Source organism: Halocalculus aciditolerans, from assembly GCF_014647475.1.
GTDB lineage: Archaea > Halobacteriota > Halobacteria > Halobacteriales > Halobacteriaceae > Halocalculus > Halocalculus aciditolerans.
Genome location: NZ_BMPG01000001.1, coordinates 1,149,094 through 1,204,927, shown reverse-complemented (window position 1 = coordinate 1,204,927; position 55,834 = coordinate 1,149,094). Strand labels below are relative to the sequence as shown.

Genomic DNA, 55,834 nt, shown 5'->3' with positions numbered 1-55,834 from the left:
AGCACGGCCCGGCGCGAACGGGTGACATCCGCGAGAGCCTCGCAGACGTCTCGAAGGCCCGCGAGCGCCTCGGTTACGAACCGACGGTCGCGCTCCGCGACGGGCTCGACGACTTCGTGACGTCGCGACGAGGGGGCGACGAATGACCGCGGATTCCACCGCGGCGGAGACGGATCGAACGCGCGTCCTCGAACCCGCGGCGTCCGACGATGCGCCGTGGGCGCACGCGCAGGCCACCGAGTGGCCGGTCCGCCGGCAGGTCCTCCTGACGCTCGACCTCGAACGCGACTTCGGCACCGCCGTCACCACGCCCTCGTTCGACGCGCTCGACGCCGTCGACGACCTCGCCGCGCTCCTCGAACGCTACGATGTCCCGCTCACCTGCTTCGTGCAGACCGCGGTACTCGACCGGCGGCCCGGAGCCGTCGAAACCCTTAGAGACGCGGGCGTCGACGTCCGCTTCCACCCGCACTCGCACACGCACCGCCGCCGCGACCGCACCCAGTTCGAAGGCGAGATACGGCAGAGCACGCGGCGCTACCGCGACTTCTTCGACCGCGACCCCGTCGGCTACCGCGTCCCCGACGGCAACGTCCGCCCCGAGGACTACGACGTCCTCGTCGACGAAGGGTACGCCTTCGACGCCAGCCTCTTCCCCTCCTGGCGACCCGGCCGCTTCAGCCGCAACGGCGCGCCGACCACTCCCCACTACCTCGACGCCCACGACCTCTTCGAGATTCCCTTTACCGTGTACTCGGAGCGCGTCCGCGTGCCCACGGCGCTCTCCTACTGCCGCCTGCTCGGCCGGCCGTACACGACGCTCCTCTGCCGCCGCCCGCCGCCCGTCGTGATGTTCAACATCCACATGCACGACCTCGTGACGCCGCCGGCCTACGACGACCTCCCCGCCTTCTACAAGGCCGTCTACGCCCGGAACCCGGACGGGTTCGGCGTGCTCGAACGCGCCATCCGCGCGTTCGACGACCGCGGATACTCCTTCGCGACCGTCGACCACGTCCACGACGCCCTCCGCACGCAGCACTCGTAGCGCCCGAAAGCGGGCACCGAAGACGTTTTAGCCGGGTTTCGGGGTTCGATACGTGGGTGGTGGTCGGAGCGCCGTTCGTTCGCCGTATCCCAATATTGAAGCGGTGTTCTGCCGACAGTCCAGGCATGAAACTGAGCGTTCTCGGGAGCGGGTACGTCGGGACGACGGTCGCCGCGTGCTTCGCGGACCTCGGCCACGACGTGACCGCGGTCGATATCGACGAGGACACGGTCGCGGCGCTGAACGACGGGCACGCCGCCATCCACGAACCCGGACTCGACGACCGCATCGCGGCGAACGTCGGCGACCGCCTGCGCGCCACGACGGACTACGACGCCATCGCGGAGACGGACGCGACGTTCGTCGCGCTCCCGACGCCCTCCATGGAAGACGGCACCATCGACACGTCCATCCTCGAAGCGGGCGCGGAAGCGCTCGGCGAGGCGATTGCGGGGAAGGACGAGCATCTCGTCGTGGTGAAGAGCACGGTCGTGCCGAAGACCACGGAGACGGTCGTCGCGCCCGCGGTCGCCGACGCCTCGGGGCTGACCGTCGGCGAGGGCCTGCAGGTCGGCGTGAACCCCGAGTTCCTCCGGGAGGGGAGCGCCGTCGACGACTTCATGCGGCCCGATAAGGTCGTGCTCGGGAGCGAGACGGCGCGCGCCGCCGCGTTGCTCCGCGAAATCTACGCGCCGCTGACGAGCCAGGTCGACACGCACGTCGTCGAGACGGGGCTCAGAGAGGCGGAAATCATCAAGTACGCGAACAACGCGTTCCTCGCGACGAAGATCAGCCTGATGAACGAGATCGGGAACATCTGCAAGGAGTACGACGTGGACGCCTACGAGGTCGCGGAGGCCATCGGGCTCGACCACCGCATCGGCTCGTCGTTCCTCGCGAGCGGCGTGGGGTGGGGCGGGAGCTGCTTCCCGAAGGACGTCGCGGCGCTCATCGCGGCGGCGCGCGAGGTCGGCTACGAGCCGTCGCTCCTCGAAGCCGCGGTCGAAGTGAACGAGAAGCAGCCTCGGCGGATGCTGGGCCTCCTGGAGCGTCACGTCGACGTCGAGGGCGCGCGCGTCGCGGTGCTCGGCCTCGCGTTCAAGCCGGGGACGGACGACGTCCGCGAGTCCCGCGCGATTCCCGTCATTCGCGGGCTCTTAGAGCGCGGGGCGACGGTCGTCGGCTACGACCCGATTGCGACGGAGCGAATGAAACGCCACTTCCCCGACATCGAATACGCGGCGTCGGCGGCCGACGCGCTCGACGGCGCGGACGCCGCGCTCGTGACGACGGACTGGGAGGAGTTCGCCGACCTCGACGCCGAGTTCGACGCGATGGCCACCCCGGTGGTCGTCGACGGCCGCCACATCGTCGAGCGCCGCGACGGCCTCGTCTACGAAGGCCTCACCTGGTAACACTCAACACGCTTTTCGCGGGTTCACCGTGGATTCCTCTCCCGGGAGCGAGGGGTCTAGCGCGCACCTCGACGTAGTCAGATACTCTATATATTCTAGTGATACGGTAGTTTGAATGCGCGTACGTAGGTGTTGAACGCTTAACTAGTTATCAGTCACAATATGTTTTTACCGCTGGGGGCACTGAGAATACGGTGATGGCGACTACTCCCCCCACGGTTCGACGGCGCGGCGCGCGGTCCGCCCGGCAGCGAGCGACGGGACGGGAGTCGGCCGTCACCGCTCGACCGTTCAGCACGGGACGACCATGAAACGACACTCCCCCCCGACCGGCGATTCGGACGACTCGGACGACCAGCCACCCGGCCGCGACTTACGGCTCGAACGCCGCTCGTACCTCACGCTCGCCGGCGTCGCCGCGGCGTCAATCGGCGGTCTCGCCGGCTGCAGCGGCGTCATCGACGGTGACACGGCCGCAGGCACCGTCGCGGCATACGGGTACGGCGGCGCGCCGATGCAGGTTTCCGCCGCGACGCTGGCCGCGACGGCCATCGCCGAGTCGGAGCCGAACGACCGGCTCGGGACCGCCACGGCGATTCGCACCGACGCGGACGTCAGCGCGACCCTCGACGCGGCCGAGGTCGACTGGTACCGCTTCAGCGTCGACGGCGACTTCGACGTCGTCTTCGACCGCGACGCGGCCACCGGCATCACCGGCGTCGTCGTCTACGACGACGCCGGCGAGATGCTCGACCTCCGCTACGTCGGCGCGGACGCCCCGGCGGCCGTCACCGAAACCGACGCCTCCGGGACGTACTACGTCGAAATCGTCAACATCCAGGAGAGCGCTGGCAGCTACACCCTCCGCATCGACACCGCCGCGACACCGACAACGACGACGACGACGACGGAGCCCACCACGACGACGACCACAACGACGACGGAACCCACAACGACGACCACGACGACGACGGAGCCCACCACCACGTCGACGACCACAACGACGACGGAACCCACCACGACGACGACCACGACGACGACGAGTGCGCCGGAGGACGATTACGCCGAGCAGGGCTACGGCCAGCTCGGCTACGGGGGGTCGACGTGACCGACGTCGCCGCCCGGCGAGACGTGACGCCCGACGACCACACCGACTCCGAGAGACATGACTGAGAACCACAACTACAACACGCCCGCGAAGGGCACGCTCGACTGGGACGTACCGCTGAACACGAACTTCGAATCGCTCGACACCGACGTCGAAATCCGAGACACGGAGGCGAACCGCGACGACTACGCGCCGAAGGAGGGCGCGAAGTACCTCTCTACGGACACGGGGTCGGTCTACCTCGGCGACGGCGACGCGTGGAACGAACTCGGGACGCTCCGCCGGGTGTTCGTCTCCGAGAGCGAGCCCGCCGACCCGGTCGCGGGCGACCTCTGGATCGACACGAGCTAATGGCCGACTACTACCTCGCCCCGGACGGGAGCGACAGTAACGCGGGCTCGTCGAGCGCGCCGTTCGCGTCGCTCCAGACCCTGCTGAGCGCGCTCGAAGCCGGCGACACCGGCTACGTCCGCGGCGGCACGTACGACGAGTCGGGGTTCGCGGACGGCTCCGACCAGCACGGCACGGCGAGCGCGCCGATTCGCCTCGAAGCCGTCGACGGCGCGGACGTCGTCTTCGACTTCGGGAGCGGCGACACCGGCGGCCTCCGCCTCTGGAAGTGCTCGCACTGGGAGGTCCGCGGGTTCACCGTGCGGAACGCGCCGAGCTACGGCGTCTACGTCTTCGGCGACTCCACGGACGTGACCGTCGAGAACGTCACCGTCGAATACTCGGGCGGCGACCCCGGGACGAGCGGCGCGGGCTTCCACGTCCGCGTCTCCGCGAACACCGTCCTCCGCGACTGCGTCTCCCGCTACAACTACGACCCGTCGAGCGGCGGCGGGAACGCCGACGGCTTCGCCGTCTCGCAGGCGACCGACACGGTCGTCGAGGACTGCGTCGCGTACGGGAACTCCGACGACGGCTTCGACCTCTGGGAGAGCACCGGCCAGCGCCTCAGCGGCTGTGTCGCCCACAGCAACGGCTGGGACCTCGACGGGAACCCCGCGGGCGACGGGAACGGCTTCAAGCTCGGCGGCGGCGACGTGCCGAGCGGCGGCCACCTCGTCACGCGCTGCGTCGCCTACCAGAACCGCCGGCGCGGCATCCACTACAACACCGCCGAAGTGGCGATGGAGGTCTACAACTGCACCGCGTGGGACAACCCCACGAACTTCTACTTCACCGCCGGTGAGCACGTCCTCCGGAACAACATCTCCTCGCAGGGCACGGTGAACATCCAGGACCCCGTGGACGACGCGTGGAACTCGTGGACGCTCGACGTCGGCGACCCCGACTTCGCCAGCACCGACCCCTCCAGTTCGAAGTTCCTCCACCTGACGACCGGGAGCGCCGCCGTCGACGCCGGCACCGACGTCGGCCTCGACTTCGACGGCGACGCCCCCGACCTCGGCGCGTTCGAGACCGACGGCGGGCAGGACGTCACGAGCAACGTCAACCCCGTGCTCAAGGCCGCGACGCCGACCGGCGACGGCGACCTCGCCTTCACTGCCGGAACGCTCCACTACTACGACGGCTCGCGGTGGGTCGCGCCGCCCGTCAGCTACTACGACGGCAGCCAGTACCTCACCGTCTCCGAAGGCGTCCAGACCGACGCCGGCCTCGTCGACGGCTTCGAACGCGGCGACCTCACGCCCTACGCGGGCGACCTCGGCTCCTTCAACGTCAGCACCGACCGCGCCGCCGAAGGGTCGAACGCCCTCAAGACCGCGGGCGGCCGCTCCGCCTGGGCGGACATCCGCTCCACGGAGAAGGCCATCCCGCACGGCTCCACCTTCCAGGCGCGCGTCTACTTCACCGACGCCGCCGACTCCGCCATCCTCCGCTTCGGCGTGGCCGACCAGGACAACTGGCTCGGCGCTGGCTACAACAGCAACGAGAGCGGCATCCAGCTCTCCGAATCCGTCGACGGCAGCTGGACCGAACTCGGCACCGCTCAGATGACGCCCGTCACCGGCGAGTGGATGACCTTCCGCGTCGAGTGGGGCGTCGACGACCCCGACCAGATTCGGATTCGGTGCTTCGACGCCGACGGCGTCGAACTCGGCACCGGCACTACCACCACGTCCGCGAACCAAGGCAACACCGGCTACGGCTTCGAGTACACCTTCCAGTACGGCGGCACCGGCCCCGTCTACTTCGACGACCTCAGAATCGTCTGAGCGGACTCAGCCGCTCTCACAGCCGGTCTCTCTCGCAGTCGCCTTCTCTCGAAACCGTGTCTCTCGCCCGCGTCGGCCTCCGTCTCACGTCGTCCCGTTCGCCGCGGTCGTGTTCGCGCGGCCCTCGGCGATGTACCACGTCTCGAACGCGCCGTTGTCGTAGACGCGGGCGACCGTCGGGTCGTTCCGCATCGTCTCTAAGTCGTCCTCGCCGTAGATGAAGAGGTCGTCCTGCTGGGCGGGCGTGAAGTAGGGGTCGGTGTAGAACCGACGGTCGTACTCCAAGGTGGCGACGTACGTCCGCGGGAAGGTCTGGTTCGCGTAGGTGTGGTTCGTGTAGCCGAGGCGGTCTGGGAGGCCGGTTCTGACGCGCGGCGGCCAGATGGAGCCGGAGACGTCGCCGTAGGTGTACCACTCGATCTTGTGGGAGACGGCGGCGGTGCGGACGGGCGCGTCCGGGGCTTTGTGGGTGAGGGAGAAGGCGACGCCCTCGTACTCGGTCTGCGTCAACTGCTTGTTGGAGGTGTAGGCGGCGTTCGCGCCGAGCGCGGTCGCGGAGACGAGGGAGAGCGCGAGGACGACCTGCGCGACGGTGCGGCGGCGCGGCCGCCACTCGGTCGTGCGGACGAGCAGGAGGCCGACGAGGAGGACGGCCATCACGACGAGGTAGCGGGAGACGCGCGTCGGCTCGAACTCGATGAGGTAGACGGTGAAGAAGCCGACGGCGACGGCGAACCCGACGCCGAACTGACCGGTGGCGAACACCTCGGCGTAGCGCCCGCGGCGGTGGCGGAGCAACTCCCACGCGACGTAGAGGCCGAAGAGCCCGGCGAGCCCGAGGAAGACGAAGATGACGCCGTAGAGCTGGACGAAGCGCACGACGAGTTCGAACGGGGTGAGCGCCGCGCCGGCCGCCTGTCCGGCCGCGCCCTCGACGGGCGTCGTGCCGCCGGTCGCCCACGCGAGCGCGATCTGGCGGATGGACGTCTCGGTCTGACGGAAGTTGATGTACCAGGCGTAGACGACGGGGACGACGAGGAGGGCGAGGCGCGCGGGGATCCGCTCGACGGCCGCGCCGGTGCGCCACGAGTAGACTACGCCGATGACGGTGCTCGCGACGACGAGCACGGCGAGCAGTCCGCCGGTGACCGGGTGGGTGAGCGCGATGCCGACGGCGAAGACGGTGAGGACGAGGAGGTAGGTGGGGGAGTCGCTCCGGCGGACGCGTTCGAGGACGAGAAGCACCGTGGGGAAGAGCATCACGGAGAGGAAGGAGGGGATGATGGTCGTCTGGAAAATCGTGTAGACGAGCGGCGTGCCGGCCGCGAGGCCGTAGGCGATGGCGCGCCGGCCGTCGGTCATCGTGCGGAGGAGCGCGCCGAAGGAGGCGACGAAGACGGCGGTGAACGCGAATTCGACGACGTACTCCGCGCCGCGGAGCGGGAAGCCGAGGAGGACGAGTTCGGAGATGAAGACGTGCTGGACGGGGTACCAGGAGCCGGACCAGATGGAGCCGGTGGCGAGGATGTTCTTCACGTCGCCGATGTGGACGAGGATGTCGGAGGTGCCGCGGCCGTAGAGGAGGTAGCCGCGGACGAGCGGGAGGAAGAAGTAGACGGCGTAGTCGGCGAGGACGAGGGCGAGCGCGTGCTTCCAGTAGGCGGAGCCGTCGGCGGCGGAGAGGAAGTAGACGGCGACGCAGGCGGCGAGGACGCCGTAGAAGGCGACCCAGTAGGCGAGCGGGAACGCCGGCGGGAGGGAGGTCTCGAACCCGGCGGCGGGCGGCGTGGAAACTGCGAGGAGGGTGGCGGCGGCGACGCCGACCGCGGCGAGGAGGACGAGCCAGAACTGGGCGTCGCGCCCCCACCAGTCGTCGGCGTCGACGACGGGCGTCGGGGACGCGTCGCCTTCCGGCGGCTCCGCGGGCTCCTCGGGGTCGGTGTCGGGGAACCGCAGCCAGTCGGGCGTCGGCGGCGTCACGGTGCACGCTCCGCGGCCGCGTGCAGCCATCGAGTCATCGCTCGCAGCTACTCCCGGTCGGGTGTTAAGCGTACCGCGTGCGTCGCTCGCCGGCCGCGTAGATATATCACGGCGGCGAGTGTACGGGCGGGTATGACCGGAATCGAGGACGCGAACGACGCGTCGACGGCGGGCGCGACGCCGAGGGACCGCTCGTCGACGCGGTGGGCGCGCGACGGAACCGTGAGAGCCCGCGGGCGGGCGTTCCGCGACGGCAGCCTCCTCTCGGCGAGCGACCTCGCCGCGCACGTCGCGGGCGTCGACTCCCTCGACGCCTTCGCCGCCCGACTCGACGAACTGAACGGCTTCTTCGCCGTCGTCGTCGAGAGCGACGAGAAACAGTTCGCGGGCGTCGACCACGTCCGCTCCATCCCGCTCTGGTACGCGCCCGAAGCCGGCGTCGTCACCGACGACCCCCAGGCCGTCCGCGAGCGCGCCGGGAACCCCGGCCACGACCAGTACGCCGAGAACGAGCTCCTCGTCACCGGCTCCGTCTTCGACGGCCGCACGCTCTACGACGGGATTTACACGGTGCAGCCGGGGGAGGCCGTCGAACTCGACGGCGGCGACGTGACCCGGCGGCGGTACTTCGAGTACCATCCGCGGACGGACGAGTCGGTCGGCGACGCCGACGCGTCCGCGCGCTTCGACGACGCCGTCGACCGCATGGGCGACCGCCTCTCCGAGGTAGTGGGCGACCGACAGGCGGTCGTCGCGCTCTCCGGCGGGAACGACTCCCGACTCGTCGCGACGCTCCTCGCCGAACGCGGCCACGACGTCCTCGCCTACTCCTTCGGCCCGCCGGACCACCGGGACGTGGTCACCGCGAAGCGCGTCGCGGACTCCCTCGACATCCCCTGGGAGTACGTCGAGTACACCACCCAGCTGTGGCGGGACTGGTACTGCTCGGACGAGCGCGCGCGGTTCGTCGCCGAGCACGGCGCGCTGGACAGCATCACGAACTACGGGCTCCTCCCGGCGCTCTCTGCGCTCCGCGAGCGCGGCCTCGTCGACGGCGACGCCGTCTGCTTCTCCGGGCAGACCGTCGCCGGCACCAGCGAGCGCGTCCCGCCGCACGTAGACAAGCCGAACCCCGGCGTCGAGGACATCGTGGACGCCATCGTCGCCTACGAGCGCCGCTGGCAACACGACGACCCGTCGTTCGCCGAGCGGTTCCGCGACGGCGTCCGCGCGCGACTCCCCGACCCCGAGATTTCGACCGTTCCCGAGGCGTTCGCGGCGTTCGAGCACGCGAAGTGGAACGGCCGCTACGTCCGCTACTTCGTGGCGGACGTCCGCCAGTACGACCGCTTCGACCTCGACTGGTGGCTGCCGCTCTGGGACCGCGAGTTCGTCGACGCCTGGAGCGACGTCCCGTTCGCCGCGCGCCGCGAACGCCACGAGTACACGCAGGCCGGCGCGCGCAAGTACGCCGACGCGGCCGGCATCTCCGTGCAGGAGGCGGTCGACATGGCGGCGAAGCCGACCTCGAAGAGCCGCGTCGGCTCCGTCGTCGAGTGGGGCGCGGGACACGTCGAGGGAACGCCGCTCGCGCCCCTGCTCGCGCCGCTCTACTGGCGGTTCCAGCGCTCCGGCGACGACTACGAGAACCACCCGCTCGGCTCCTGGGGCGTCCTCCCGCGCGAGGTCTTCGAGGCGCTCTACACCGGCCGAGAGGACATCCACGCCTTCCAGACGCTCGCCGCCGCCGGCCGCGCCGACTACGTCGAGGGCTGGGTGCGCGACCCACCGGAGAACGGCGTCCTCCACCTCGAACCCGCGGAGGACGCGACGGAGTGAGCCGACCACACGGACGCCCCGCGAACGCGCCGACGCGATGACGCCGAACGCGACCACGATGAACCGCTCGACCCGGGAATGGACACGCGAGCACGGTGTCGCCGTCCGCGGGCGGGCGTTCCGCGACGGCGACCACCTCACCGGCAGTGACCTCGCCGCGCACGTCGCGGGCGTCGACTCCCTCGACGCCTTCGCCGACCGACTCGACGAACTGAACGGCTTCTTCGCGGTGGTGGCGGAGAGCGGTGAAAAGACGTTCGCGGGCGTCGACCACGTCCGCTCCATCCCGCTCTGGTACGCGCCCGAGGCCGGCGTCGTCACCGACGACCCCCGAGCCGTCCGAGAGGAACTCGAGGAGCTGACGACGGACGCACACGGCCTGCGCGAACTCCTCGTGACCGGCACCGTCTTCGGCGGCCGGACGCGCTATGAGGAGGTATATACCGTGCGGCCGGGGGAGGCCGTCGAACTCGCCGCGGGGGAGGTGTCGCGGACGCGGTACGCGCGATACTGGCCGCGGACGGACGCGAGAGCGGGCGATGACGGGGTTCTCGACCGGATCGACGCCGCGTTCGGCCGCGCGGGCGACCGGCTCTCCGAGGTGGTGGGCGACCGACAGGCGGTCGTCGCGCTCTCCGGCGGGCACGACTCCCGACTCGTCGCGACGCTCCTCGCCGAACGCGGCCACGACGTCCTCGCCTACTCTTACGGGCGGCCCGAGCACCGAGACGTCGTCGCCGCGAAACGCGTCGCGGACTCCCTCGACATCCCCTGGGAGTACGTCGAGTACACCACCCAGCTGTGGCGGGACTGGTACTGCTCGGACGAGCGCGCGCGGTTCGTCGCCGAGCACGGAACGCTGGACAGCATCCCGAACTACGGGTCGCTCCCGGCGCTCTCGGCGCTCCGCGAGCGCGGCCTCGTCGACGACGACGCCGTCTGCCTCTCCGGGCAGACCGTCGCCGGCACCAGCGAATCTGTTCCGGTCCAGCTCGACGCGCAAACCCCGGACGGCGACGACGTCGTGGACGCGGTCGTCGCGGCGGCCGCCCACTGGCGATACGACCACGACGCGTTCGACCGGCGGTTCCGCGACGGCATCCGCGCGCGACTCCCCGACGCCGAGATTTCGACCGTCCCCGAGGCGTTCGCGGCGCTCGAACACGCCAAGTGGGACAGCTACCACACGCGGTACTTCGTGGCGGACGTCCGCCAGTACGACCGCTTCGACCTCGACTGGTGGCTGCCGCTCTGGGACCGCGAGTTCGTCGACGCCTGGAGCGACGTCCCGTTCGCGGAACGACGCGGGAAGCGCGCGTACGCGACCGCCGCGACCCGGCGATACGCCGCAGCCGCCGACGTCCCGCTCTCCGACGCGCGAGCGCTCGCGGCCGCTCCGGAGACGCCGTCGTCCGTCGAATCCATCGTGGAACGCCTCGCGGACCGCGCCACCGGCACGCCGCTCGCCGCTCTGCTCGCGCCGCTCTACTGGCGGTTCAGACGCTCGCGAGGCGACTACGATGACCACCCGCTCGGCTGGTGGGGTATCGTCCCCCGGGCGCTCTTCGACGCGCTCTACACGGGGCGAGAGGACGTCCACTCGTTCCAGACGCTCGCCGCCGCCGGCCGCGCCGACTACGTCGAGGGCCGCGTTCGCGACCCACCGAAACGCGGTGTCGTCCCCCTCGACGCCGACGCCCTCCGTGGTGACGCGTTCCGCGCCGACACCCTCGACACCGGCTGACACGGGCCGGGGCAGAAGCACAGTTTCAAGGCGGTAACGGGTGTCCTCTCGGGCGACCGCGATTCGACGCAGCGAGAACATGGAGGTGACGACCTACACGGCGGACGACGGGACGACCTACCGCATTCGGGTAGCGACGCCGAGCGACGCCGCGGAGATAACGGCGCTCCACAGCGCGGTGTGGGGCGGCGACGGAACCGACGCCTGGTTCCGCTGGAAGTACGTCGAGAACCCCTACGTCGACCACGTGCCGGCGCTCGTCGCCGAACACGACGACGCCATCGTCGCCGCGTTCGGCCTGCTCCTCTACCGGATGCGTCAGGATGAGACGACCGGGCTCGGCGCGCTCGGCGGCGACCTCGTCGTCCACCCCGACCACCGACGCAGAGGCCTGTTCACGCAGCTCTCGATGGCCGTCTGGTCGTTCTACGCCGAGGAGCGCGTCGACGAGTCGGAGCGTCCGGACTTCGTCTTCGGCTATCAGACGGAGGCGGCGCGCCTCGGCGCGCTCGCGATGGGGTGGCGACAGCTCGCGGAGCGAACGACCTACCGGCGGACCAACGACCCGACGCCGTTCCTCGCCGACGCGGTCGGCCCCGCCGCGGCGCGCGCCCTCGGACCCGCGTCCCGCCTCCTCGCCCGCGGCTACGCCGCCCTCCGCCGTCGCCTCGCCGGAACGCCGCGCGGCGTCAGAGTGGAGCGCCGCGACGACGTTCCGCCCGGCGTGCTCGCGGGCGTCGCCGACCGCGCGCGACCCGCACACCTCCACCCCATCTACGACGAAGCCTTCTACGACTGGCAGTTCACGGGGCCGACGTGGCGGCCGAACGCGACCTACCTCGCCTACGCCGGCGGCGACCCGGACCCCGTCGCCGCGGTGCTCACGCGCGTCGAGGAGCGCGGCGGCGCGCGGACGGTCTCGCTGATTCACGCCGCGCCGCTCACCGGCGGCGACCGCTGGACGCGCGGCCTCGCCGCCATCCTCGACCGCGTCGTCGCCGACTCCCGGGACGCCGCGTTCCTCCGCGCGTGGAACCCCGTCTACCCCGCGCGCCTCCTCGAAGCGCGCGGCTTCCTCCCCGACGACCGCCCGCCGCTCTCCCTCGTCACCGGCTCCGACCTCACGCTCACCGCGTACGCCTTCCACTGGGGGCGATTCGACGGCGACGACCTCCCCGCGGCCGCCGACGCGCTCTGGACGCTCGATAAGTAGCGGACGAACGTTTTAGGTAGCGTCCCGCGACGAGTCGAGTATGGAACGACGCGAGTACTTCGGGACGAGCGGCATCCGCGGACGGGTCGGCGAGACAGTGACGGCGGACCTCGCGCTCGCCGTCGGCCGCGCGCTCGCCGCGGACGCGGACACGGTCGTCGTCGGGCGCGACCCGCGCGCGAGCGGCGGCTTCCTCGCGGACGCGCTCGCCGCCGGCGTCGCCGAATGCGGCGGCGACGTCGTCGACATCGGCCCCGCGGCGACGCCGACGGTCGCGCGCAGCGTCGCGTGGCAGGACGCCGACGCCGGCGTCTCCGTCACCGCCTCGCACAACCCGCCCGAGTACAACGGGCTGAAGCTCTGGCAGCCGTCCGGGCAGGCGTTCGACACGCCGAAACAGGACGCCGTCGTGGAGCGCCTCGTCGCCGAGGAGTTCCCGCTCGCCGGCTGGGACGACGCGGGCCGCCGCCGCGAGTGGGGGGAGGCGCGCCGCCGCCACCGCGACGCCATCACGGACGCCGTCGACGTCGACCCGGCGGACGCGCCGTCGGTCGTGGTTGACGTCGGGAACGGCGCGGGCGGCGTGAGCGTGGACGCGCTCACGGAACTCGGCTGCGACGTCGAGACGCTGAACGCCCAGCCGGACGGCCGGTTCCCCGGGCGGCCGTCGGAGCCGACGGCCGAGAACTGCGCGTCGCTCTGCGACCTCGTCGCGTCCTCGGACGCCGACCTCGGCATCGCGCACGACGGCGACGCCGACCGCATGATGGCGGTCACGGGCGACGGCGACTTCGTCTCGGGCGACGCCCTGCTCGCCATCTTCGCCGCGAGCATCGCCGACGCCGGCGACCGCGTCGCCGCGCCCGTCGACACGAGCCTCATGGTCGCGGACGCCCTCGACGACGTCGGCGCGGATCTCGTCCGCACGCGCGTCGGCGACGTCTACGTCGCGGAACGCGCCGCCGACCCCGACGTCGTGTTCGGCGGCGAACCCTCGGGCGCGTGGATTTTCCCCGGGGAGACGCGCTGCCCGGACGGCCCGCTCGCCGCCGCCAAACTCGCGGCGTTAGTCGCGGACGAGCCGCTCGCGGAGCGCGTCGCCGCCCTCGACCCCTACCCGATTCGCCGCGGGAGCTACGAGGTCCCGGATAAAACGGCGACTATGGAGCGAATCAGAGAACGCGTGCTCGACGGCGGCGACGACGTGGACACGCTCGACGGCGTGCGCGTCGACCTCGGCGACGCCTGGTACCTCGTCCGCGCGAGCGGCACCGAACCCATCGTCCGCGTCACCGCCGAAGCCCGCGACGAAGCCCGCGCCGACGACGTCTTCGCCGACGCGGAAGCCCTCGTCGCCGACGCCGCCGACGCCGCCGACATCGCCGACTAACGCCTCGCTACTCGCGCCTCGTTGTCCGTTCTTTTCGTTGCTATCGTTCTTCCCGTTCCTCACGCGCGTCCCGCTCTTCTCGTTCGCTTCGAGCGCGGCCGGCGCGCGGCGCGCGCCAGCCGACGTGGTAGGCGAAGACGCCGACGAGGACGGACGCGAACGCGATTGTCGCGAAGAACCGGAGGTCGAAGTCGGCGTTCATCGCGTCCCGGATGAGCTGCATGAGGTTCGTCGGCTCGTCGTAGTAGGGGGAGGGCGTGAGCGGCCAGAAGAGGAAGCCGAGCTGGCGGTACTGGTGGAGGCTGTAGGGCTCCCAGGCGTCGAGGGCGAGGTGGGTGAGGTCGCCGAAGACGAGCGCGAGCGACGCGTCGAGGCGCTGGTAGCGCCGGCCGGCGTAGACGGCGACGGCGGCGAGCGCGGCGGCGAAGAAGAGCGAGTGGGCGAACGACCGCCCGGACGGGAGGACGGCGAACACCCACGCGAGCGGCTTGTCGACGAGGTCGGGGAGCTGCGTGCCGAGGACGAGCGCCCCGAGGGTGATGCGGTCGGCCTCCCACCACGCTCGCGGGCGGACGAGGAGGTAGGCGACGTACCCGATTCCGAGGTGCTCCCAGGGCCACATACGCCCCCAGAGACCCGCCGGGTACTTAACGAGGTGGAGAGCGTTCTCCGGGCGACGGGACGCCCGGGAGGGGGAACCTATAACGTCTCGGCGGGTCTATCGCCGAGCAGTTCTACGAGGGACCGACAGTGAGCAAGAACGCAGGGGACGAGGGTGTCGGGGTGACGAGCGACGCTGACGTCTCCCTGTCCGCGTCGGTCGTGACGGCGGGCGTCGAGCGGCGGGCGATCCGCTTGACGCTGTCGTCGCAGGCGGACGAGCCGGTGGTCGCGCGGTTCGCGCATCGCGTGCCGAGCGGCCGGTACGTCGAGACGACGGCGGCGACCGAGACGGGTCGACTGGTCGGCGGCGCGCTTGAAGGCGTCGTCGCGCTCGCGCCCGGCGAGGAGGTCGTTGCCCACTACTTCCTCGACGCGGACGCGCCGGGGCCGGTGTCGGCGGACGAGCTCCCGCCGCCGGACCTCCTCTCCGTCACACCGTCGCATTCGGGCGTCGCCCTCGACCCGACGGTACACTGGCGGTCCGCGGACGGCGGCCGCGTCGCGCTCGCGCTCGTCGCCGCGAGCGACCACCCGCTGGTCACCGACGCGGAGGCCGTCCCGGGGTTCGTCGTGGAGAGCTGGACCGCAGAGCGCGTCCGCCGGCCGGAGTCGCGGCCGGCGACGGGCCGCCCCGCGGTCGGCGTCGTCGCGACGCGCGAGCACGAGGACGCCGTCTACCGGACGATTCTCCACGCTCGCGACCGCGGGTTCGAGGTGTACGTCACGCCGCTCGACGACGCGACCGAGGTCGCGCGGTTCGCCGAGCAGCTCGGCGCGCACGTCGTCGGCGTCCCGGCGGACGGCGACGTCGGCGTCGAAGGCCGCGAGGACGCGCTGTCGGCGGCGGCGCGCGCCGCCGGCCACCCCGGCGTCATCTATCAGGCCGTGTCGTGCCCGCGCATCGATTACGACCGGACGCTCGACGCGTTCGCGAACGCCGGCTGGGAGGTCTACGCGGTCCCGGAGGACGTCGCGCGGCCGCTCGACCACCCGCGCGTCCTCGCCGCCATCCCCGCCTATCGGGCGGCCGAGAGCATCGGCGACGTCGTCCGGGAGGCGCGCCGGTACGCCGACCTCGTGCTCGTCGTGGACGACGGCAGCCCGGACGACACCGCCGCGGTGGCGAGCGACGCGGGCGCGGTCGTCGTGGAGCACGCGCGCAACAAGGGGTACGGCGGCGCGCTGAAGACCATCTTCCGCGAAGCCGCGAAACGCGGCCCGGACTACACGGTGACGCTCGACGCCGACGGCCAACACGACCCCGCGGACATCTCGACGCTCGTCGCCGAACAGGAGCGCACGCACGCCGACGTCGTCATCGGGAACCGCTACATGGCGGCGGACGCCCGCGTCCCGTTCGTCCGCTCGGTCGGCCTCGGCGTCGTGAACCTCCTCACGAACCTCAGCATGGGTCGATTCCTCCCCGAGGACTGGATACGCGACACGCAGAGCGGCTATCGGGCCTACACGCTCGCCGCCGTCCAGTCGCTCGCCGCCGCCCGCAACGTCGGGAACGGGATGTGGGCGAGCACGGACATCCTCTACCACACCGACCGCGAGCGCTTCACGTTCGCCGAAGTCGCCACCTCGATTCGCTACGACCTCGAGAACACGAGCAGCGAAGGCGCGTTCCAACACGGCTTCGGCCTCGTGAAGAACATCGTCGGCGTCGTCGAGCACACCCACCCGATGGTGCTCGTCGGCCTCCCCGGGATGATGAGCGTCCTCGCCGGCGCGCTCGTCGGCGTGTTCTCCCTCGAACGCTTCCTCACCACGGACGTCCTCTCCGCCCCGCTCGCTATCACGACCGTCCTCTTCAGCATCGTCGGCGTCCTCCTCCTCTTCACCGCCGTCCTCATCCACACCATCAACACCCACCCCTACTTCCGCCCGCAGGACTAGCGCGTTCGAGGCGAACGACCCGCGTCGAGCCCGTTCTCCGTTCGCGTCGAACAGACGAAACGCACTCTTCCGGGTTAGGGCACGTCGAGTCGGTCGCGGCGGCCGTCGAGGACCGCGAACCGCTCGCCGCGCCGGGTCTCGAGCCAGCGGAGGAGGCGTGCCGCCCACGCGAGCTTCCGCGCCTTCATCGCATCGACACGGGAGTCGTCGAAGTCCCAGCCGGGGAAGACGAGCGCGTCTGCGCCGCAGTGGTCGGCGAGGAAGGCGGCGCGGTCGCCGTCCGTGAACCCCCCGAAATTCCGTATCTCGCCTCTGGGTTCGGCCTGCGTCGTCCCGAGCACGTGGTCGGCGTCGAAGGTCGGAACGACGTCGCGAACAGCAGGAATATTGTCGCCGTGGGCGTGCGCGACGACCGGAATGCCCGCCTGTGTGAGGTCGCGGGCGGTCTCCGGGTTCTTGTCGAGGTCGGTGACCATGGCGTCCGCGGCGATGCCGGCGTCGCGGAGGACGTCGACGGCGGTCGACGCCGCGAACACGCAGTCAGCGTCACGGGCGAGCGCGAGGTCGGCCTCCTCGGCGAGACAAGGTGCGCCGCCGGCGATTGCGACCGTCTCTCCAGTTACGTCGAGGCGGTCGATGTCGAACGGTTCGACGTACTCGGCGAGGACGTCGCGGGCGCGCTCGTCGGCGGCGCGGGGGAATCCGAAATCGTCGAGAATCCGCTCGTAGACCGGCTCCCACTCGGCGAAGTTCATCGTGTACGCTTCGCTGGTCGGTGTGGGACGCCGAAAGAACCGCATGGTTCGAGCCGAGCCGCCGCGTCGTGTACCCCTACCCGAGCGGCGGTTCGGCCTCCAAGGGGCGATACCTTCGCTTTCGGCATAAGTCTTCTCCTTACTATTCGAGGCGGGAGAGGGCGTCAGACACCGGTTCGAGCCCGTCTCGACGGGGTCCGACCGCGTTCCCGAGCGCCCGGAGGGCGGCGAGCGTGCCGCCGAGCACGAGCGGGTCGCGTCCGGCCGCGAGGACGTCTGTGTCCGACGCGAGGCCCACGAGCGTCTGACGGTTCTCCTCGCTGAGGCCGCGCACCGCGACGGCGCGCGCCACCGCGCGCTCCGCGTCCACCGCCGCCGCGTCCGCGCCCGCGCCGTCGAGGTGCCGCTCGACTTCACGGGACGTTCGCGCGTCCAGCTCCTCCACGTTCGGCGTGCGAACGCGGTCTTCGGTGAACGCCCGCCCGACGAGCGCCGCGTCCCGCGTCTCCGCCACGTCGTGCGTCCGCACGATGTGCGCGCCGCGCTCCACCGCCATCGACGTCGCCGCGAGCGACACCGGGAGCGCGTCTTCCGTGCTCCGCCCAGCGACGTCTCGCAGGAAGTTCTTCCGGTTAATCGAGACGAGAATCGGGCGGCCGTACCCGCGGAACTCGCGCAGCCGCTCGAAGGTCTCCCGGTCGTCCGCGAGCGTCTTCTCCTCCGACCACCCGCCGAACGCCGGGTCGAGGATCGTTTTGTCGGTGAAGCCGTTCAGCGCGAGCGCGTCGTAGATGTCGTCGACGTCCTCGACAGCGCCCGGCCGCTCTAAGTCGGGCGGGCTCGCCATCTTCACGACCGCCGCGTCGTGAGACTCACAGACTTCGGGCATCGCGGGGTCCGCGAACCCGCAGATGTCGTTCACCATATCGAACCCCCGGCTCAGCGCCTCGTCCGCCACCTCGGCGTACCGCGTCTCGATACTGAACACCGCGTCCCCCTCCACGCGCTCGATGGTCTCCACCGCCGTGTCCAGCCGGTCGAGCTCCTGCTCGGCCGAGAGAACGTCGAACCGCTTGTTTGCGGACTCCAGACCGACGTCCACGATGTCCGCGCCCTGCCCGACGAGTTCGTCGTCGACGTACGCCGCCGCCTCGACGGGGTCGTCGAAGACGCTCGGCGAGTAGGGAGACTCCTTCGAGACGTTCAGGACGCCCATGATGCGCGGCGGCGCATCGTCCCCGATGCGCAAGCCCGCCGCGTCCACACTCTGCATACCCGTCCTCTCCGCGCACGCCACAAAAACGCCCCGTTCCCGGCGACTCCCACGACGCGGCGCTTTTCTCCCTCCGCACCTAACCCGCTCGCATGACCGCAACCCCCGGGGTGGCCGCGTGACCCGCCCCGTCGTCGCCGTCGTCGACGCGAAGACGTCCGGGAACGTCGGCACCATCGCCCGCGCAATGAAGAACTTCGGCTTCCGCGACCTCTACCTCACCGACCCGCCCGACCTCTCCCGGGACTCAGAAGCCTACGGATTCGCCGGGCAGGCCCGCGAGGACGTCCTCCCGGACGCGGAGGTAGTCGACTTCGACTCCCTCGTCGAGAATTTCCATACCGTCGGCTTCACCGCCATCACGAACGAGGACGCGCGGAAACACACCCGCTGGCCGTACACCACACCCGAAGAGCTCCGCGAGACGCTCGGCGAGGTCGACGCGCCGACCTGCCTCGTCTTCGGCCGCGAAGCCGTCGGCCTCCACAACGAGGAACTCGAACGCCTCGATCAGGTGGCGAGCATCCCCGCGAGCGCCGAATACCCCGTGATGAACCTCGGACAGGCCGCCACCATCGCGCTCTACGAACTCCAGGAGCTCGCCCGCGACGACACCCAGCTCCCCGAGAAGGAACGCGAGCGAGCCGCCGAGGCCGAAATCGAACGCTACTACGACCACGTCGACGACTTCCTCGACGACATCGACTACCCCGAGGAGAAACAGGCGAAGACGATGCGGCTCGTCCGCCGCGTCCTCGGCCGCGCCCACCCGACCGGCCGCGAAATCGCCACCCTCCACGGCATCCTCCGCCGCACCGAGAACCGCCTCGGCGACGACGCCACCGACAACTAAGCACGCCGCACGCGGCCAGTTTTTCTCTCCCTCTCTCTCGCCGGGGCCGGCTACTCGCCGGCGTCGCGGCGCTGGTAGAAGACGACGGAGACCATCTGCAGTTTCGTCTCCCCCTCCTCGTTGGTCGTGGTCGTCTTCGTGGTGACGATGCCGCGGTCCGGGTTGCTCTCGCTCACGCGCTTCTCGAGAATTTCGATCTCCGCAGTGAGGACGTCGCCGGGGCGGGTGGGGTTCGGCCACCGGAGCTCTTCGAGGCCCGCCGCGCCGAGAGATGCGGCGTTCGTGAAGTGGCCGTCGACGAGGAGGCGCATCGTCATCGACGCCGTGTGCCAGCCGGACGCGATGAGCCCGCCGTAGATGGACTCTTCGGCGGCCTCGGGGTCGGTGTGGAACCACTGCGGGTCGTAGCGCTCGGCGAACTCGACGACCTCGGCTTCCGTGACTTCGTAGCTCCCGAAGGACTCGACGTCGCCGACGGACAGGTCCTCGTAGTAGATGCGGTCGGCCATACCGGTACGTCGGCGACCGCGGAGAAAAAGCTGTGTCTCTCAGTCGTCCATGCCGGCGTACGCGCCCCCCGTTCCGGGGTCGCGGGCCGGGAGGAGCGCGTGGACTTTCCGCGCGAGGGCGTCGCGTTTCACGAGCGCGAACCCGGTGAAGACGAGGACGAATCCGGCGAGCGTGGCGGGGGAGACGACCTGGCCGAGGAGGAGCCACGCGACGACGGTGGCGACGACGGGTTCGGCGTACCCGACGAGGTTGAGGTCGACGGGGCCGACGCGCGCGAGCAGCTCGAAGTAGGCGAGGAAGCCGAGAACGCCGGAGCCGAGCGTCAGGAAGACGAGCGAGGCGACGGCGGTCGTCGTCCACGAGATGGCGGCGAGCGACTCGCCGGTCGCCGCGCCGCCGCCGAGGAGGACGAGGCTGCCGACGACCATCGCCCACCCCTCCATCGCCCGCGTCGGGAGGTCGGTTCGGAGCGGGCGTTCGAGGACCGCGCCGAGCGCGAACGCCGCACCGGCGGCGAGCACGAGGCCGATGCCGAGGAGGTAGCGCTCGTCGAGGTTCGAGAGGTCGGGCTGGGAGAGCACGACGACGCCGCCGACGCCGAGCGCGAACCCGGCGAGCGTCCGAACGTCGAAGTCGCCTTCGCCGAGGACGAGCGCGGCGAACACGACGGTGAGGACGGGTGAGAGGCTGATGACGACGGCGGCGACCGCGCCGCTCACGTACTGCTCGCCGAGGTAGAGGAGGCCGTGGTAGACGGCGAAGACGAGGACGCCGGCGACGGTGATCGAGAGCCACTCGTCGCGGCCGCGGGGGAGCCAGCGGTCGACCGTGAGCGCGGCGTACGTGAGGATGATGAAGCCCGCGGCGAGGTAGCGGATACCCGCGAACGTGAACGGCGGGAAGTAGTGCAGTCCCTCCTGAATGGCGACGAACGACGTCCCCCAGAAGCCCGCGAGCAGCGCAAACAGCGCCAGCGTCGACCGGCCGAGAGAGCGATGTAAATCGAACATACCACCACCAGTAGCCACACAGTCTTAAACTACACTACAACATTAACAATAATACTCGAATAAAACTCCAACTTGGCTACCTACTCAACAGTGTTCAGCCCGCGGAGTGCTGTTTCGGTTGAAGATTCCTCTATCTGCTGTGGTGTGGCGTGGCACGGGTGGGGTCGCTGGGTTATTGTCGCCGCCGGCCGACGGTCGCGTATGGACGAGCGGGACGTACGACTCTTGAAGGCGATCGAGGACTTGGAGACCGGGAGCCCCGACGCGCTCCACGAAGCGACCGACATCCCGCTCTCCACGATACACTACCGGCTCAACAACCTCCGCGAGGACGGCGTCATCGAGAACGACGTCTACGACATCGACCTCGACGAGGTCGGTCTCGGCGTCACCGTCGTCCTCGAAGTCCTGACTGAGTACTCCGGAAGCTACCGCGGCGTCCTCGACGACATCGAGGCCGTCGAGGGCGTGACGCAGGTGTTCTTCACGATGGGGGAGACGGACTTCCTCGTCGTCGCGCGCCTCCCCGACTCCGACGACGTCGAACGCCTCATCACGGACTTCGAAGCCATCGACGCCGTCGACCGCACGAACTCGACGTTCGTCATCGCCCGCGGCAAAGACACCACGCACCCCCTCCAGACCTACTCGGAAGAGACGCTCGTCGACGAACTCGTCGACGAAGACTGAGGATTACCGCCGCGGATACCACGCGAGCGAGTGGTCGGCGACGAGTTCGAGGTCGACGGCTGTGCCGACGTCGTAGCTCTCCGTGTGGTTGTGCTGACAGCGCACGCGGTCGCCGTTCGCGAGTTCGACGTGGTAGATGAAGGACGGGCCGGTGTACTGGCGGCGGACGATGGTTCCGTCGGCGTCGACCTCGTCGTCGACGGGGCGGACGGCGACGTCGTCGGGGCGGACGAGGACGTCGACGAGCGCGCCGACGTACTGGCCCGTTTCTCCTGTCAAGCGACCGCGGTCGAACGAGTCGACGGCGGTCACGACCTCGTCCTCGCCGATGTTCCCGGAGAGGAAGCCGGCCTGGCCGAGGAAGGACGCGACGAAGCGCGATTCGGGGTGTTCGAAGACGGCTTCGGGTTCGCCGACCTGCTCGATGTGGCCGTCGTGCATGACGGCGATGCGGTCGGAGATGGAGAGGGCTTCTTCCTGATCGTGGGTGACGGAGACGGCGGTGACGCCGGCCTCGGAGAGGATGCGGCGGACCTCCTCGCGCATCTCCACGCGGAGTTTGACGTCGAGGCTGGAGAACGGTTCGTCGAGGAGGAGGACGTCGGGCTCGGGGGCGAGCGCGCGGGCGAGCGCGACGCGCTGCTGTTGGCCGCCGGAGAGCTCGCTCGGGTCGCGGTCTTCGAACCCGTCGAGGTCGACGAGGTCGAGGAGTTCCGCGACGCGCGCCGCCCGCTCATCGTCGGTCGCGTCCGGGATGCCGTAGGCGACGTTCTCTCCGACCGTGAGGTGCGTGAAGAGCGCGAAGTCCTGGAAGACGAGGCCGACGTTCCGCTCGTCCGGCGGGACGAACCCGCCGTCGCCCGCGACCACTCGTCCCGCAATCGTCACCGTCCCTTCGGTGGGCGCTTCGAGGCCGGCGAGCAGCCGGAGCGTCGTCGTCTTCCCGCAGCCCGAGGGGCCGAGGAGCGTGAAGAGTTCGCCCTCGCGGACGTCGAGTGAGACGCCTTCGACTGCGGTCTCGGTCCCATAGTCCTTCGTGATGCCGTCGAGTCGGAGTGTGGTGGTGTCGGTCATGCGTGGTCAGTCGCTGAGGCGTTCGCGCGCGAGAATGACGAGCATCGAGAGCGCGGACACGCCGATGAGGACGAGCGCGGGGACGGCGACGCGCCCGTAGAATCCCGACTCCCGAGCGCTCCAGATGTACGTCACGAGCGTCTCGAAGTTCCCGGGCTGGAGGAGGAGCGTTGCGGGGAGTTCCTTCATCGTCGTGAGGAAGACGAGCGCCGCGCCCGCGGAGACGCCGGGGAGGACGAGTGGGAGGGTGACGCGGCGGAACGCGGCGAGCGGGGCGTCGCCGAGCGTGCGCGCCGCTTCGACGAGGCGCTGGTCGACCTGGACGACGCTCGACCGGGTCGTCCCGACCGCCTGCGGGAGGAAGCGGACGACGTACGCGAACACGAGGAGCGGGAGCGTCTGGTAGAGGCCGCGGACGTAGACGACGCCGACGTAGACGAGCGCGAGCGCGATGACGATGCCGGGGACGGCGTACCCAGCGTAGGTCGCGCGCTCTACGAGCCTGCCGAGCCGGGAGTCGTAGCGCCCGGAGAGGTAGCCGACGGGGAGCGCGGCGAGCACGGCGACGCCCGCGGTGAGCGCGGCCGCGTAGACGGAGTTCGCGGCGTACGCCCACGAGAAGCCGTACCCCGTGTTCACGCCGGCGAGGCTGGACTGGAAGAGCCAGTGGATGAAGACGCCGACGGGGACGGCGAGCGAGAGCGCGACGACGCCCGCACAGAGGAGGAGGGCGGGCGCGGTCCACCAGCCGAGGCGGACGCGCCGGGTCGCGCGAACCCGACTGCTCGCGTACCCGGAGCGCTGCCCGGCGGACACCCGCGACTCGAGGGAGAGGATGATTGCCGTCACGAAGAGGAGTTGGACGGAGAGCAGGGCGGCGGTGTCCCGCGAGTAGGAGTACTCCACGTAGATGACGCGCGTGAAGACGTCGACGTGCATGATGGCGGGCGTTCCGAAGTCGGAGAGCGCGTAGAGCGCGACGAGGAGCGCGCCCGCCGTGATACCGGGCGCGATCTGGGGGAGGGTGACGCGGCGGAACGCGGCGAGCGGGGCGTCGCCGAGCGTGCGCGCCGCCTCGACGAGCGAGGTGTCGATGGAGAGCAGGGTCGCGCGCGTCGAGAGAAACACGTAGGGGTAGACGTAGAGCGTGAGAACGAACGCCGCCCCCGCAAAGCCGTAGACGGAGGGAACGGTGTCGACGCCGAGCGGCGCGAGCGCGTCGGCGAGCTGGCCGTTCGGCCCGAACGCCGCCGTGTACGCGAACGCGCCGAGATAGCTCGGAACGACGAGCGGGAGCGCGAGGACGACCGTCCAGAACCGCCGGCCGGGCAGGTCGGTGCGCGCCGTCAGCACCGCGAGCGGGACGCCGAGCGCGACCGACCCGGCGGTGACGGCGGCGACGAGCGCGACGCTGTTCAGCAGGACGGACGTCGTCGACGCGCTCGTCAGGAGCGCGAGCGCGCGCGGCGTCGGGACGTCGAGCGCGCTGACGACGAGCCAGCCGATCGGAGAGAGCACTGCGAGCGCGACGACGGCCGACGCCGCGAGGAGGACGAACGGCGGGCGGTCGCCGAGAACGCGCCCCGCGAATCCGGTAGAGTCGTCGCCCGTCATCTAGAGGACGCCGGTGTCCCGGAGGAGCGCGGCCGTCTCTTGGACGTTGGCGAGCGTCGCGAGGTCGAGGTCGGGCGGATGGAGGTCGTCGAGCGACGGCAGCGTAATGCTTCCGCCGTCCGGCGGTGCGACGCCGGGCGCGAGCGGGTAGGAGTAGACGTGCTCCACGAGGTACTGCTGGATCTCCCGCGTGAGGAAGTGGCGGACGAAGTTCGCGGCGAGCGACGGCTTCGGCGTGGAGTCGAGGACGAGCGCGCCGGCGACGTTCACGAGCGCGCCCGGGTCGTTCTCCGTGAACGCGAGGTCGAGGGGCGCGTCGGGCTTCGCCTGCAGCAGGCGGAGGGCGTAGTAGTGGTTCGCGAATCCGGCGGCGACCTCACTGTTCGCGACGCCGTACGTCACGCCGAACTCGCCCGCGTACGACTGGACGCCGGTGTCCTGTATCGCGTTCAGCCACGCCCGCGTCCGGTCCTCGCCTTCAAGGACGCGCATCGCCGTGACGAACGCCTGGAAGGAGCCGTAGGAGGGAGCCCAGCCGAGCGCGTCCCGGAACGCCTCGCTCCCGGGGATGTCGAAGACGCTCTTCGGGACGTCCGACGCAGAGAGCACGTCGGTGTTGTAGGGGATGGCGCGAGCGCGGCCCGTGAGGCCGACCCAGCGGTCCCGGGGGTCGCGGAACTTCCCGGGGACGACGCCGGCGACGTCGGCGGGGAGCGCCGCGGCGAGGCCCGCGTCCGCGACGAGCGCGAGCGAGGCGGCGTCGATGGACCAGAAGACGTCGGCGGGCGACCCGCCGTTCTCCGCCTCCGTGAGAATCGTGTTCGCGAGTCCCGTCGACGGGCCGCGCTTCAGCGTCACGGAGAAGTTCTCGTAGCGGGTGTCCTGGAGGTAGTCGACGAGCTGGCCGTAGACGCCGCCCTCGCCGCGGCCGAGGTACACGGTGAGGTCGCCCTCGAGGTCGGGGAGGTCGGCGACGGACGGCGCGCCGCCGTCGCCGCTGGTCTCGTTCCCGCCTTCGAACATCGGCCCGGTCGTCGTTCCGCCGCTGCCGGAGCCCGAGCAGCCGGCGAGGGCCGCCGCGGTGCCGGCGACGCCGGTGGCGAGGAACGCGCGGCGCGTCGTCGGTCGTGTCTGTCGGTTCTGGATCATGGCGTATCAGCGTTATTTGCGGCGGAGCGCGACGAGCGCCGCGCCGAGCAGCGCGACGAGGCCGACGGCGACGCCGAAGCCGGGCGAGCGGGTCTGCGTCGTCTCGCGTTCCGTCGCCGCCGTCGTCGCGGCCGTCGTTGTCGTGGATTCGTCTTCGAGCGTGATCGTCGTCCCGCTCTCCGTCGAGAGGACGTTCTCGACGGTTTCGAGTTTCTCGTTCATCTGGGTGACTTCGGCTCGGACCTCACTCGTGGAGGCGTTCTCGTCCATGAGACCGGGGAGGTCCTCGTTGAAGTCCTTCTCGAGTTCTTCGACGAGGTCGGGGCGTTTCTCGATGAGGCCGCCCTCGAGGCTCTCGAAGTAGGAGAGGTAGGTCTGCCGGACGATGCTCTTCGCCTTCGAGGTGTTCCCGGCGTCGTAGGCCTCGACGGCTTCCTCGAGGTGTTCGTTGATCTCGTCGACGGTGTGTTCGACCTGTGTCTCACTCGCGTCCGAGTCGGCCTCGTAGCCGGTGTACTCAGCGAACTCGGCGTGGATGCTGGAGACGACCTGCTCGACGTCCTCGGGGGGTGCGGACTCGTTCAGGCGCGCGTCGAGGTGTTCGAAGAGTTCGTCGAGTTCCTCGGCGGCGTGCTCGGAGAACGTCGCGCGGACGTGCGTCTCGTAGAGGGCGTTCGCGCGGATGGCGAAGCCGCGCGCGTCGGCGTACTCTTCGTCGTTCGTCACCGTGCCGTTGGCGTTCACGCCCTCGGCGTACTCCTGGGTGGCGCGTTCGAGGAGCGCGGCGGAGACTTTCGCGTTGAACGTCGCGTTCTCGACGTCGGCGGTGACGACGCCGGCCGTCGCGCGGTCGAGGAGCGGGAAGAGCGTGTCGTTCAGGTACGCGGCGTACTCGGAGGTAGAGTCGTTTCGCGCGTGGTCGTCGGCGGCCTCGAGTTCGGTGTGGACGCGGTCGGCGAGCGTCGCGTTCGCCTCGCGGATCTGGGGGCCGACGACGTCCCAGTACTCCTCGACGGGGTGGTGGGCGTGCATCGCGGCGGTCTCGGTCTCGCCGGCGCGTTTCGCGCGCAGCGACATCTCGAGGTGGCCCTTCATCTCCTCGACGGTGCGGGCGAACTGGACGTCGCCCTCGGCGGACGCGTCGGCGTCGTAGGTGACAGGCGCGCCAGTCGCCGCCGGCCCGGTCGTCGCGGCGACGCCGGTCGGGACGACGAGGCAGAGAGCGAGTGTGAGTGCGGTAAGTGTTCGAAGGACGGGTGGTCGGTCAACCATACCCACTCAATTTTTAGGCTGGCCTAAAACAATGACGGTTTCGGGTTCGCCGAAGGAATCACTCGTTCTAGCCGCTCTCCAATGCGTATTCGTCTATTAGGCCGGCCTAAAAGCTTGGCGATGAACAGCCAGAGAGGACGAAGGTTACGACACGACGGCCGCAGCGTAGACGGCGACGCCGACGGCGGCGAGCGCCGCACTCCCCAGCGCGACGAGCCTCGGGTCCACCTACGAGCGCTTCTGAATCTCCTCGCGGAGCACGGCCGAGACGAGCTCGCCGTCGGCCTTCCCGCGGAGCGCGCCCATGCACTCGCCCATCAGCCCGGAGAACGCGCCCATCCCCTCTTCCTCGACTTGCTCGGCGTTCCGCTCGACGACCTCCGCGATGGCTTCCCGCACTTCGTCCTCGCCGGCGGAGCCGAGGCCGAGCTCGTCCGCGAGTTCGGCGGGCCCCTTCCCGGGGGATTCGGCGAGCGCCGCGAGAAGCTCCGGGACGCCTTCTTGTGTTAACTCGTCCGCGAGCACGAGGTCGAACACGCCCTCGAAGTGCTCGCGCCCGAGGTGTTCGACGGGCACGCCGTCGCGGCGGAGGCTCGTCACCGTCGACTCCAGCGTGCGCGCCGCGAGGTTCGCGTCCACGCCGGACTCGACGGCGTCCTCGAACAGCCGCCACCGCCGCCCGAACGCGACCTGCTCCGCCACGTCCTCGTTCAGCCCGTACTCCTCGGTGTACCGCTCCACTTTCTCCGTGAGGAGCTCGGGAACGTCGACCTCCGAGGGGTCGGGCTCGACGGGGAAGACGTCCGTCTCGGGGTACATCCGCGCCGCCCCCGGGAGCGGTCGGAGGTACTCCGTCGTCGCCTCCGGCGTCGCGCCCCGCGTCTCCTCCGGCACGCCCTCCAGCGCCGTGCGCGCGCGGTCAGCCGCCGCCTCCACCGCGGGCTTCGCCACGCCCACCTCGGCCGCGACCATGAGAACTGCGTCGTCGTCGCCTGCCCCGACGGCCTCTTTCAGGTCGGCGACCTCGTCCTCGGTGACACCGTACGCCGGGAGTTCGTCCGTGTGGAACAGCCCGCCCGCCCCGTGGCGCTTCGCGTGGTCCGAGAACTCCGTCCCCAGCCGGCGGTCCGGCTGAAGCTCTCTCCCGACGAGGCCGTCGAACCCGGGGAGCGGGACGGCGTAGACGCGGCCGTCCGCGTCGAGCGCGCTCCGCACCACCGAGGACTCCGTCCCCTCGAAGACGTCCGTGACGTTCTCGACGTCGCCGACGGCCGCGTCCCGCTCGCGGAGCTCCTCGCGGATGTCGAGCAGGCGTTTCTGGCGCTGCACCTCGAAGCGCACGAGGTCCTCGATGTCGTCGAGCGACTGCACGCCCTTCACCTCGACGCGCGCTCCCTCCGCGATGGAGACGTTCACGTCCTGCCGAATCGTCCCCAGCCCCCGCTTCACCTGCCCCGTCGACCGCAGGAGCATCCCGATCGTCTCCGCCGCCTCACGCGCCTGCTCGGGGCTCCGGATGTCCGGCTCCGTCCCGATCTCCACGAGCGGGATTCCCAGCCGGTCGAGCGAGAACTTCGCACCCGCCTCCGTCTCCTCGACGCGCTGCGCCGACTCCTCCTCCAGCATCATGTCCTCGACGCCCACCGGTCCCTCGCTCGTCTCGACCTCGCCGCCCTGCGCGACGAGCGCGGAGCGCTGGAAGCCCGACGTGTTCGACCCGTCGATGACGACCTTCCGCATCACGTGCGCCTGGTCGACGGCGTCCATGTCGAGGAGCTGTGCGACCTCTAAGGCGACGTCGAGGGCCTCCCCGTCGAGTTCGTGCGGCGGCTCGTCGTCCTCCTCCACCAGACACGTCGAATCGTACGCGAGGTACTCGAACTCCCGCTCCACCTGCGACTCTTCGAGAGCGGCCTCGTCGATCTCGCCGAGCTCCGACTTCGTCGGATGGAGATACCGCGTGAACGAGCGCTCGGCCTCCTCCGGCTCGCGGAGGTCGGTCGGACAGTTACAGAAGAGCTTCGACGCCGTGTCGAGCTGCTGGTGGATCTCCAAGCCCGCCACGAGCCCCAACTCCTCGTAGTCGAGTTCGTCCTCAGTCATACGCGGACGTGTGCGTGCGAGGGGTAAAAAAGCGTCCAGTCCGCGCCGCACCCTGCCGTGTCCCTGCTTTCCCTCCCCGGACCCGTCCACCAATCGTCGGCCGCTCCCAGAAGTCTTATCACTGACTGACTGCTTAATCAGCACAACGATGACTGAACGTTCATTCAGCCCACAGTGGTCCGCGCCGCGGAGTGAGTCGCCGTGACCGAAAGTCACGGAATCCTCGCCGACCTCGGCCGCGACCGCGCCGTCATCCTCGGCGGCCTCATGCTCGGCATGCTCCTCGGAAGCATCGACCAATCCATCGTCTCCACCGCCCTCCCCACCATCGTCGGCGACCTCGGCGGGACCGGCAGCCTCTCCTGGATCGTCACCGCCTACCTCATCACGACCGCCGTGACGACGCCGCTCTACGGGAAAATCTCCGACCTCTACGGCCGCAGCATCGTCTACGAGTTCTCCATCGCCGTCTTCCTCATCGGAAGCGCGCTCTCCGGCCTCGCCGGCGACATCCCCGTCCTCGATTCGTACCTCAACGGGATGGCGCAACTCGCCGTCTTCCGCGCGATTCAGGGAATCGGCGCGGGCGGTCTCATCGCCATGGCGACGACGATTCTCGGCGACATCTTCAGCCCCCGCGAACGCGGCCAGTACATGAGCTACATGATGCTCATCTTCGGCGCGGCCACCGTCGGCGGCCCGCTCCTCGGCGGGTGGCTCACTGACAACTTCACTTGGCGGTGGATCTTCTACATCAACATCCCCGTCGGCCTCGCCGCCATCGCCGTCATCCACACCAAGCTCGACCTCCCCGTCCCCGACGAATCCCACGATATCGACTACCTCGGTGCCGGCCTCCTCACCGTCGCCGTCGCGGCCATCATGCTCGTCACCTCCTGGGGCGGCTCGCGCTACGCGTGGGAGTCGACGGAGATTCTCGCGCTCGCCGCCGTCGCCGTCGTCGGCACTATCCTCTTCGTCGCGCAGGAGCTCCGCGCGCCCGAACCCGTCTTCCCCGTCCACCTCCTGCGAAAACGCACCATCGCGGGCGTGGACGTCCTCAGCTTCTGCGTCGGCGTCGGCATGCTCGGCGGCACCACCTACCTCCCCGTCTTCCTCCAGACCGTCCTCGGGCAGTCCGCGACGAACTCCGGGCTCCTCCTCCTCCCGCTCGTCGGCGGCCTCATGATCACGAGCGCGCTTACCGGCCAGCTCATGACGCGCCTCGGCTACTACAAACCCTTCACCGTCTTCGGTGCCGGCCTCGCCGCCGTCGGCTACTACCTCCTCTCCACGATGGGCGTCGGCACCACGCAGCTCGCGTCCAGCGCGTTCATGTTCGTCGCCGGTCTCGGCCTCGGCTTCGTCATGCCGACGCTCACTGTCGCCGTCCAGAACGTCGTCGACCGCCGCCACCTCGGTGTCGCCACTACCTCCGTCACATTCAGCCGGAGCCTCGGCAGCGCCATCGGCGTCTCCGTCTTCGGTGCCGTCCTCACGAACCAGTTCGCCGACCGCCTCGGCTCCGCCGTCCAATCCGGCGACCTCAGCCCCGCGGCCGCCCAGCAGCTCGCCGATACCGGCTCCAACCTCAGCCCCGCCGTTCTCGCTGCGCTCCCCGACGCCGCCGTCCCCGTCGTGAAGACCGCGCTCGCGAACAGCATCGACGTCCTCTTCCTCACCGGCGCGGCCATCCTCGCCGCCGCCTTCCTCGTCGCGCTCGTCCTCCCCAGCCTCGACCTCGGCGAGGAAGCCGCCGTCGACGTGGACGCCGAAAGCGCCGGCGACCTTGACGCCGCCCCCGCGAACGACTAGTCCCGCCCCGTCTCGAAGTAGCGGTGCGCGTGCCGCGCACACCCCGGATTGAACGCGTGCCCACAGTCCGGACACGCGTCGTCCGCGTCGAGATACTCCCGTACGCTCAGTTCCGCCCCGCACGCCCCGCAGAGCACGGCCTCGGTGTCGAACGCCGCTCGCGGCCAGGTCTCGGAGTCGTGGTCGGCGACGGCGTCGTGGCAGGCGTGACAGGGATGATACTTCTCGCAGCACGCGAACCTGATCGCGATGACGTCGCGGTCGGCGTGGTAGTGCGCACACCGCGTCTCGGAATCGACGTCGACGCCGTAGACTGCACGACCACAGACGTCGACGGCCTCAGGCATCGCGGACCGCCTCCGCGAGCGGCGTCGGCGCGAACCCCCACTTTTCGAGCGCGTCGGGGTCGACGCCGGCGGCGAGGCCGCCCTCGTTCACCCAGCGGAAGAACGCCGACTCCGCGGGCGACGCGGCGCGCGGCCCCGCGTACTCGTAGTCGATAGGTTCGCCGTAGACGCCTTCAAGGATTCCCGCGAGGTCCGGAACCGTCTCGCGAGCGTTCGCGAGTTCGACCGTCTCCCCGGCGAAGCGCTCCGGCTCCGCGAGCGCGTGCGCGGCGAACCGGCCGAGGTCGCGGTCGACGGTGAGCGTCGCCGACACGCCCGGTTCGAGCGGTGGGCGGAACGTCCCGTCGACGAGCGACTCCCGGAGGAGGGAGAGCGGGAGGTGGCGGCGGAGGACGAGCACGGGCGCGTCGATGCCGTCGGTCCGGCCGGCGGCTGTCGCATCGCCGGCCAGTCTCTCCTCAATATCGGCTTTCGCGTCCACCCGCGGGACGCCCGGCCGGCTGTCGGCGTTCCCGACGGAGACGTAGACGGCGAGGTCGAGGTCGGCGGCGTCGAGCGCGGTGGCGAGGCAGTCCCCCTGACGGAGTTCGTCGCTCCCGCCGCCCTCCGTGAACGCGAGGACGGCGTCGGCGTCCGCGGCCGCGTGCGTCACGTGGTCGTGTTGGTCCGCGCGGCCCTGCACGAGGCTCGCCGCCTCCGCCAGCCGACGCGCCGGCGGCGAATCGTGGTCGCGAGCGAGCGCCGTCACCGCGTGACCGGCGTCGGCCAGCCCGTGCGCCGCGGCGATTCCCGCGGGACGCACGCCACCGACGAGGAGAACGCGCATACGCGAGCCTTCGACTCCCGCCCGCCTACGTGTTTTCGTTTCCGACCTGTCTGGGCGTTAATTGCGGTCGGATGGACGGCTACAGGATTTTTACGTGATGCCGTGGTAGACGGCCGTATGTCGAGTCACTCTCATCGTCGTCACGGGTCGGGCACGGGCGGCCCGTCCATCGACGACGACTCTCGCGACGACACCGGCGACCACGCGGACGCGCGACGCCTCCTCGCGTCCTTCGCCGACGACTGGAAAGTCGCGGACGACCTCGCGGAGCGCGCGAACATCCACGACGTCGTCCACGAGGACGTCGAGAAACAGGTCGAGACGGACCTGCGCGCGGACGACCGCGTGCAGACCCGCGAGTTCACCGTCGACGAGTACGAGACCGCCGTCGGCGAACAGGCCGCGCTCGACGCGCGCTTCGAGGAAGCCCCCGAGCGCTTCCAGGACCGGTCCGTGAGCTTCGTCGACTACGAGGTCGACCCGACCGTCTGCTCGGAGTGCCGCGGCGACACCACCGTCGAGTGCACGCGCTGCACCGGCGGGGAAGTCGAGTGCCCGGACTGCAGCGGGCGCGGCAGCCAGAACTGCTCCTGCGGGGACGGCACGGTCGACTGCCAGGGCTGCCACGGCTCGGGTCGCGTCCACCCGCACTCCGGCGAGACGGAGTGTGACAACTGCGCGGGCGACGGCGACTTCCGCTGTCCGAACTGCGACGGCGTCGGGAAGTTCCAGTGCCCGGACTGCGGCGGCGACGGCCGCCAGCAGTGCCCGACCTGCGACGGCACCGAGAAAGTCACCTGCGAGCACTGCGACGGCGAGGGCGAGACCTACGAGGCGAAGGCCGGCACCGTCGACTTCTCCGTCGAGGAGAACACGCGCGTCATCTCCGACCACGGCATGCCGAGCCAGCGCGTCCGCGAGGCGTCCGGCGTGAAACGCGACGAGCAGACGGCGTCCTTCGACCCGCCCATCGAGGGCGGCACCGGCGTCGTCCGCAAGACCACCGAATACTTCGACGTCCCCACCACGAAAGTCGAGTACACGCTCGACGGCGACGCCTACGAACTCTACGACGTCGACGGGGAGACGCACGCCCCCGCCTACCCGAAATCCCAGTACTACGAGTACGCGCCCTACGTCGCCGCCGTCGGCGGCGTCTTCATGCTCGCCTTCCTCCTCGCCCAATCCCTCTAACCCACGCTCGAAACCCAATCCGGGACCGGCCTGGAACCGCATCGCCGACCGACTCGACATCCCGCTCTCCGTTTCTCGCTCTCCGCTTCCACTTCCGGCCTCTCGTTTTCGTGACACTCGACGCGTGAGCGGCCGCGCCCGTTCGCCCTAACTCGACTCTATGCGCCTCCCCTGTGGTACTGTGGCGTACTGCGGGCTCTACGCCGAGGATTTACGGGTGATGCGGTCCGCTCTCCGGTATGACCGAGCGCGACGCGTCGCCGGTTCGGCAGTTCGTCTCGCTGGAGCGTGACGTCCTCGTGCTCTCCGCGGCGATGTTCGCGTTCAGCCTCGGGTTCCAGATGACGGGGCGCTACCTCCCGAAGTACCTCGCCGTCCTCGGCGCGGGCGCGGGCGTCGTCGGCCTCTACGGGAGCCTCGGGAACCTCATCAGCGCCGTCTACCCCTACCCCGGCGGCGTGCTCTCCGACCGCATCGGCTCCTCGCGCGCGCTCACGCTCTTCGGCGCGCTCTCCGCGCTCGGCTTCCTCGCGTGGTACGCCGCCCCCGCCGCCGGCGACCTCGCTATACTTGTCGTCTTCTGCGGCCTCCTGCTCGCGCAGTGCTGGAAGTCCTTCGGCCTCGGCGCGACGTTCGCGCTCGTGAAGGCCTCCGTCGAACCCGACCGCCTCGCGCGCGGGTTCGCCAGCACGGAGGTCTTCCGGCGCGTCGGCTTCCTCGCCGGCCCGCTCCTCGCCGCCGCCGTCCTCGCGTGGACGACCGACTTCCTCGCGGGCTTCCGCGTCGTCCTGCTCGTCGGCGCGGTCGTCGCCGTCGCCGCCACCGTCGCGCAGTACGTTCTCTACGACGCGAGCGACGAACCCGTCGGGAAGTCCATCGAGAGCCTCCGAGACGTCGTCGACGACCTGCGCGCGCTCCCGAGCGAACTCCGCCCGCTCCTCGTCGCCGACACGCTCGTCCGTTGGGGGAACGGCATGGCGTACGTCTTCGTCGTCCTCGTCGTCACCGACTACCTCGACGTCGGCTTCGCCGCGGTCGGCGTCACGCTCTCTCCCGAGTCCTTCTTCGGCGTCCTCCTCGCCGTCGAGATGGCGGTCGCGCTCGCCTCCATGCTCCCCGTCTCCCGGCTCGCCGACGGCCTCGGCCTGAAACCCGTCGTCGCGCTCGGCTTCGCCGTCTACGGCGTCTTCCCCGTCCTCCTCGTCTTCGCGCCGGCGAACCAGTGGGTGCTCGTCGCGCTCTTCGCCTTCTCCGGCCTGCGGTTCGCCGGCCTCCCCGCGCACAAGGCGCTCATCGTCGGCCCCGCCGCCCGGGGCGCGGGCGGCCGGACGACCGGCGCGTACTACCTCGTTCGGAACGTCGTCACCGTCCCCGCGCCCGTCGTCGGCGGCGTCCTCTACGCCGGCGACCCCCGACTCGCGTTCGCCGCCGCGAGCGCGGTCGCCCTCGCCGGCGTCGCGTACTTCATCTACTACGGCGAGCGCTTCGACGCGGCCGCGGCGTCGGCGGGAAGCCCGTGACGGCTGCTGGCCGTCCGGGTCGCCGAAATCCCTAGTGGTAAGGCGGGCGGCGTCGTGGGGTCCGCCATGACCGGACAGATTACGGAGCGCGTGCGGGGCGTCGAGCGGTCGAGCATCCGCGCGATGTTCGACCGCGCGGAGCGCCGCGGCGGCGACCTCGTCCGCCTCGAAGTCGGCGAACCGGACTTCGATACGCCCGAGCACATCGTCGAGGCGGCGGTGGACGCCGCGCGGAGCGGGGAGACGCACTACACGCCGAACGCCGGGACGCTGGAGCTCCGCGAGGCGATATCCGGGAAGCTCGCCGCGGACCGCGGCGCGACCTTCGACCCGGAGACGGAGATCATGGCGACCGTCGGCGCGATGGAGGCGCTCCACCTCGCGCTCCTCGGCACCGCCGAGTACGGCGACGAGGTCGTGATTCCCACGCCCGCCTACCCGAACTACGAGGCGCAGGCGAAACTCGCGGACGCGACGCCCGTCAACGTCCCTCTCGACGAGGAACGCGGGTTCGAACTCGACCCCGACCGCGTCCGCGACGCCATCAGCGAGGACACCGCGGCCGTCGTCCTGAACTCGCCCGCGAACCCGACGGGGCGCGTCTTCGACCGGGACGCCGCGCTCGACGTCGTCGCCGCCGCCGCCGAACACGACGCCTGGGTCGTCGCGGACGAAGTTTACATGGGCCTCACCTACGACGGCCCGACGCGCAGCCTCGCCGCGGACGCAGACACGGACAACGTCCTGGTCGTCGACTCGGTGTCGAAGCAGTACGCGATGACGGGGTGGCGCGTCGGCTGGCTCGCCGGCCCGGAACGCCTCGTCTCCGAACTCACGAAGATCCACGAAGCGACGACGGCGTGCCCGTCCAGCGTCGGTCAGAAAGCCGCGACCGCCGCCCTCACCGGCGACCACGACCCCATCGACGCGATGTACGACGCCTTCCACGAGCGCCGCGACTACGTCGCCGACCGCATCGACGACATCGACGGCATCCACGCCGCCGCCCCCGAAGGCGCGTTCTACGCCTTCATCGACGTCTCCGCCTTCGGCGACGACCTCGCCATCGCCGAAGAGCTCTGCGACGACTACGGCGTCGTTCTCGCCCCCGGCAGCGGCTTCGGCCCCGGCGGCGACGGCTCTCTCCGCCTCTCCTTCGCGAACAGCTTGGAAAACCTCGAAGCCGGCCTCGACCGCATTGAGTCGTTCGTCGCGGACAACGCCTGAGTCGGCCCTGCCGCCGCCCGTAGTTTCTTTTCCTTCCTCTCGGACGATTCGGGTATGTCGAGTGTCATCGTCACCGGCGGGTCGCGGGGTATCGGACGCGGTATCGTCGAGCGGTTCGCGGCGGACGGCTACGACGTCGTCGTGAACTTCGTGCGGGACCGCGCGGCCGCCGACGAGGCCGTGGAACTCGCCGAAGCGGCGGGCGTCGACGCGATACCCGTGCAGGCGGACGTCGCAGACCCCGAGGACGCAGCGCGCCTCGTCGAGCGCGCGGTCGAGGCGTTCGGCGGCGTCGACCACCTCGTGAACAACGCGGGCATCGACCAGCACGTCCACACCGAAAACCTCGACCCCGGCGACTTCGACCGCGTGATGGACGTGAACGTGAACGGGGCGTTCAACGTCACGAAGTACGCGCGACGCTCCCTCGTGGAGAGCGACGCGGACGCGTCCGTGACGAACGTCTCCAGCATCCTCGCGTTCGAGGGCGCGGCCGTGGAGTGTCACTACGCGGCGTCGAAGTCGGGGCTGCTCGGGCTGACGAAGAGCCACGCGAGCGACTTCGCGCCCGACGTCCGCGTGAACGCCATCGCGCCCGGGCACGTCGAGACGGATATGACGAGCGACCGCACACCGGAGGAGAAGGCCGAGGAGCTCGCGGGGATTCCGGTCGGCCGGTACGGCCAGCCCGAGGACATCGCGCACGCGGCCGCGTTCCTCCGGGACGCCGGGTTCGTCACCGGGGAGACGCTGAACGTGAACGGCGGCGAGCTGATGCGGTAGGCCTCACGCGGGTTTCTCGCGGCCGCGGGTGGTGACGTAGATGCCGGAGAGGACGACGAGGCCGCCGACGACGGTCGCGGGGCCGGGGTATTCGGTGAAGACGAGGAGGGCGAGGATGGCGGAGCCGACCGGTTCGCCGAGGAGGGCGACGCTGACGACGCTCGACTCGACGTGCTCTAACACCCAGTTGACGACGGTGTGCCCGAAGAAGCCCGGAACGAGGGCCATGGCGAGGAAGAGCGCCCACTCGCGGGGGGCGTAAGCGAAGAGCGGGTGGCCGGCCGCGAGGACGACGCCGAGGAGCGTGACCGTGCAGACGCCGTAGACGAGCGTGGTGTAGGGGACGAGCGCGAGGCTCTGCCGGACGCTCCGGCCGGCGAGGACGTAGCTCGCGCCGGCGAGCGCGCCGAGGACCGCGAGCGCGTCCCCGAGGAGCGGGTCCGCGCCGACGAGGTCCGCGCCGAGCAGGCTGGAGAGCGGCATGAGCGTCGCGCCCGCGAGCGCGACGCCGATTCCCGCCGTGACGTACTTGTTCGGCGGTTCGTCGAGGAGGAGCCACGCGCCAAAGGCCACGAAGACGGGCTGCGTCTGGACGAGGACGGTGCTCGCGGCGATGCTCGTCAGCTCGATGCTCGTGAACCACGCGACGAAGTGCGTCGCGAGCGCGACGCCCGACCCGACGACGACGAGACGGTCGCGCCGGGAGAGTTCGCGGACGGCGGGGACGTGCGGACGGACGAACGGCGCGACCGTCGCGGTCATGAAGAGCACGCGGTAGAACGCTTCCACGACCGGCGGAGCGTGGGAGGCGCGGACGAGAATCGCGCTCGTGCTCACCGCGACGACGGCGACGGCGAGCGCCGACATCGGGCTGATGCGGTCGGTGAACGCGGTTCGGACGGTCGACACTGGTCGAGTGGAGCGCCCGCGGGTAGAAAGGGGTTCGCGTTCCGGTCAGCTCAGACGTCGGCCGGCGTGTCGAAGTCGTGGAAGTGCTCGCCTTCCTCCTTCGAGAGAATGTTCAGCGCGGCGGCCGCGCCGTCGCCCGCGGAGATGATGGCCTGCCACTCCTGGTCGCGCACCATCGCGCCCGTCGCGTACGCGTCCGCGACGCTCGTCTCCATGTCCACGTCGACGTCGATCACGTCGCCGTCGAAGTCGCAGCCGAGCCCCTCGGCGAGGTCGCGGTTCGCGCCCGTCGCGAGCACGAGGTAGTCGGCCTCGTAGCCGGCGTCCGCCGTCTCGACGGTGAAGCGCTCGCCGTCCTCGGTCGTTCCGACCGCCGACACTGCCGTATCCTGGTGGAGTTCGACGCCGTGGTCCTCCGTCGCCTGCTCGCGGGCGCGGTCGAGGAAGACGTCGCCGTCCATCGACCGGATGCCGAGATAGTTGAAGAAGTGCGCCTTGTGCACCCACGTCTTGTCCGTGTCGAAGACGAGGGTTTCGAGGCCGTTCTTCGCCGTGAACAGACCGGCGCTCAGACCGGCGGGACCGCCGCCGACGACGATGACGTCTGCCATGCGTGAACGTTCGACCGCCTCGGCAAAGAAACTACGCCCCGGGCGCGTTCACGATTCGAGTTCGTCGCGCGTGCGGCGGTGGCGGTACGCGAAGAACGCCGCGAGCCCCGACTGCACCGCGAGGTTCCCCGGCGCGCCCGCGCCCGTGTCGTACTCGACGTGGTCGTGGACGTACGTGTGCTCGCCGTCCGCGCGGAACGAGTGCGTGTGCGCCCACTCCCGCAGCGGCCCGTTCACCATCGAATCCCGGAAGAACCCGGACTCGTCGCCCTCGCGTTCCCGCTCCTCGATGCGCGCCGCCATCCGCTGTCTGGGCGCGACGCCGAACGGCCGCGCGGAGAGACAGATGGTCGTCCCGGGGACGAGGTCGCCGTCGTCGTCGCCCTCGACGCGGTCGACGCGCGGGTGGAGCCAGTCGGGCGTGAGCGCCAGCAGCCCGTCGATGCGGTTGTGGAACGCCCAGACGTCCTCGAAGGGCGCGCGAACGCGGAGACTCCGGTCGAACGTGGCCATACGCCTCCTTCGACCGCCAGGGGCAAAAGTTGACACGCACCGGCGGGGTTTTCACGCGTCGAACCCTTCCGTACGGCTATGCCCTCGGAGCGAGCCGAGCGGACGACTCCGTTCTCGGCGATGGACGTGCTCGAACGGGCCGACGACCGCCAGGGGGTCGTCCACATGGAAGTGGGCGAACCCGACTTCTCCCTGCCCGCGGCGGCAGCGGACGCGGCGGTCGCGGCAGTACGCGGAGGTGACGACGACTACACCTCCTCCCGCGGCACGGCCGGTCTCCGTGACGCCATCAGCGACTACTACGACGAGACGTACGGCGTCGACGTGCCGCCGTCGCGAATCCTCGTCACCCCCGGGTCGTCGGCGGGCCTCCTCCTCGCGATGCTCGCGCTCGTCGACCCCGGCGACGACGTCGTCCTCACCGACCCCTACTACGCCTGCTACCCGAACTTCGTCCGGCAGGCCGGCGGGAACATCGTCACGACGAAACTCGACCCGCGAACGGGCTTCGCGCCCGACATCCAGGGGTTCGAGAACGCCGTCTCCCGGGACACCGCCGCGATGCTCGTCAACTCCCCCGCGAACCCCACCGGGGCCGTGCTCTCCGACTCCGAGCTCGGAGAGCTCGCCGCGCTCTCCCGGCGCACCGACACCCCCATCATCTCCGACGAAGTCTACCACGGCCTCACCTACGACGGCGACGACCACACCGTCCTCGAATACACCGAGGACGCCATCGTCCTCGACGGCGTCTCCAAGCGCTACGCCATGACCGGCTACCGCGTCGGCTGGATGGTCCTCCCGCCCGGGCTCGTCGACCCCATCAACCGCCTCGCGCAGAACCTCGTCATCTGCGCGCCCGCGCCCAGCCAGGCCGCCGCCGAAGCCGCCATCCGCGCCGACCACGGCTGGCTCGACGACGTCCGCGACCAGTACCGCCAGCGCCGCGACCGCCTCGTCGACGCCGCCGACGACTGGGGGCTCAGCATGGACTACACGCCCGGCGGCGCGTACTACCTCCTCCTCGACGTCTCCGACCTTCCTGGTGATGCCTTCGACGTCGCCGACGTCTTCCTCGACGCCGGCGTCGCCATGACTCCTGGACCCGACTTCGGGAGCGTCGCCGAAGACACGCTCCGCGCGTCCTACGCGACGAGCACGGAGCAGATCGAACTCGCCATCGAACGCATCAGCGGCCTCCTCGAAGAAGACCCCACGCTCGCCGACTGAGACGAAACACGGCGAGCCGACGCCAGCGTTTTCTGAACACTCGGCCAGCCACGAGCGATAGCTACGGAGTCAACCACCGTGAGACGGCCGACCGGACAGCCATTCGGGTGGGGCAACCGGAAATCGAAGATTTCCTGTGCATAGGAAGACGCTCCGCGTCTTCCGATTGAATCGAAAGGGAGCGGGCTCCGGCGTGTCTCCGACCGACCCCTATCGTGAACAGAGTGAACGATCTGTCGGTCAGAGCGCGCCGGAGACCGCGGGCTTTCGGAAGCGTCGAAAACGACGGCCCTACCGGGAGGAACGTGTGAAAACCGAATCAGAACACCACATCCTTACTTCAGGCGCTCTTGGAGGAAGGAGGGGTGTGCGGCGGTGACGCCGTCGATTTCGAGGAGGGTGTTGGCGATGACGTCGCCGAGGGCGTCGCCGTCTGCTGCGCGGACTTCCGCCATCAGCATGTGGTCGCCGCTGGAGGTGTAGAGGGACTGGACGGCGTCGACGTTCTTGAGAGCCTGCGTGGCTTCGACGTACCGTTCGGATTCGACGTCGATGCCGACGAGGGCGATTGATTGGCCGGAGAGCTTCTTCGGGTCGACGTCGGCGGAGTAGCCGACGATGACGCCTTCGTCTTCGAGCTGATTGATGTACTTCCGGACCGTCGGCTTGGAGACGCCGGCTTCGTCGGCGATGTCGGCGTAGGACGCTTTCGCGTCGGCTTCGAGTGCAGCCAGGATGCGGTCCTCGGTCGATTCGCTCACGACAGGGTCTTTGTCGGCAGCGAAAAAATATCTTCCGAAGTGGAAACCGGATTTCGGGCTTTACGCGTGCCGGTCGATGTAGTCGTAGGAGCGCTCCCAGTCGCCGTCCTCGAAGTAGCGCTCGGCGAGCGGCTCACTGGGGAAGTCGCCGCGCTCCTGTTTCTCCTCGTGGTAGGCGTGGCGGTTCTCGTCCTTGTAGAACCGGCCGGTGAGGACTTCGCCCTCGTAGAGGGCGTCCTCCGCCTCGTGCATCATCTCGGACGCCGAGCGGCGGTCGCCGAGGTCGACATCGTGGTCGTCTGACTGCTGGATGTCCGTGTAGGGGACGTACTGCTTCGCGTCCTTGTTCCACGTCGGACACTGCGTCAGGAAGTCGATGTGACTGAAGCCGTCGTGCGTCACGGCTTCCTTGATGATGTCCTTCGCCTGGTTCGGGTTCACCGCCGCCGTGCGCGCGACGAACGAGGACCCGGACGTGAGCGAGAGGGAGAGCGGGCGGATGGGGTTCTTCGCGCTGCCCTTCGGCTGCGTCTTCGATTTATGTCCCATCGGGCTCGTCGGGGACGTCTGTCCCTTCGTGAGGCCGAAGACCTCGTTGTCGAAGACGATGTAGGTGATGTCGTGGTTCTCACGGGCGGTGTGCATGAAGTGGTTCCCGCCGATGCCGTAGCCGTCGCCGTCGCCGCCGGCGGCGATGACTTCGAGCTCGGGGTTCGCGAGCTTCGCGGCGCGCGCGATGGGGAGCGAACGCCCGTGAATCGTGTGGAACCCGTAGCTGTCGAGGTAGCTGTTGAGCTTCCCGGAGCAACCGATGCCCGTGACGACGAGCACCTCCTCGGGGTCCTTCTCGAGTTCCGCGAGCGCGCCCTTCAGCGCCTTGAGAACGCCGAAGTCACCGCAGCCCGGACACCACGTCGGCTGCGGTTCGATGCTCGGCGTGAACTCGTTCTGGTCGACCTCTCGTTCCTCGCCGCTGCCGATTGCGCTGAATGCACTCATACCTGATCACCGGGGGTCACGAGGCGCGTGCGAGAAGTCGTCTCGTCGACGCTGCCCAGCTCGTGCTGGACGGCTTCGACGACTTCCGCCGGCTCGTAGGGGTTGCCGTCGTACTTCAGGAGGCTCCCGAACGTTTCCTCGCCCGTGCCGAGGCGGCGCTGGATGTGGCCGCGGAGCTGGCCGGACGAGTTCATCTCGACGACGAGCGTCTCGTCGACGGACTCCACGAACTCGCGGACCTGGTCGTAGGGGAACGGCTCGATCTCGGAGAGACTGAGGTGTTTCACCGAATCGCCGTTCTCGTTCAGGCGGGCGACGGCCTCGTCGACCGTCCCGGACTGACTCCCGAAGGAGATGAGCCCGAAGTCCGCGGCGTCGTCGCCGTTCACGACGTTGTGGGACTCGTCCGCGAGGTCCTCGCGGATGGTGTCGAGCTTCTGGTTCCGCCGGTCGACCTGCGCGACGCGGTTGTCGGGGTCTTCGCTGATGTGGCCGGCGGGGTTGTGCTCGTTCCCGGTCGCGAGGAAGTGACCGCCCTTCTGCCCCGGGATGGAGCGCGGGCTGACGCCCTCCTCGGTGTCGTGCTGGAAGCGGTGGAACTTCCCGCCTTCCGTGTGCGGGAGCTCCGCGAGCTCCTCCTCGCTGGCGACGGAGCCGAGGTCGGGGTTCGGCTCCTGGTCGAAGAAGCTCTTCGGGACGTTCCGGTACTCGCCGGAGAGCTTCTGGTCGTAGACGACGATGGCGGGAATCTGGTAGTCGTAGGCGAGCTGGAACGCGCGGCGCGTCTGCTCGTAGCACTCGATGGGGTCCGAGGGCGCGAACACGACGCGGTGGCTGTCGCCCTGGCTCGTGAAGAGCACGTGCTCGACGTCGGCCTGCTCGGGCTTCGTCGGCATTCCCGTGCTCGGGCCGGCGCGCATCGATTCGACGAGGACGAGTGGCGTCTCCGTCATCTCCGCGAGGCCGAGCGGCTCCGACATGAGGGCGAACCCGCCGCCGGAGGAGCCGGACATCGCTTTCGCGCCCGTGTGACTCGCGCCCATCGCGAGCGCCGCGGCCGCGATCTCGTCTTCCACCTGCTCGCTGATGCCGCCGACGTCCGGCATCAGATTCGTGAGGATGGTGAAGACGTCCGTCCACGGCGTCATCGGGTAGCCCGCGATGAACCGGCAGCCCTCGTCGAGCGCGCCGTACGCGATTCCGTGACTCCCGGAGACGAGGACCTGCTCCTCGTCGTGCGAGCCGGTCGGGACGCGGACGTCGTGTTCGACGTGGTACTCCTCGCCCACGAGGTCGTAGGCGTCCTGGAGGACCGCGAGGTTCGCGTCGAGGATGTCGCCCGACATCGCCTCCCGCATGAGCTCCTCGATGCGGTCGAGCTCCATCCCGACGAGCGCGGCCGTGAAGCCGACGCCGGCGGTGTTCCGCATGATCTCGCGGCCGTGCTCCTTCGCGAGCTCGCGGAGGTTCACGTCGAAGACGTGCCAGTCGTTCTCCTCGACGCGCTCGTCGAAGTTCTCGACCTCGTCGACGTCGAGGAGGCCGCTGTCGTAGACGATGACGCCGCCTTCGCGGAGGTCGTCGAGGTTCTCGGAGAGCGGCTTCACTTCCTCTTCCCCGTAGTAGGCGTCCTCCTTCGGGTTCCGTGCGAACGAGTCACCGAGCGCGAGGAGGAAGTTGTAGCCGTCGCCGCGCGATTTCACGGGCTCGTCAGACGCCCGAATCTCGACGTACGTGTGACCGCCTCGAATCCGCGAGGGGTAGTGGCGATGCGTGAAAACGTGAAGGCCCGCTCGCATCAAGGCCTTCGCGAAGTTCTGGCTCGTCGAGTCGATCCCGTCTCCGGAACCTCCCGCGATTCGCCAGATGAGTTCGTCGTTAGTCATAGGTACTCCTGGCCCCCTGCGTGGGCCACTAAAACCAGATTCGCACGTAGGACACTAAATCGTTTGCCATCCATTAGCAAGCAAAGATGATGAACGATTCCGTGTTCCGGTGGGCAAACGTCCACCAGAATCTGTCGGCGTACAGGGAAACTAACGGAATTCCTCGAATCGCAAGTACTGCCGCCCTCTCTCGATTCACTCCGAGAGTTTATACGTGAAACCGAAGCATCAATTCTCATCAAAATGAGCCGACGTATCCCGGCCATTCTCGCCCTCGCCATCGTCCTCGCCGCCACACCCCTCCCCGTCGCCGCCGCCGACCCGCCCCTCGTCGACGCCGGCCTCGACCAGACCGTCGCCCGCGCCACCACCGTCTACCTCGACGCCACCGGCACCACCGACCCCGACGGCACGATCGAGACCTACACCTGGACCATCTCCGCACCGGACGGCACGACCTCGACGCCCGACTGCGCCCACTGCGGACGCACGGCGTTCACCCCCACGCGGGTCGGCACCTACGCCGCCACCGTCACTGCCACCGACGACGACGGTAACAGCCGCACTGACACCCTCTACGTCCACGTCACTCCCGGCGACCCACCCACCCTCGCCCTCGCCGGCCCGACCACCACCCGGACCGGCGACACCGAACGATTCCGCACGACCGTCACTGCCGGCACCGCACCCCTCGACACCCTCACCTGGCGCGTCGACGGCCACACCGTCCGAACGACCGCGCTCGATGAGCGCACCGCCCGCGATACGCTCGACCGCGCCTTTACCACTGCCGGCGACCACACCGTCACCGCTCGCGTCACCGACACCGACGGCCTCACCCGCGAACGCACCATCCAACTCACCGCTTCCCCGCCTGCCTCCTCGCCCTCCACTGGCCCATCCTCCTCGGTGACCCTCGATCCGACGGTCCGCGGTCCACGCGTCGTCACCGGCACCCAACCGCTCACCGCCACCTACCGCGTCACCGACGCCGACCGCGCCACCTGGTGGCTCGACGGCGCTCGAACCCACCAGGACGACACAGCCACCCGACTCACCCTCTCCCCCGGCGACCACGACCTCTACGCCACCACGGACACCACCACCGCCACTTTCCCCGACGGCACGACCCACGTCGTCGCCGACCCCGAACCCGTCCTCCACACCGTCAACGTCTCCGGACACGGCGGCCTCCACGTCACCACCACCGCCGCCGACGCCTACCACAACCTCGCGAGTCTCACCGTCACTATCGACAACACCACCGCACTCCACAAACGCGCCACTGACCGCGAACGCTTCCGCAACGGCGGCACAAACCACCTCCACGTCGACCGCGACCTCGACACCACCCCCGGAACCCACACCATCCGACTCACTGCGACCGACGCCCGCGGCCAAACCACCACCACCCAACGAACCGTCGACGTCGCCGGCCCACCCGAAATCGTCTCCGCCCGCTTCACCAACACCCCCGTCCGCGCATACGACCCCCGCTGGAGCCCCGACAACTACGCCGCCCACCACGTCATCATCGTCGACCCCAACGGACTGTCACCCGAACAGATCACCGTCGACTACACGCAAAAATCGAAGCTACACCGTGTCTCACCGCTCCCAGACGTCATCGACAGGCGTGGGACCAACCCAGAATACGTCTACTTCGACTCGTACTGGGGCCGCGAAGGCGTCGGCAAGAGTAGGCTCAACGCGACAGTCCACTCTACTGCTGGTTCAGAATCTACTGGATCAGAATTAGAAACCCAGCCCAGTGACCCGGTTATTCAGCTTAACGTTACGTTCGGGGGAGTAAACGACCGCGCGAATGACTGGGGAATCATCGTGGATGCTGGACAGTCATTCGACCCTGATGGAACTCGACTTGAGTACGACTGGTCGGATACCGTGTCTCCATTCGGTGAGAATGATCGCTTTGGGAAGTTTGACTCAATGACGCTGGCTAATCTCGTTATTAAAGACGGAAACCATGGAATCTCTGAACCGATATATGACTTTCTAGACTATTATGCCCCGAGAATTTCGAAGATTGAGCCGATTGGAACAGGGCCATATGGACCGAACGAAACCGTGCAGTTTCACGTCCAAACGAAGCGGTTCATGCTGACGAAGAGCTGGTACGCTGACAAGCTCGACATCGAACTCAGGACAGATAATCGGCAAGTATCTGTCGATAGCTGGGAGCAAGGTCGCGACGAACCCCACTCTGTGAACGGTATCGTGTATAATCGGACAGCGTGGTATCAGGGAAGTGTCTCTGTCAACACCAGCACACTCCTCGAGTATACTCCTTCCATCTCTGTGGTGAACAATAACCACTCTTCGCTCGTCAGAAACACTCGACTGCTCCCTGGTGTGAACGTCACTCGTCCGTCTGAATCAGAAGTTCTCGACGTCGACGTATTGAGCCGGTCGTTCCTCGTCGAAGATCCGGTGTTCGATACGAGACGGACGAAGTATCCGGCAGAGCGGGACGACTTACTCAAAGCGGGATATGGTGTCACTGCTGCTCGTAACTCTGGCTGGAAGTACGAGCTGGAGCACCGCGTGAAGGTACGGGACGCGCAGTATCGGAGTGATGAGCAGCGCTTCCGTCAGCCAGGGTACCGTTCGACGTTCTTGCAGAACAACCCGAGTTGGGAGGCGGGGGCAACTGAGACGTCGACGCGGCGGTGGACGACGACCGAGCACGAGTGGCGGTCCGCGAAATCCGGACGTGGTGAATTCACCGGGGAGACGCGGCGGGTCGTCACTGACCCCGCAGTCTATCGAACGCTCCGTCAGTACGAACACGAGCGTCGCGTCGAGCGTACCGGTCATCGAACGGTACATCGGACGAAGTACATCCGAACGAGCCACAAGGTGACGCACTGGCACACCAAGTGTTTCCCCATGGGTGGCTGTATGCAATACTCGACGACTGAGACGGTCACCGACCGGAAACGCGTCACGTACACGCACCGCGTGAGCTACACGTACCACACGACGGTAACCGATACGTACTGGGCGAACGGTCGCCGGCATCAGGGCGACACGTACACGGGTCGTTCGAAGACCGTGCTCCGCGAGCCCGCGGAGTACGGCACCGAATACCGCTACCAGTACACCGTCAAGCACGCCGAGACGACGACGTGGTATCCGGCTACCTACCACGAACAGATTAGCCCCGCGCAGTACGAGTGGCAGTACTACAAGACGACACCGAGCCGGATCGTCGTCGAGACGAACACCAATAACCCGGATGTGCGCCTCGGCGGCCGAGTTCCCACGACGGTCTGGACACTCAGTAAACCGATTCGCTACGAACGGACATGGATGAACGGCCACACTGATGGCCACACCGTCATCAACACGTCAGCGCTAGTGAGAGCGAAAACACGCGTCCCGTACGTCAACACCGCGACTGGGGACCACGGATCCGTGACGAAGGTCGATCGGTACAACGTCCGCGTATCGGGCAACGCAACCGTCGAAGCAGTTAAAGCGGCTGTCACTGACAACCAAACGTCACACCCCCCACAATGAGAAAACTCGCCTATACGCTCGTACTCTCCTTCCTCGTAGTGTCGACGTTCGCGACGACACCAGTCGTAGCCGATGACCCCGATTTCACTGGACCATTCGGGCTTGAGTACACGGTCACGTTCGATAAACCATCGCTTACGGTGACTACCAAATTCCATAATCCAACTAACAAGAAGTTGGACGGTAGTGTCATGGTCCTCGTCGACGACTGGGCAGAGTACACTGCTGGACCCACCGTATCTCCCGGCGAAACAGTCGTTCGCGAGTTCAACGTCTCTAACGGTCTCAAAGGTCTCCCCGAGAATCATACAATCTACGTCGGAGCTTGGGGACAGAACGAGACGTTCGAGTTCACTCGCGACGTCAATTTGACGAACCCCCGTCAGGTGGCCGTTCCGTGGATTCTCGACGTCGAGGTCGCGACACGCGAGGCGCGCGGTGAGATGGCGACAGTGCTACTCGTGACGGTACGGAACCCGAGCGACGCGCCTTGGGACACCGCTCTGTTCGCGCATACGCTCGAGACGGATGGTTCGGGGGAGGGGGCGATGGTGCCGCCGAATTCGACGACCGTGACGAAGATGGAGTTGTTCGAGCCGCTGGGGTCGAGGGTGGCGGGTGAGGTGCGGTTGTACTCGCAGCCGGTGGGTGAGCCGCGGCATCCGCTCGACCAGGTGGGGTTCGTGGGGTCAGCCGAGTCGGAGACCGAGGCGTGGAATCAGTCGTACGAGGAGATCACGGCACCGTGGAAGGACGATGGATATTCGTACGAGAACGCGAGTTTGGACCCTTCCAAGGGGCCGTACGGGATTCCGAGTCCGACGTACTATCCGTTGCAGTACGGGGCGGGTTTGTTGGCGGTGCTGGTGGTGCTGGGTGGGTGGCGGCGGTTGCGTTAGCGGTCCAGCCCACCCTGTTCTGCGACTTGGAGGATGTACCGCATGTTTCGATAGATTTCGCCGGGGTCAGTGTCTTCGTCGGGGTCGTAGAGGTCGCTGACGCGGTGGACGAGGGCGGCGATTTTCTCGCCTTCCGCGCCTCGGTCGCGGAGGTCTGCGGCGGCGGCGCGGAGGGCGTCGCGTTTGACGTGTGCTTCGAAGTTCTCGTCGTCAGTCATCGGTCGGTCTGGGCGGTGCGGCGGCGGATGATGCCGGCCATGTCGGCGGTGTTGGCGGCGAGGCGGCGGAAGGCGTCGCCGGTCGCTGAGTCGTCGTCGAGGACGACGGGTGCGCCGTCGTCGCTGCCGGCGCGGACGCTGGGGTCGAGGGGGAGTTCACCGAGGAAGGGGAGGTCGTTCTCGTCGGCGAGTGCGCGGCCGCCGCCGGTGCCGAAGATGTCGTGGTCGCTGCCGCAGTCGGGGCAGTGGAAGGTGCTCATGTTCTCGACGACGCCGAGGACGTTCGTGTCGTGTTTGCCGAACATCTGGAGGGCCTTGCGGGCGTCGTCAACGGCGACGTCCTGCGGGGTGGTGACGACGACAGCGCCGGTGAGGGGCACTGTTTGCAGCATGGTGAGTTGAGTGTCGCCGGTGCCAGGCGGAAGGTCGACGACGAGGTAGTCGAGGTGGCCCCATTCGACGTCCTCGACGAGCTGGGTGATGACTTTGTGGACCATGGGGCCGCGCCAGATGACGGGGTCGTCGTCGCCGGCGAGGTAGGCCATGCTCATGAGTTTGATGCCGTACTTCTCGGGCGGGATGAGGCGTTCGTCCTCGGTGGCCTGCGGGTGTTGGTCGCTGGCGAGCATCCGGGGGACGTTCGGGCCGTAGATGTCGGCGTCGAAGAGGCCGACGCGCGCGCCGCGGTCGGCGAGGCCGGCGGCGATGTTCGTGGAGACGGTAGATTTCCCGACGCCGCCCTTCCCGGAGGCGACGGCGATGACGTTCTGGACGTTGGGGAGGATGTCGCCAGTACCGTCGCCGGGGACGTACGCGGAGAGGTCGACGTCGAGGCCGGTGTCGGCGAGGGCGTCGCGGACGCGGTTCGCGATGTCGGTCTCGGACGGGGAGTAGGGCGCGCCGAGCGCGAGCGAGACGGAGACGGTTCCGTCCTCCACCGTGATGTCGTTGACGAGGCCGAGGGAGACGATGTCGTCGCCGAGGTCGGGGTCGTCGACCTGACGGAGGCGTTCTCTGACGGCGTCTTCGTTCATGGCGTGAGATAGAGGGTCTGCGGCGAATAAGGGTTGTGTAGTCGGCGACGGTGAAGGCGTCTCAGGTTCGAGTTCGAAGGTGAAGACCAGTCGTTCGTCGGGTTCGAAAGCCCGTTCGCCCTCGCGTACGCTGACTCGCTCCCTTTCGATTTCCCGCCCGCAGTCGTTGGTCCGTCGGCGGCGTGCGGCGGGTGGCGGGTCGGCGGTTTCGTGGAGACCGTTCGAAGTCGGACACCGCCGACTGCTCGCCCGTCAGTGGGCGCGGATGTAACGACTTGTGGTTACGCGAGGGGTGCTGGCATCCGCGGGTTTATTCGCGTCCGCGCCTGATTACGTGAATATGTTGGAGGACGGGTTCGGGCGCGAGGTCACGGGGGTTCGGGTCTCGCTGACCGACCGCTGTAACTTCGACTGCGTCTACTGCCACAACGAGGGCCTCGGGGATACGCGCGGGCCGATGGCGGCGCGCGACCACGAGATGAGCGCCGACGACGTCGTCCGGTTCCTCGGAGTCGTCGACGAGTACGGCGTGGACGCGGTGAAGTTCACGGGCGGAGAACCGATGCTCCGCGACGACTTAGAGGAGATCATCGAGCGGACGCCGGACTCGATGGAGGTCTCGCTGACGACGAACGGGACGTTCCTCCCGGGGCGCGCGCCCGACCTCGTCGACGCCGGATTGGAGCGGGTGAACGTGAGTCAGGACGCGCTCGACCCGAAGGTGTTCGCGGACGTGACGCAGTCGGGCGCGTACGACAAAGTGATGGAGGGCGTGCGGGCCGCGGTGGACGCGGGGCTGAACCCGGTGAAGCTGAACATGGTGGTCTTCGAGCAGACGGCGGGATACGTCCCGGAGATGGTGGACTACGTCGCCGAGAACGAGGGGCTCCAGCTCCAGCTCATCGAGTTCATGCCGGAGTTAGTGGGGAAGCCAGAGTGGGCGGTCGATATCGAGCGCGTGCACGGCTGGCTGGCGGAGCAGGCGGACGAGGTCGAACACCGGGAGATGCACGACCGGAAGCGCTACCACGTCGGCGACGGGATGGTGGAGATCGTCGATCCGGTCGGGAACGCGGACTTCTGCGCGAACTGCCATCGCGTGCGCGTGACGCACGAGGGATACCTGAAGGGCTGTCTGAACCGGAACGACGACCTGCGCTCGATGGGTGAGATGACGAAGCCCGAGATCCGAGAAGCCTTCGAGAACGTGGTCGAGAGCCGCGTCCCCTACTACGGCGAGTACATGGTGGAGGCCGACGACGGCGGCTGGGAAGTCAACGACGAGTACATCGAGGCGTAGGCGGCTCGTTTCCTCTCGACCGGGAGGCCGCACCGCTTTTCGCATCGCAGCCGTGACAGGTAGGTATGAGCGAGAAGATCGGGTTCGCGGAGTCCGTGTCGCTCGCGGTCGGCGGGATGGTGGGCGGCGGGATCTTCGCCGTGCTCGGTGTCGTCGCGGAGGCGGCGGGGCCGGCGGCGTGGACGTCGTTCGTCGTCTCGGGCGTGCTCGCGCTCTGTGCGGGCTACTCGTTCGTCCGGCTCATCGAGGAGAGCGACTCCGCGACCGCGGGCCCGGTCGCCCACGTCGAGGAGTTCACCGGCGAGCAGTGGCTCGCGGGCGTCGTCGGCTGGGTGTTCACGTTCGGGTACGTGGGGACGATGGCGATGTACGCGTACGCGTTCGGAAGTTACGGCCTCCAGCTCGTCGGCGTCGAGACCGCTTTCGGGGTGGCGGCGCGGCCGTTCGTTTCCGTGGCGGGCGTCGCGTGCTTCGTGGGGTTGAACGCGCTCGGTGCGCGCGCGTCCGGGCGGGCGGAGGACGTGCTCGTCGCGCTCAAGGTCCTCATCCTCCTCGTGGTCGGCGGCGCGGGCGTCTACTACGGGTACACGCAGGGGACGCTCCAGTCCGGTCTGCACACCGTCGGCGGCGGCGTCGTTTCGGCGGCCGCGCTCTCCTTCGTCGCGTTCGAGGGCTGGGAGCTCCTCGCGTTCGACCTCGACAGTATCGAGAACCCACGGGAGACGGTTCGGAAGGCGATATACGCGAGCATCGCGTTCACGACGTTACTCTACGTTCTCGTGGCGGTCGTGACGACGAACCTCGTGTCGGCGGACGTCATTCGGCAGCACGCGGAGACAGCGCTCGCGTACGCGGCGCGGCCGGTGTTCCACGAGGCCGGGTTCGCGCTCGTCGCCGTCGCCGCGGTGCTCTCGACCGCGTCGGCGCTGAACGCGACGCTGTTCTCGGCGGCGCGGCTCAGCCAGCAGGTCGCGGACGCGGCGCACAACGCGCCGGACCGCGCGGCGTCGAACGCCGGAGATGGCTCGTCGGACACCTCGAGAGCGCCCGCGCTCGACGCGTCGGTCGGGAGCAGTCGGACTGCGAGCGAGAGCGAGTCGTCGCCCGTGCGCGCGCTCCTCGTCCTCGGCGTTCTCACGGCGATTCTCACCGCGTACGGGAGTCTGAACTCCATCACGAGCTTCGCGTCCGGCGCGTTCATCAGCATCTTCGGCGCGGTGTCCGCGATCGCGTACACGCAGCGGGAGTCGGTGGTGAGCGCGGTCGTTCCGGCCGCCGGTGCCGTCGGTTCCGCGGTCGCGCTCCTCGCGCTCTTCTGGCACCTCCACCGGACGAGCCCCGACGTCCTCGCGACCGTCGCGACCATCTGGGCGGTCGTGCTCGCGGTCTACTGGCTCCCGCGGCGCGAGTAACTCGGTGGGTGTGCGTCGGCGTCTCACCATCCGGTGCTTTCGTGATTCTTAAGTAGGGCGGGTGATTCAGTTCGAGTGCAGTCACTGTAGGGGCAGCCGCCCCGAGTCCGAGAGGGCGATGATACCGCGCGAACGGGTCGTGGTAGCCTAGCCTGGTCAAGGCGCAGGGTTGCTAACTCTGTGGCTCACCGCCTCCGGGGTTCAAATCCCCGCCACGACGCCTTTCCGCAACACTATCCGAGCACGATACTATGAGCACGGAAGACAACCAGGAAGCGGACGAGGACATTCGATACTTCGTCCGCATCGGGCAGACAGACCTCGACGGCACGAAGTCCGTCGAGCGTGCCCTCTTCGAGATGAACGGTATCGGCCGTCGGACGGCCCTTGTGGTCGCCGAAGAGGCCGGTATCGATCGACAGGCCACGCTCGGCCGGCTCGACGACGACGACATCGAGTCGATCGTCGACGCCGTCGAGAATTACGCGGAGAACACTCCCGACTGGCTCGCGAACCGCCGGAACGACTTCTACACCGGCGATACCGAGCACATCACGGGGAACGACGTGAACCTCCAGCGCAACCAGGACGTCAATCGGATGCGCATGATTCGGTCCTACAAGGGCGTTCGCCACGAACGCGGACAGAAGGTCCGCGGGCAGCGCACGAAATCCACGGGTCGTACCGAGGGGACCATCGGCGTGAACGTCGAAGAACTCCGCGAAGAAGCAGAAGCAGAAGAAGCAGCGGCAGAGGAGGGTGGTGAATAATGGCGCTTCCCGGAGAGAACACCAAGTTCTACGAGACGCCGAACCACCCCTACCAGGGCGAGCGCATCGCCGAGGAGTCCGACCTCCTCGGGCGCTACGGCCTGAAGAACAAAGAAGAGCTGTGGCGCGCGCAGTCCGAACTCCGCTCGTACCGGCGTGAGGCTCGCGCGCTCCTCGGGAAGGTCACCGGGGAGGGCTCGGAGGACTCGGAGTTCGTCTCCCGCCTCCAGCGCTACGGCATTCTCGGCGACAGCGACGGCCTCGACGACGTCCTCTCACTCGACGTGACGGACGTCCTCGAACGCCGCCTGCAGACGGTCGTCTACCGGCAGGGACTGGCGAACACGCCGAAGCAGGCGCGCCAGTTCATCACGCACGGCCACATCACGGTCGACGGCAGCCGCGTCACGGCTCCGTCCCGGAAGGTCGAGACCGCCGAGAAAGACCTCATCGCGTTCGACGAAACGAGCGACCTCACCGACGAACTCCACCCGGCTCGCGCCGGGGGGCAGGAGTAACCAATGGCTGAAGACGACAAATGGGGCATCGCCCACGTGCACGCCTCGTTCAACAACACGGTCCTCACCATCACCGACGAGACCGGCGCTGAGACGATCGCGAAGTCGTCCGGCGGTGCCGTCGTGAAGCAGAACCGTGACGAGGCGTCGCCGTACGCGGCGATGCAGATGGCCGAGAAGATCGCAGAAGAGATCAAAGAACAGGGCATCGAAGGCGTGCACGTCCGCGTGCGCGGTCCCGGCGGCAACCTCCAGCGGAGCCCCGGGCCGGGCGCGCAGGCGACGATTCGCGCGCTCGCTCGCGCCGGCATCGAGATCGGCCGCATCGAGGACGTCACGCCGATCCCGCACGACGGCACGCGTCCGCCGAAGAACAGCGGGTTCTAATCATGGCAGGGGACTTCGACGTCGAATTTATCGACAACGACGACCGGGAAGCCCGGTTCGTCGTTCGCGGTGCCACGCCGGCGTTCGCGAACGGCGTCCGTCGAGCGATGCTCGCGGACGTGCCGACACTCTCCATCGACACCGTGCGGTTCGTGGAGAACTCGAGCGTCATGTTCGACGAAGTGCTCGCGCTGCGTCTCGGCCTCGTGCCGCTGACGACGCCCGAGGACTTCGACCCCGACCACACCGTGACGCTCGCCCTCGACGTCGAGGGACCGGGAACGGCGTACTCCGGGGATATCGTCTGCGAAGACCCCGAGGTCGAGCCCGCCGATACGAACATCCCGATCATCGAGCTGAAAGAAGACCAGCGTCTCGAGTTCGAGGCCGAAGCCGTCCTCGACAAAGGCCGCGACCACGCCAAACACCAGGGCGGGGTCGGTATCGGCTACCGACACCTCCAGACGGTGGAGGTCGTCGGTGACTCGCCGGAGTTCGACGAGGACGAGCCGAACATCCTCCGCGGCGTCATCGAGGAGGACGGCGACCTCGTTCCGGCCGAGGAGTTCGACAACGACCTCACCCAGCGGTATCCCGGGAAGGAGGTCGAGGTGCACGACGTCCCCGAGGCGTTCGTGTTCCACGTCGAATCCGACGGGTCGATGCCCGTCGACGAACTCGTGCTGCGCGGCATCGAGAGCCTGTCGATGCGCGCAGACGAGCTGGAAGAAGCAGTCCAACTCTAACAATGAGTGAAGCCGCCCTCACCCCGACGGTCGTCCGCTCCACGCAGGGAGGAGCGACGCCGTCGGTCGCGGGAATCGAAACCCGTATAGGGGGTCGGCGGGAATACTCGACTGCAGCACGACAGCGTGTTCTTCGCCGTCGTGCAGGGATAGCCAAGTTTGGTCAAAGGCGCAGCGTTCAGGGCGCTGTCTCACAGGAGTTCGCAGGTTCAAATCCTGCTCCCTGCACTCCACCCGAATTCACTACTGAGGAGTCAGAACTATGAGTCAATCGAGTCCTCGACTCAGCAACCTCGTTGCGGACCTGAAGTCCGCCGCTCGCGACAACGACGCGGGCGTTTGGCAGGACGTCGCCGACCGGCTGGAGAAGCCGCGGCGCACGCACGCCGAGGTGAACCTGAGTCGCATCGAACGGTACGCGAGAGAAGACGAAACCGTCGTCGTCCCCGGGAAGGTCCTGGGGTCCGGCATGCTGCAGAAGTCGGTCACGGTCGCCGCAGTGGACTTCTCGTCCAGCGCGGAGACGAAGGTCGACCACGCCGGCGGCGAGACCGTCTCCCTCTCCGAGTTTGTCGAACAGAATCCCAACGGTAACGACGTGCGGGTGATCCGATGAGTCTCGCAGAATTCGACGCCGACATCGTCGTCGACGCCGGTGACTGCATCATGGGTCGCGTCGCGAGTAACGTGGCGGAGCTCGCCCAGCAGGGCAACACCGTCGCCGTGGTGAACGCGGAGAACGCGGTCATCACCGGGAACAAGGAGGATATCTTCGGGACCTACCGGAAGCGAGCCGAGCTCGGCTCGGACTCCGGTCCGTACTACCCGAAGCGCCCCGACGGCATCGTGAAGCGCGCGATCCGCGGGATGCTCTCCTACAAGGAAACGGACGGCCGCGAGGCCTTCGAGAACATCCGCGTGTTCGTCGGGAATCACACCGACGAGGACGGGGAAGTCCTCGACGGAACCAGTCTCGACCGCCTGTCGCACATCAAGTTCGTGCAGGTCGGCGAGATCTCCGAGCACCTAGGTGCTAACAAGACATGGTAACGAACACCAGCGGGAAGAAGAAGACCGCCGTCGCGCGCGCCACCGTGCGTGACGGCGAGGGTCGCGTTCGCATCAACAGTCAGCCGGTCGAGCTCGTCGAACCCGAGCTCGCGAAGCTGAAGATGCTGGAGCCGTTCCGCATCGCGGGCGAAGACCTCCGCAGCGACATCGACATCGACGTCACCGTCGACGGCGGCGGGTTCGCCGGACAGGCGGACGCGGTCCGCACCGCAATCGCGCGGAGCATCGTCGAACACGAGAACGACGCGGAACTCCGCGACGCGTTCATGGAGTTCGACCGCTCGCTCCTCGTGAACGACGTCCGTCAGCGCGAATCCAAGAAGTGGGGCGGGCCCGGCGCTCGCGCCCGCTACCAGAAGTCCTACCGCTAAACACAAACCATGATGGTACCAGTCCGGTGTTTCAGTTGCGGTAACGTCGTGGCCGAGTACTGGGAAGAGTACAAGGCCCGCGCGAGCAGCCAGGACGGCGACGAAGACCCCGGTGAGGTGCTCGACGACCTCGGGTTGGATCGGTACTGCTGCCGC

The 55,834-nt window shown here is 68.7% G+C and carries 52 protein-coding genes and 2 tRNA genes (2 of these 54 running past the window's edge); 33 read left to right on the top strand and 21 right to left on the bottom strand.

Annotation, left to right across the window (positions count from 1 at the left end; translation table 11 throughout):
* From IEY26_RS06315 to IEY26_RS06290, 6 genes are all read left to right on the top strand, one after another.
* Positions 1-146: the 3' end of an NAD-dependent epimerase/dehydratase family protein gene (locus tag IEY26_RS06315; RefSeq protein ID WP_188976944.1), read on the top strand. It extends 790 nt beyond the left edge of the window; 146 of the gene's 936 nt are visible here — the last part of the coding sequence; its start codon lies off the left edge, out of view; the stop codon is at positions 144-146.
* Positions 143-1,048 (top strand): polysaccharide deacetylase family protein, encoded by a 906-nt coding sequence (locus IEY26_RS06310; protein WP_188976942.1) that lies wholly within the window; start codon positions 143-145, stop codon positions 1,046-1,048. The genes IEY26_RS06315 and IEY26_RS06310 overlap by 4 nt, the downstream gene beginning before the upstream one ends.
* Before the next feature lie 125 nt (positions 1,049-1,173).
* On the top strand, positions 1,174-2,463 hold the full coding sequence (aglM, locus tag IEY26_RS06305) for a UDP-glucose 6-dehydrogenase AglM (RefSeq protein WP_188976940.1): 1,290 nt from the start codon (positions 1,174-1,176) through the stop codon (positions 2,461-2,463).
* A 307-nt stretch (positions 2,464-2,770) separates the two neighbouring features.
* Positions 2,771-3,571: a carbohydrate-binding protein gene (locus IEY26_RS06300; RefSeq protein ID WP_188976938.1), complete on the top strand. Its 801-nt coding sequence runs from the start codon at positions 2,771-2,773 to the stop codon at positions 3,569-3,571.
* 57 nt (positions 3,572-3,628) lie between these two features.
* The gene (locus tag IEY26_RS06295; RefSeq protein ID WP_188976936.1) at positions 3,629-3,922 is read left to right on the top strand and encodes a hypothetical protein; all 294 of its coding nucleotides are present in this window, start codon (positions 3,629-3,631) and stop codon (positions 3,920-3,922) included.
* Positions 3,922-5,754 carry a right-handed parallel beta-helix repeat-containing protein gene (locus IEY26_RS06290; protein ID WP_188976934.1) on the top strand — a complete coding sequence of 611 codons (1,833 nt, stop codon included), beginning with the start codon at positions 3,922-3,924 and terminating at the stop codon, positions 5,752-5,754. Before IEY26_RS06295 ends, IEY26_RS06290 begins: the two co-directional genes overlap by 1 nt.
* A gap of 84 nt (positions 5,755-5,838) precedes the next feature.
* Here IEY26_RS06290 and IEY26_RS06285 read toward each other — a convergent pair whose 3' ends face one another.
* The gene (locus tag IEY26_RS06285) at positions 5,839-7,764 is read right to left on the bottom strand and encodes a glycosyltransferase family protein (protein ID WP_188976932.1); all 1,926 of its coding nucleotides are present in this window, start codon (positions 7,762-7,764) and stop codon (positions 5,839-5,841) included.
* Between the two features lie 102 nt (positions 7,765-7,866).
* On the opposite strand from IEY26_RS06285, the gene IEY26_RS06280 reads away from it, so the two are divergent.
* The 4 genes from IEY26_RS06280 (at position 7,867) to glmM (ending at position 13,920) form a co-directional block, all read left to right on the top strand.
* On the top strand, positions 7,867-9,573 hold the full coding sequence (locus IEY26_RS06280; RefSeq protein WP_188976930.1) for an asparagine synthase-related protein: 1,707 nt from the start codon (positions 7,867-7,869) through the stop codon (positions 9,571-9,573).
* 37 nt (positions 9,574-9,610) lie between these two features.
* The gene (locus IEY26_RS06275; RefSeq protein ID WP_188976928.1) at positions 9,611-11,317 is read left to right on the top strand and encodes an asparagine synthase-related protein; all 1,707 of its coding nucleotides are present in this window, start codon (positions 9,611-9,613) and stop codon (positions 11,315-11,317) included.
* A 79-nt stretch (positions 11,318-11,396) separates the two neighbouring features.
* Complete coding sequence (locus IEY26_RS06270; protein WP_188976927.1) at positions 11,397-12,530, top strand: GNAT family N-acetyltransferase; 1,134 nt, start codon at positions 11,397-11,399, stop codon at positions 12,528-12,530.
* Positions 12,531-12,570: 40 nt separating this feature from the next.
* Positions 12,571-13,920, top strand: a complete 1,350-nt coding sequence (glmM, locus tag IEY26_RS06265) for a phosphoglucosamine mutase (protein ID WP_188976926.1) — start codon at positions 12,571-12,573, stop codon at positions 13,918-13,920.
* 40 nt (positions 13,921-13,960) lie between these two features.
* On the opposite strand, the gene IEY26_RS06260 is transcribed toward glmM, so the two are convergent.
* Positions 13,961-14,542: a metal-dependent hydrolase gene (locus tag IEY26_RS06260; RefSeq protein WP_188976925.1), complete on the bottom strand. Its 582-nt coding sequence runs from the start codon at positions 14,540-14,542 to the stop codon at positions 13,961-13,963.
* Between the two features lie 128 nt (positions 14,543-14,670).
* Here IEY26_RS06260 and IEY26_RS06255 point away from each other — a divergent pair, with 128 nt between their 5' ends.
* Positions 14,671-16,485 carry a glycosyltransferase family 2 protein gene (locus IEY26_RS06255; RefSeq protein WP_188976924.1) on the top strand — a complete coding sequence of 605 codons (1,815 nt, stop codon included), beginning with the start codon at positions 14,671-14,673 and terminating at the stop codon, positions 16,483-16,485.
* 74 nt (positions 16,486-16,559) lie between these two features.
* On the opposite strand, the gene IEY26_RS06250 is transcribed toward IEY26_RS06255, so the two are convergent.
* Complete coding sequence (locus IEY26_RS06250; RefSeq protein ID WP_188977136.1) at positions 16,560-17,240, bottom strand: 6-hydroxymethylpterin diphosphokinase MptE-like protein; 681 nt, start codon at positions 17,238-17,240, stop codon at positions 16,560-16,562.
* A 142-nt stretch (positions 17,241-17,382) separates the two neighbouring features.
* Positions 17,383-18,513 (bottom strand): dihydropteroate synthase, encoded by a 1,131-nt coding sequence (locus IEY26_RS06245; RefSeq protein ID WP_188976923.1) that lies wholly within the window; start codon positions 18,511-18,513, stop codon positions 17,383-17,385.
* 118 nt (positions 18,514-18,631) lie between these two features.
* On the opposite strand from IEY26_RS06245, the gene IEY26_RS06240 reads away from it, so the two are divergent.
* Positions 18,632-19,366, top strand: coding sequence for an RNA methyltransferase (locus IEY26_RS06240; RefSeq protein ID WP_229773943.1), 735 nt, complete (start codon positions 18,632-18,634; stop codon positions 19,364-19,366).
* Between the two features lie 50 nt (positions 19,367-19,416).
* Here the strand turns inward: IEY26_RS06240 and IEY26_RS06235 are convergent, their stop codons facing one another.
* Together IEY26_RS06235 and IEY26_RS06230 are read right to left on the bottom strand one after the other, a co-directional pair.
* Entirely contained in the window at positions 19,417-19,875 is a 459-nt protein-coding gene (locus IEY26_RS06235; protein WP_188976921.1) for a MaoC family dehydratase, read from the bottom strand.
* Positions 19,876-19,914: 39 nt separating this feature from the next.
* Positions 19,915-20,886 (bottom strand): DMT family transporter, encoded by a 972-nt coding sequence (locus tag IEY26_RS06230; RefSeq protein WP_188976920.1) that lies wholly within the window; start codon positions 20,884-20,886, stop codon positions 19,915-19,917.
* Between the two features lie 201 nt (positions 20,887-21,087).
* Between IEY26_RS06230 and IEY26_RS06225 the strand changes: the two genes are divergently transcribed.
* Positions 21,088-21,576: an Lrp/AsnC family transcriptional regulator gene (locus IEY26_RS06225; protein WP_188976919.1), complete on the top strand. Its 489-nt coding sequence runs from the start codon at positions 21,088-21,090 to the stop codon at positions 21,574-21,576.
* Between the two features lie 3 nt (positions 21,577-21,579).
* Here the strand turns inward: IEY26_RS06225 and IEY26_RS06220 are convergent, their stop codons facing one another.
* The 5 genes from IEY26_RS06220 to gatE all read right to left on the bottom strand — a co-directional run bounded on the left by IEY26_RS06220 (position 21,580) and on the right by gatE (position 28,788).
* Entirely contained in the window at positions 21,580-22,650 is a 1,071-nt protein-coding gene (locus IEY26_RS06220) for an ABC transporter ATP-binding protein (RefSeq protein WP_188976917.1), read from the bottom strand.
* A gap of 6 nt (positions 22,651-22,656) precedes the next feature.
* Positions 22,657-24,264 (bottom strand): ABC transporter permease, encoded by a 1,608-nt coding sequence (locus IEY26_RS06215; RefSeq protein ID WP_188976915.1) that lies wholly within the window; start codon positions 24,262-24,264, stop codon positions 22,657-22,659.
* Positions 24,265-25,413 (bottom strand): extracellular solute-binding protein, encoded by a 1,149-nt coding sequence (locus IEY26_RS06210; protein ID WP_188976912.1) that lies wholly within the window; start codon positions 25,411-25,413, stop codon positions 24,265-24,267.
* Positions 25,414-25,425: 12 nt separating this feature from the next.
* Entirely contained in the window at positions 25,426-26,685 is a 1,260-nt protein-coding gene (locus IEY26_RS06205) for a PGF-CTERM sorting domain-containing protein (protein WP_188976910.1), read from the bottom strand.
* 228 nt (positions 26,686-26,913) lie between these two features.
* On the bottom strand, positions 26,914-28,788 hold the full coding sequence (gene gatE, locus IEY26_RS06200; protein ID WP_188976900.1) for a Glu-tRNA(Gln) amidotransferase subunit GatE: 1,875 nt from the start codon (positions 28,786-28,788) through the stop codon (positions 26,914-26,916).
* Positions 28,789-28,989: 201 nt separating this feature from the next.
* Here gatE and IEY26_RS06195 point away from each other — a divergent pair, with 201 nt between their 5' ends.
* Positions 28,990-30,603 carry an MDR family MFS transporter gene (locus IEY26_RS06195; protein ID WP_229773941.1) on the top strand — a complete coding sequence of 538 codons (1,614 nt, stop codon included), beginning with the start codon at positions 28,990-28,992 and terminating at the stop codon, positions 30,601-30,603.
* Here the strand turns inward: IEY26_RS06195 and IEY26_RS06190 are convergent.
* Entirely contained in the window at positions 30,600-30,950 is a 351-nt protein-coding gene (locus tag IEY26_RS06190; RefSeq protein WP_188976899.1) for a CHY zinc finger protein, read from the bottom strand. The two genes, IEY26_RS06195 and IEY26_RS06190, sit on opposite strands and share 4 nt — an antisense overlap.
* Complete coding sequence (locus IEY26_RS06185) at positions 30,943-31,776, bottom strand: NmrA family NAD(P)-binding protein (protein ID WP_188976897.1); 834 nt, start codon at positions 31,774-31,776, stop codon at positions 30,943-30,945. Before IEY26_RS06185 ends, IEY26_RS06190 begins: the two co-directional genes overlap by 8 nt.
* Positions 31,777-31,893: 117 nt before the next feature.
* Between IEY26_RS06185 and IEY26_RS06180 the strand changes: the two genes are divergently transcribed.
* The 4 genes from IEY26_RS06180 to IEY26_RS06165 all read left to right on the top strand — a co-directional run bounded on the left by IEY26_RS06180 (position 31,894) and on the right by IEY26_RS06165 (position 36,500).
* Positions 31,894-32,970, top strand: coding sequence for a molecular chaperone DnaJ (locus tag IEY26_RS06180; protein WP_188976895.1), 1,077 nt, complete (start codon positions 31,894-31,896; stop codon positions 32,968-32,970).
* A 239-nt stretch (positions 32,971-33,209) separates the two neighbouring features.
* Positions 33,210-34,490: an MFS transporter gene (locus IEY26_RS06175; RefSeq protein WP_188976892.1), complete on the top strand. Its 1,281-nt coding sequence runs from the start codon at positions 33,210-33,212 to the stop codon at positions 34,488-34,490.
* 66 nt (positions 34,491-34,556) lie between these two features.
* Complete coding sequence (locus IEY26_RS06170) at positions 34,557-35,717, top strand: pyridoxal phosphate-dependent aminotransferase (protein WP_229773939.1); 1,161 nt, start codon at positions 34,557-34,559, stop codon at positions 35,715-35,717.
* 54 nt (positions 35,718-35,771) lie between these two features.
* On the top strand, positions 35,772-36,500 hold the full coding sequence (locus IEY26_RS06165) for an SDR family oxidoreductase (RefSeq protein WP_188976890.1): 729 nt from the start codon (positions 35,772-35,774) through the stop codon (positions 36,498-36,500).
* A 3-nt stretch (positions 36,501-36,503) separates the two neighbouring features.
* Here the strand turns inward: IEY26_RS06165 and IEY26_RS06160 are convergent, their stop codons facing one another.
* The 3 genes from IEY26_RS06160 to IEY26_RS06150 all read right to left on the bottom strand — a co-directional run bounded on the left by IEY26_RS06160 (position 36,504) and on the right by IEY26_RS06150 (position 38,533).
* Positions 36,504-37,367 carry a DMT family transporter gene (locus tag IEY26_RS06160; RefSeq protein ID WP_188977131.1) on the bottom strand — a complete coding sequence of 288 codons (864 nt, stop codon included), beginning with the start codon at positions 37,365-37,367 and terminating at the stop codon, positions 36,504-36,506.
* A gap of 92 nt (positions 37,368-37,459) precedes the next feature.
* Positions 37,460-38,020 (bottom strand): FAD-dependent oxidoreductase, encoded by a 561-nt coding sequence (locus IEY26_RS06155; protein ID WP_188976888.1) that lies wholly within the window; start codon positions 38,018-38,020, stop codon positions 37,460-37,462.
* 48 nt (positions 38,021-38,068) lie between these two features.
* Positions 38,069-38,533: an SRPBCC family protein gene (locus tag IEY26_RS06150; protein ID WP_188976887.1), complete on the bottom strand. Its 465-nt coding sequence runs from the start codon at positions 38,531-38,533 to the stop codon at positions 38,069-38,071.
* Positions 38,534-38,611: 78 nt separating this feature from the next.
* Between IEY26_RS06150 and IEY26_RS06145 the strand changes: the two genes are divergently transcribed.
* Positions 38,612-39,763: a pyridoxal phosphate-dependent aminotransferase gene (locus IEY26_RS06145; protein WP_188976885.1), complete on the top strand. Its 1,152-nt coding sequence runs from the start codon at positions 38,612-38,614 to the stop codon at positions 39,761-39,763.
* A 335-nt stretch (positions 39,764-40,098) separates the two neighbouring features.
* Here IEY26_RS06145 and lrpA1 read toward each other — a convergent pair whose 3' ends face one another.
* From lrpA1 to IEY26_RS06130, 3 genes are read right to left on the bottom strand one after another with little or no spacing between them, the layout of a single operon-like run.
* Positions 40,099-40,524 carry an HTH-type transcriptional regulator LrpA1 gene (lrpA1, locus tag IEY26_RS06140; protein WP_188976883.1) on the bottom strand — a complete coding sequence of 142 codons (426 nt, stop codon included), beginning with the start codon at positions 40,522-40,524 and terminating at the stop codon, positions 40,099-40,101.
* 60 nt (positions 40,525-40,584) lie between these two features.
* Positions 40,585-41,523 carry a thiamine pyrophosphate-dependent enzyme gene (locus IEY26_RS06135; protein WP_188976881.1) on the bottom strand — a complete coding sequence of 313 codons (939 nt, stop codon included), beginning with the start codon at positions 41,521-41,523 and terminating at the stop codon, positions 40,585-40,587.
* Complete coding sequence (locus IEY26_RS06130; protein ID WP_188976879.1) at positions 41,520-43,409, bottom strand: 2-oxoacid:acceptor oxidoreductase subunit alpha; 1,890 nt, start codon at positions 43,407-43,409, stop codon at positions 41,520-41,522. Before IEY26_RS06130 ends, IEY26_RS06135 begins: the two co-directional genes overlap by 4 nt.
* Before the next feature lie 243 nt (positions 43,410-43,652).
* Between IEY26_RS06130 and IEY26_RS06125 the strand changes: the two genes are divergently transcribed.
* Both IEY26_RS06125 and IEY26_RS06120 read left to right on the top strand, forming a co-directional pair.
* Positions 43,653-46,952, top strand: a complete 3,300-nt coding sequence (locus tag IEY26_RS06125; RefSeq protein WP_188976876.1) for a PKD domain-containing protein — start codon at positions 43,653-43,655, stop codon at positions 46,950-46,952.
* Entirely contained in the window at positions 46,949-47,851 is a 903-nt protein-coding gene (locus IEY26_RS06120) for a hypothetical protein (RefSeq protein WP_188976874.1), read from the top strand. Before IEY26_RS06125 ends, IEY26_RS06120 begins: the two co-directional genes overlap by 4 nt.
* Here IEY26_RS06120 and IEY26_RS06115 read toward each other — a convergent pair.
* Together IEY26_RS06115 and IEY26_RS06110 are read right to left on the bottom strand one after the other, a co-directional pair.
* The gene (locus IEY26_RS06115) at positions 47,848-48,069 is read right to left on the bottom strand and encodes a hypothetical protein (protein ID WP_188976872.1); all 222 of its coding nucleotides are present in this window, start codon (positions 48,067-48,069) and stop codon (positions 47,848-47,850) included. The genes IEY26_RS06120 and IEY26_RS06115 overlap by 4 nt on opposite strands.
* On the bottom strand, positions 48,066-49,103 hold the full coding sequence (locus IEY26_RS06110; protein ID WP_188976870.1) for an Mrp/NBP35 family ATP-binding protein: 1,038 nt from the start codon (positions 49,101-49,103) through the stop codon (positions 48,066-48,068). Before IEY26_RS06110 ends, IEY26_RS06115 begins: the two co-directional genes overlap by 4 nt.
* Positions 49,104-49,443: 340 nt before the next feature.
* Between IEY26_RS06110 and moaA the strand changes: the two genes are divergently transcribed.
* The 12 genes from moaA to IEY26_RS06050 all read left to right on the top strand — a co-directional run.
* On the top strand, positions 49,444-50,403 hold the full coding sequence (gene moaA, locus IEY26_RS06105) for a GTP 3',8-cyclase MoaA (RefSeq protein WP_188976868.1): 960 nt from the start codon (positions 49,444-49,446) through the stop codon (positions 50,401-50,403).
* Between the two features lie 65 nt (positions 50,404-50,468).
* Positions 50,469-51,815: an APC family permease gene (locus tag IEY26_RS06100; protein WP_188976866.1), complete on the top strand. Its 1,347-nt coding sequence runs from the start codon at positions 50,469-50,471 to the stop codon at positions 51,813-51,815.
* Positions 51,816-51,951: 136 nt separating this feature from the next.
* A tRNA-Ser gene (locus IEY26_RS06095) sits at positions 51,952-52,035 on the top strand.
* A 31-nt stretch (positions 52,036-52,066) separates the two neighbouring features.
* Positions 52,067-52,585 (top strand): 30S ribosomal protein S13, encoded by a 519-nt coding sequence (locus tag IEY26_RS06090; protein ID WP_188976864.1) that lies wholly within the window; start codon positions 52,067-52,069, stop codon positions 52,583-52,585.
* Positions 52,585-53,103, top strand: a complete 519-nt coding sequence (locus IEY26_RS06085) for a 30S ribosomal protein S4 (protein ID WP_188976862.1) — start codon at positions 52,585-52,587, stop codon at positions 53,101-53,103. The genes IEY26_RS06090 and IEY26_RS06085 overlap by 1 nt, the downstream gene beginning before the upstream one ends.
* A 3-nt stretch (positions 53,104-53,106) precedes the next feature.
* Positions 53,107-53,490, top strand: a complete 384-nt coding sequence (locus tag IEY26_RS06080; protein WP_188976860.1) for a 30S ribosomal protein S11 — start codon at positions 53,107-53,109, stop codon at positions 53,488-53,490.
* Positions 53,490-54,236 carry a DNA-directed RNA polymerase subunit D gene (locus tag IEY26_RS06075; protein WP_188977129.1) on the top strand — a complete coding sequence of 249 codons (747 nt, stop codon included), beginning with the start codon at positions 53,490-53,492 and terminating at the stop codon, positions 54,234-54,236. Before IEY26_RS06080 ends, IEY26_RS06075 begins: the two co-directional genes overlap by 1 nt.
* Before the next feature lie 143 nt (positions 54,237-54,379).
* Positions 54,380-54,464: transfer RNA gene (locus IEY26_RS06070), tRNA-Leu, on the top strand.
* 34 nt (positions 54,465-54,498) lie between these two features.
* Positions 54,499-54,852, top strand: coding sequence for a 50S ribosomal protein L18e (locus tag IEY26_RS06065; protein WP_188976858.1), 354 nt, complete (start codon positions 54,499-54,501; stop codon positions 54,850-54,852).
* The gene (locus IEY26_RS06060) at positions 54,849-55,286 is read left to right on the top strand and encodes a 50S ribosomal protein L13 (RefSeq protein ID WP_188976856.1); all 438 of its coding nucleotides are present in this window, start codon (positions 54,849-54,851) and stop codon (positions 55,284-55,286) included. The genes IEY26_RS06065 and IEY26_RS06060 overlap by 4 nt, the downstream gene beginning before the upstream one ends.
* Entirely contained in the window at positions 55,280-55,678 is a 399-nt protein-coding gene (locus tag IEY26_RS06055) for a 30S ribosomal protein S9 (RefSeq protein ID WP_188976854.1), read from the top strand. The genes IEY26_RS06060 and IEY26_RS06055 overlap by 7 nt, the downstream gene beginning before the upstream one ends.
* Before the next feature lie 9 nt (positions 55,679-55,687).
* Positions 55,688-55,834, top strand: partial view of a DNA-directed RNA polymerase subunit N gene (locus IEY26_RS06050; RefSeq protein WP_188976852.1) — the 5' portion only. It continues 54 nt past the right edge of the window; 147 of the gene's 201 nt are visible here — the first part of the coding sequence; its start codon is at positions 55,688-55,690; its stop codon lies off the right edge, out of view.

What these genes read in the sequence shown, in the direction of transcription:
- IEY26_RS06175 (WP_188976892.1), top strand. Translation starts at nt 33,210, where the DNA reads ATGACCGAGCGCGACGCGTCGCCGGTTCGGCAGTTCGTCTCGCTGGAG.
- IEY26_RS06275 (WP_188976928.1), top strand. Translation starts at nt 9,611, where the DNA reads ATGACGCCGAACGCGACCACGATGAACCGCTCGACCCGGGAATGGACA.
- IEY26_RS06225 (WP_188976919.1), top strand. Translation starts at nt 21,088, where the DNA reads ATGGACGAGCGGGACGTACGACTCTTGAAGGCGATCGAGGACTTGGAG.
- IEY26_RS06310 (WP_188976942.1), top strand. Translation starts at nt 143, where the DNA reads ATGACCGCGGATTCCACCGCGGCGGAGACGGATCGAACGCGCGTCCTC.
- IEY26_RS06165 (WP_188976890.1), top strand. Translation starts at nt 35,772, where the DNA reads ATGTCGAGTGTCATCGTCACCGGCGGGTCGCGGGGTATCGGACGCGGT.
- IEY26_RS06125 (WP_188976876.1), top strand. Translation starts at nt 43,653, where the DNA reads ATGAGCCGACGTATCCCGGCCATTCTCGCCCTCGCCATCGTCCTCGCC.
- IEY26_RS06215 (WP_188976915.1), bottom strand. Translation starts at nt 24,264, where the DNA reads ATGACGGGCGACGACTCTACCGGATTCGCGGGGCGCGTTCTCGGCGAC.
- IEY26_RS06065 (WP_188976858.1), top strand. Translation starts at nt 54,499, where the DNA reads ATGAGTCAATCGAGTCCTCGACTCAGCAACCTCGTTGCGGACCTGAAG.
- IEY26_RS06060 (WP_188976856.1), top strand. Translation starts at nt 54,849, where the DNA reads ATGAGTCTCGCAGAATTCGACGCCGACATCGTCGTCGACGCCGGTGAC.
- IEY26_RS06055 (WP_188976854.1), top strand. Translation starts at nt 55,280, where the DNA reads ATGGTAACGAACACCAGCGGGAAGAAGAAGACCGCCGTCGCGCGCGCC.
- IEY26_RS06080 (WP_188976860.1), top strand. Translation starts at nt 53,107, where the DNA reads ATGGCTGAAGACGACAAATGGGGCATCGCCCACGTGCACGCCTCGTTC.
- IEY26_RS06090 (WP_188976864.1), top strand. Translation starts at nt 52,067, where the DNA reads ATGAGCACGGAAGACAACCAGGAAGCGGACGAGGACATTCGATACTTC.
- IEY26_RS06120 (WP_188976874.1), top strand. Translation starts at nt 46,949, where the DNA reads ATGAGAAAACTCGCCTATACGCTCGTACTCTCCTTCCTCGTAGTGTCG.
- IEY26_RS06300 (WP_188976938.1), top strand. Translation starts at nt 2,771, where the DNA reads ATGAAACGACACTCCCCCCCGACCGGCGATTCGGACGACTCGGACGAC.
- moaA (WP_188976868.1), top strand. Translation starts at nt 49,444, where the DNA reads ATGTTGGAGGACGGGTTCGGGCGCGAGGTCACGGGGGTTCGGGTCTCG.
- IEY26_RS06160 (WP_188977131.1), bottom strand. Translation starts at nt 37,367, where the DNA reads ATGTCGGCGCTCGCCGTCGCCGTCGTCGCGGTGAGCACGAGCGCGATT.
- IEY26_RS06180 (WP_188976895.1), top strand. Translation starts at nt 31,894, where the DNA reads ATGTCGAGTCACTCTCATCGTCGTCACGGGTCGGGCACGGGCGGCCCG.
- gatE (WP_188976900.1), bottom strand. Translation starts at nt 28,788, where the DNA reads ATGACTGAGGACGAACTCGACTACGAGGAGTTGGGGCTCGTGGCGGGC.
- IEY26_RS06285 (WP_188976932.1), bottom strand. Translation starts at nt 7,764, where the DNA reads ATGGCTGCACGCGGCCGCGGAGCGTGCACCGTGACGCCGCCGACGCCC.
- IEY26_RS06270 (WP_188976927.1), top strand. Translation starts at nt 11,397, where the DNA reads ATGGAGGTGACGACCTACACGGCGGACGACGGGACGACCTACCGCATT.
- IEY26_RS06210 (WP_188976912.1), bottom strand. Translation starts at nt 25,413, where the DNA reads ATGATCCAGAACCGACAGACACGACCGACGACGCGCCGCGCGTTCCTC.
- IEY26_RS06085 (WP_188976862.1), top strand. Translation starts at nt 52,585, where the DNA reads ATGGCGCTTCCCGGAGAGAACACCAAGTTCTACGAGACGCCGAACCAC.
- IEY26_RS06250 (WP_188977136.1), bottom strand. Translation starts at nt 17,240, where the DNA reads ATGAACTTCGCCGAGTGGGAGCCGGTCTACGAGCGGATTCTCGACGAT.
- IEY26_RS06205 (WP_188976910.1), bottom strand. Translation starts at nt 26,685, where the DNA reads ATGGTTGACCGACCACCCGTCCTTCGAACACTTACCGCACTCACACTC.
- IEY26_RS06295 (WP_188976936.1), top strand. Translation starts at nt 3,629, where the DNA reads ATGACTGAGAACCACAACTACAACACGCCCGCGAAGGGCACGCTCGAC.
- IEY26_RS06280 (WP_188976930.1), top strand. Translation starts at nt 7,867, where the DNA reads ATGACCGGAATCGAGGACGCGAACGACGCGTCGACGGCGGGCGCGACG.
- IEY26_RS06185 (WP_188976897.1), bottom strand. Translation starts at nt 31,776, where the DNA reads ATGCGCGTTCTCCTCGTCGGTGGCGTGCGTCCCGCGGGAATCGCCGCG.
- glmM (WP_188976926.1), top strand. Translation starts at nt 12,571, where the DNA reads ATGGAACGACGCGAGTACTTCGGGACGAGCGGCATCCGCGGACGGGTC.
- IEY26_RS06150 (WP_188976887.1), bottom strand. Translation starts at nt 38,533, where the DNA reads ATGGCCACGTTCGACCGGAGTCTCCGCGTTCGCGCGCCCTTCGAGGAC.
- IEY26_RS06130 (WP_188976879.1), bottom strand. Translation starts at nt 43,409, where the DNA reads ATGACTAACGACGAACTCATCTGGCGAATCGCGGGAGGTTCCGGAGAC.
- IEY26_RS06290 (WP_188976934.1), top strand. Translation starts at nt 3,922, where the DNA reads ATGGCCGACTACTACCTCGCCCCGGACGGGAGCGACAGTAACGCGGGC.
- IEY26_RS06235 (WP_188976921.1), bottom strand. Translation starts at nt 19,875, where the DNA reads ATGGCCGACCGCATCTACTACGAGGACCTGTCCGTCGGCGACGTCGAG.
- IEY26_RS06260 (WP_188976925.1), bottom strand. Translation starts at nt 14,542, where the DNA reads ATGTGGCCCTGGGAGCACCTCGGAATCGGGTACGTCGCCTACCTCCTC.
- IEY26_RS06100 (WP_188976866.1), top strand. Translation starts at nt 50,469, where the DNA reads ATGAGCGAGAAGATCGGGTTCGCGGAGTCCGTGTCGCTCGCGGTCGGC.
- IEY26_RS06135 (WP_188976881.1), bottom strand. Translation starts at nt 41,523, where the DNA reads ATGAGTGCATTCAGCGCAATCGGCAGCGGCGAGGAACGAGAGGTCGAC.
- aglM (WP_188976940.1), top strand. Translation starts at nt 1,174, where the DNA reads ATGAAACTGAGCGTTCTCGGGAGCGGGTACGTCGGGACGACGGTCGCC.
- IEY26_RS06220 (WP_188976917.1), bottom strand. Translation starts at nt 22,650, where the DNA reads ATGACCGACACCACCACACTCCGACTCGACGGCATCACGAAGGACTAT.
- IEY26_RS06190 (WP_188976899.1), bottom strand. Translation starts at nt 30,950, where the DNA reads ATGCCTGAGGCCGTCGACGTCTGTGGTCGTGCAGTCTACGGCGTCGAC.
- IEY26_RS06145 (WP_188976885.1), top strand. Translation starts at nt 38,612, where the DNA reads ATGCCCTCGGAGCGAGCCGAGCGGACGACTCCGTTCTCGGCGATGGAC.
- IEY26_RS06230 (WP_188976920.1), bottom strand. Translation starts at nt 20,886, where the DNA reads ATGTTCGATTTACATCGCTCTCTCGGCCGGTCGACGCTGGCGCTGTTT.
- IEY26_RS06170 (WP_229773939.1), top strand. Translation starts at nt 34,557, where the DNA reads ATGACCGGACAGATTACGGAGCGCGTGCGGGGCGTCGAGCGGTCGAGC.
- IEY26_RS06245 (WP_188976923.1), bottom strand. Translation starts at nt 18,513, where the DNA reads ATGCAGAGTGTGGACGCGGCGGGCTTGCGCATCGGGGACGATGCGCCG.
- IEY26_RS06110 (WP_188976870.1), bottom strand. Translation starts at nt 49,103, where the DNA reads ATGAACGAAGACGCCGTCAGAGAACGCCTCCGTCAGGTCGACGACCCC.
- IEY26_RS06155 (WP_188976888.1), bottom strand. Translation starts at nt 38,020, where the DNA reads ATGGCAGACGTCATCGTCGTCGGCGGCGGTCCCGCCGGTCTGAGCGCC.
- IEY26_RS06115 (WP_188976872.1), bottom strand. Translation starts at nt 48,069, where the DNA reads ATGACTGACGACGAGAACTTCGAAGCACACGTCAAACGCGACGCCCTC.